This is a genomic window from Antarctobacter sp., from assembly GCF_034670325.1.
Taxonomy (GTDB): Bacteria; Pseudomonadota; Alphaproteobacteria; order Rhodobacterales; family Rhodobacteraceae; genus Antarctobacter.
The window spans coordinates 1-55,384 of sequence record NZ_JAXMNR010000011.1; the positions used below are offsets into that span (position 1 = coordinate 1).

A 55,384-nucleotide genomic window follows, 5' to 3' on the forward strand; every position below is an offset into this window, starting at 1 on the left:
CTCGATGATCTTGGGCCCGCCGGTGGCCACCTGCTCATGCGCGGGGGCAAAGGGCGGCGCGACAAGCTCCTGACGGACCCGGGTGTAGCCGGTCAGGTCCGCCGGTTTCGCGGTGCTCTCGACCGTCGCCTCGCCCGCGGCCTTGTAGAGCCGGGCAGAGGTCGCATCCGCCTTGAGCGGCATCGGCGCGCGGGTGGCCGCCATCGCGGCAGCCCCGGTCATCGCGGCAGCACCGGCCAGCACGGAGCCGCGCAGCACGTTGCGGCGGCTGGTTTTCACAAGGCCGGGGTTGATGAATCTGGTCATGGGATCCTCCTGGGGAAAATGGCGGCGGGCAGCAGGCCCGCGCGCCGTGTACCTGGGTCAAAGATTGTCGAGCTGTGCCTCAAAGCGCTCTTTGGCTTTCTTCGGCACGCGGCCTTCGAGAAAGCCCTCGGGCGCGGTCACGTCGCCCACGGCGATGGTCATCACCATGCCCATGGCATAGTGCGGCTTGCACATCACCGCGTAGACGCCTGTCGCCTCCAGCGTGACCTCGATCTCTTCGTTGATCTTGCCGCCGAACTTTTCGGCGCCTTCGGGGATCATGCCCTTGACGGTTTCGGCGTTGTGGCCCTTGTCCGTCGCGATGAACCTGATCGTGTCGCCGGGGGCGGCCTGCACGAAGGCGGGCTCGAACACCATGCGGTCCCCGTCAGAGCCCTTGTTCAGCATCTGGACGTCATGGGTTTCGGCAAACGCCGCGCCCGCCATCAGGGCGGCAAAGGTGAGGGCGGTTGTAACAGTGCGGATCATCGGATCTTTCCATTCAATGTGATCGGTTGACCCGGACTCTAGCGGTTTGCGCCAACCGCATTTTGCGCTGGCGCAACGTTTCGGGGGATGGCCCCGGCGGCGGCTGACCGTTCCCCGATCTGGCGCGCCCGCGCAGGATATGGCAGAGGGAAACGATGGATCAGGACGCCCCCCGCAAGACGCTGCCCCGGCTGGACGAAAGCCTGCTGACGCATCTGCCGCCGTTTTCACGGCTGGAGCGCCGTCAGATCCGCACGATTCTGGATCAGGCCAGTGCGCGCCGCTACGCCCCCGGCGCGCATATCTTTGACGAAGGCGAACCGGCGGAACGCTTCTTCATGCTGCTGGATGGCTATGTCCGCGTGGTGCGGGTCACGGCGACCGGCGAACAGGTCACGGCGTTGCACATCCCGGCGGGGCAGTTGCTGGGCATCGCCCGCGCGCTGGGGCGCGACAGCTATCCCGCAACGGCGGTGACGGCAACGGAATCCATCGCGCTCAGCTGGCCGACGCGGCTGTGGGATACCTTTGTGGCCGACTATGACGGCTTTGCCACCGAGACCTACAAGACCCTCGGCCACCGCGTCGGAGAGATGAACACCCGGATCGTCGAACTGGCCACCCAGCAGGTCGAACAACGGGTGGCCAACGCGCTGCTGCGGCTGGTCAACCAGACCGGCCGCAAGGTCGACGGCGGCATCGAGATCGACTTTCCGATCACCCGCCAGGACCTGTCGGAACTGACCGCCACCACCCTGCACACCGCCAGCCGCCTGCTCAGCGGATGGGAAAAACTCGGACTGGTCGAAAGCAAACGAAAACGCATCAAAATCTGCGACCCACACGCCCTGGTCCTGTTGAGCCAAGGACGATAGCAGAAGGGGGGGGGCACTGGACGTGCCGGAAAACGTGGCTTGCACCAGCTGAGCGACCTGTGGGTGTTCAGTCTCCCACGTCAAAACGTCCGACGAGGACGTTCTGACGTGAAGCCGTGCGGCTGGCATTGACCAGCGGATGCACATGACGCCCGCACGGCAGATCGCTGCCCTCGTGCCAAGCGGCCGACCAAAGACTCCGATGTGCTGTCCTCTCTCACCCCTTTCGTTGGCCGTCTAAGGTTTGCAGTTCATAGAGTGCGTTTCTCCTGTTCTCAGGAGACGGTTGCCCATCGAACTCAGAGAAAGACAGTGACCGTGGACGGAAACAGCACAACGATGACCAGAACAAGAAGCATGACCGCAATGAATGGCAACGTAGCGCCGAAGATTTGTTCGACAGAGACGTTGGGATCATTGAGCGTGTTGTGCACCGTGAAGACGGAAATTCCGAATGGCGGCGTCAGCAGTCCGATCTCGACGGCAAGCACGGTGACAATCCCAAAATGCAGCAGGTCTATTCCCATGCCCTGCGCGATCGGCGCAGCGATCGGCACCATAATCAGCAGGATCGAAGTGCTATCGAGGATCATGCCCATAAGCAGAATGATCAGCGCATAAAAGAATATGAAACCGATTGGCCCGAACCCGGAGTCAGTGACCAGCCCGGCGATGGCGTTGGGCAGTCCGGCGATGGCCAGCATCCGAGAATAGAACGAGGCGGCGATCAACAACAGCAGGATAGAGACCGAGATCACGCCGGTCTGTTTCATCACCTGCCAAAGCTTGTGCCAGTTGAGACTGCGACGCGTCAGGGCCACGACAAACGCCCCAAAAGCACCGATGCCCCCGGCCTCTGTCGGGGTGAAGAAGCCGGTGTAAAGCCCGCCCAGAACAAGGATCACCAGCAGCACGATGGGGATCAGCTTGAAAAGCATCCGGTCCAACGGCATGCGCTTGAAATCCCGGTCCAGACGGCGCGCCTTGACGCTGTCGGGATCCTCCAACACGAAGCTGGGGAACAGCATCGTCACGCAGATCAACATCGCCACGAAACCACCTGCCAGCAACAGTCCGGGAACGATTCCGGCAATGAACATGCCGCCGATGCTGACCTCGGCCAGCACGCCATAGATGATCAGCAACAGGCTGGGCGGGATCAACATGCCAAGGACCGACGAGCCCGCGACCGTCCCCGCAGAGAAGGCCGGGCGATAGCCGTGGCGGGTCATCTCGGGCACGGCGACGCGGGTAAAGACCGCCGCCGATGCGATGGAAACACCCGTTACCGCCGCAAAGATCGTGTTCGCCGCGACCGTGGCAACCCCCAGACCGCAAACCATGCGCCGCAGCAGTTCCTCAGCCACCTCAAAGGTGTCGCGGCCCACGTTCGAAACGCTGACAAGCAGACCCATCAGGACAAACAGCGGGATGGTGGCGAAAAGATAATCAGCGATGCCCGAATAGGCCGTGAGTTCCAGCATGCGGAACGCAAGGCCGATATTGTCCCGGATCAGCCAGATGCCCACGAAGGCCACGCCGAAGAGCGCGTAGGCGATCTGCATGCCTAGGAGCACCAACAAGACAAGGACACCGATCAGGATGAAACCAAATGCAAGCGTGGTCATTTCGCGCCTCCCATGCTGCGCAGATCCGAAACCGCGCGGTAGAGCGCGGCGAGGATGGCGGTAAACGCTCCAAGCACGGTGATCGCCCGGAAGGGCCATGTCGGGATGGTCCAGACACCCTGCACACCAAAGAACTCGGCACTGTGCCAGCTCTGAATGAACTTGGGCCAGGAGGACCAGAAGATCAGCGCGAAGACCACGGCCCCGACGATGCAAAAGGTCGCCTCAAGAAGCGCGACCGCCGCAGGCGAGGCCCGTTCAATCCGCCGGACGAGGAAATCGGCACGTGTCAGACGTTTCTGTAGGATGGCGGCTGGAACCTGAAGGAATACGATGGCCACGACCGACCGCGCGGCGATCTCGGACACGCCAGTGATCGGCAGGTTCAGGAAGTTGCGCCCGATGACGTCGGCCACGATCAGCAGCATCAGCGCCCCGATGGCCGCAGTCCCGACCGCAGACATGGCCGCCGCGAACCCGCCCAGCACCGCGCCCAGAGGTGCCTTAGAAAAGGGCGGGACAAACCCGTCGTCCAACTCGGCCGTGTTGTCTTTGCTCATACCCGATCCTGCCTTCAAAAGCGCACCCGCCCGACATCAGATTGCCGGGCGGGTGCCTGTCTGTCACGTTTCGATCAGAGACCTTCGTCCCAGTTCCGCAGCGGGGCCACGCCGCGCTCACGCAGGGCTGCGAAATAAGCCTTGAGAACGGTTTTGCCGTCTTCGCCGGTCTGTTCCAGCCAAGGCTCGATGATATTTGGCAGGCCGTTGACCCACTTGGCCTTTTCGGCATCGGGCAGCTGGTGAATGGTCAGTCCCGCCTCCTGCATCTCGTCCAGCGCGCGTGCGGCAAGGTCGGCGACATAGTCACCATGCGCACCCGATGTGGCCTGAGCCGCCTCGCGGAAGGCCGCCTGCACCGGGGCGGGCAGACCGTCGAAGAAGTCCTTGTTGGCGGCGATCCCGCCGAAATACATCGAGCCGATGCCGACGCGGGTCAGTTCCGGCGCCACTTCGTAGACGCGGGTCGGCAGGATGCCAGAGGCAAAGGACAGGGTGCCCTCGGTCACGCCGGTCTGGATGTTGGTGTAATAGGTGGTCAGCGCCCCATCCACCGGCGTGGCGCCGGTCTCACGCAGCCAGTTGGCCGATGTGCCCGGCGCGTTCAGCTTGCGGTTTTGCAGATCGGACATCGAGGAAACAGGAAAAGTGGCGTAGATGTCGTAGCTGTCAGTGATCAGCGACGACAGGTGAACCATGCCGTTCGCGGCCTAGCTGTTCTTGAGCTCGGGCAGGTTCTCGGACAGATCGTCGAAGATCTCGATGATCATGCGGTGATCTTCGGTCGCGAAGGGCGTGAAGTAGGTGACGTTCTGAAGCGGCATGTTCGCGCCTTCCCAGACCGTGCCAACCATGCCCACGTCCACGATGCCGTCCATCACGGCCTCACGCGTGTCGGTGAATTTGTAGAGCGTGCCAGCATAGCTCTCGACCCAGTTGACGGAGTACTCGCCCCCGTTCTCGGCCAGAATGCGGTTCACCTCTGGCTGGAAGGTGTTCTTCATCGCGTAGACCCAGATATTGGCCTCTGGGTGCGAAGAGCCGATGTTGACGGTGATGCTCTGCTGCGCAAAGGCCGCGCCGCCCAAAAGCATGGCGGTGACCGTGGTGATGGCCGTGAGTTTCATTGTGTTTCCTCCCTTGGAAAGGCGCGCTCCCCGTGCGCCCGATTGGTTCAGTCGTGAATAGTGCCCAGCGCCCGCAGGATGCGTTCCGGGGTGAAGGGCATTTCGGTCACCTGCGCCCCCAGCGGGCGCAGCGCGTCGTTGATGGCGTTCATCACGGCGGCGGGGGCACCGGCAGTGCCGGCCTCGCCGGCACCCTTGGCACCCAGTTCGCTTTCCTGAGTCGGCGTCTCGACATGGGCGATGACCATGTCCGGCATCTCTGCCGCCATCGGGACAAGATAATCCGCCATCGAACCGTTCAGCAGCTGGCCGTCCTCGTCGTAGTGGATTTCCTCGTACAGCGCGCCGCCCAGCCCCTGTACGATGCCGCCGCGGATCTGCTCATCGACCAACTGCGGGTTTATGACCCTCCCGCAGTCCTCGACGCACCAATGTTTCAGCAGGGTGACGACGCCAGTGTCGATGTCGACCTCGACATAAGACGCCTGCACGCCGTTGGTGAAGGCAAAGGGGTATTCCATGGTGATATAGTGCCGGGTCTGCACCAGTTCGCGTGGCAGTCCCTTGGGCAGGGTATCTCCGCGGAAATAGACGATGCGGCCCAGTTCCTCCAGCGGCATCCGCTCTTCGCCGCTGTCCATGTCGACCACATGTCCCGCGCGAATGTCCAGCTTGCCCTTGTCGGTCTGCAACATCGCCGCCGCGACCTCGAGGATCGACTCCCGCAGCGCCTTGGCTGCCTGAAGCGCCGCCTCGCCGCCGATCCCCGCCCCGCGTGAGGCCCATGTGCCACCGCCATAGGGCGTGACTTGGGTATCGCCGGTGATGACACGGACGTTGTCCGGGGTCACGCCGACGCCCTCGGCCACGACCTGAGACAACATCGCCTCGGTGCCCTGCCCCTGCTCGGTCACGCCCGATAGCGCCACAACCGACCCGTCCGGGTCCATCCGCACGGTGCAGCCGTCCTGCGCCGAGATGCGCGCCCCGCCGATGCCATACATAAAGGGTGAGGGGTTGGTGAGTTCGATGAACGAGGCGATGCCGATGCCGCGCCGCTTGCCCTGCTTCAGAGCCTCGGCCTGATCGGCGCGCAACGCGTCGTAGTCCATGATCTCCATGAGCTTGTCCATAGAGGCATGGTGCGACAGCCCTTCGAACCGCATCTTGGCAGGCGAGGTCACCGGGTAGGCGTCATCGCGGTACATGTTGCGGCGCCGAATCTCGACCGGGTCCATGCCGATGGCGGCGGCGGCCATGTCCACCAGCCCCTCGGTGATCGCCACGGCGATGGGATGGCCCACGGCACGGTACTGGCAGGTCGGCGTCTTGTTCTGGAAGACAACGGTGGTCTGCGCCCGGTAGTTGGCGAAATCATAGGGTCCGCCGCAGAGGTTCACCACCTGATTGCCCTCGATGGCAGAGGTGCGGGGATAGACCGAATAGGGTCCGATCCCGGTCCAGTCATCCACGTCGATGGCAAGGATCTTGCCCTCAGCGTCAACAGCGATCTTTGCCTCGATCTCGTGGTCGCGGGCGTGGATGTCGGTGGTGAAACTTTCCAGCCGGTCGGCGATGAACTTGACCGGACGGCCCATGATCTTGGCGATGGTCGCAGTGGCGACCTCGTCGGGGTAGACATGCACCTTGATCCCGTAAGAGCCGCCGACGTCGCCGCAGATCACCCGAACCCGGCTTTCGGGAATGTCGAGATGCTTGGCGAGGACCGTCTGCATCATGTGCGGCGCCTGCGTGGCGTGATATGCCGTCATCTGCCCTTCAGCCGGGTTCCAGTCGACAAGGATCGAGCGCGGCTCCAGCGTCACGCCGGTATGGCGCGCTGTGCGAAAACTGGCGCTGACGACCTTGTGCGCCGAGGCCATCGCCGCATCGACGTCGCCCTCTTCGTGCAGGCGTTGAAAGGCAAGGTTGTCCCCCAGATCGGGGTGAATGACGGGCGTGGCCTTGTCCAGCGCGGTCATGGTATCGGTGACGACGGGCAGCGGGTCGTAATCGACCTCGATCAGCGCCGCCCCTTCCTCGGCGGCGGCGCGCGTGTTGGCGACGACGGCCACCACCGGTTCACCGACCCAGCAGGCGCGGTCGACGGCCATGGGATGTTCGGGAGGCGATTTCAGACCCTTGAGATGCGCCAGAACAGCAACCCAAGGGGTACAATGCTGTGTCAGGTCTTTGCCGGTGAAGATCCGCAGCACCCCCTTCACCTCTTGGGCTTCCGCGGTGTCGATTGCGCCAATCTTGGCGTGGGCATAGGGCGATCGGGCAAAGGCCACGTGCAGCATCCGTGGCAGCACGATGTCATCGACGTAGCGCCCCCGTCCCTGCACCAGCTTGGTGGCATTCGGGCGCGGCACGGTCTTTCCGATGTAGGAATTGGGGCGGTCCGGGTTGTTGAACTGAATGGTCATGCCGCGCCCTTTCCGGTGCCTGCGCCGTTTTCGTCCTGTGCGCGCGCGCGGGCCACGCCTTCGACCGCGTCCACGATGGCTTCGTAGCCCGTGCAGCGACAATAGTTGCCCGACATATGTTCGCGGATCTCGTCGCGCGTCAGCACTCCGCCTTTGGACAAAAGCTCTTCGGCGGCGACCAGCATTCCCGGCGTGCAGAACCCGCACTGCAACGCGTTGCGTGCGACGAAAGCCTCTTGGAGGTCAACGATGGCGGCGCTGTCGGTCAGCCCCTCGACAGTCCAGACCTCGGCCCCGTCCGCCTGTGCCGCCAACATCAGGCAGCCGCGCACCGCCTGCCCGTCCACCCGGATAGTGCAGGCACCGCAGACACCATGTTCGCAACTGGCATGAGCGCCGGTCAGCCCCAGTTCCAGCCGCAGAAAATCTATCATGTGTTGGCCGGCGGGCACGCGGGCCTCGACCTGCTCGCCGTTGACGGTCACCGACACGTCTACCTTGGCGCGAAAAACCTCTGTCATGCTGTCTCTCCTTCGATGCGGGCCACGGCGCGTCGCAATAGGACACCAGCCAAATGGCGGCGATAGGCGGCGCTGGCCTGCGTGTCGGAAGGAGGATCAATCTCTGACGCCAACGCCAGAACGGCTCCGTCCAGATCGCCAGAGTCGAGCGCCGCCGCCGCACCGGTCGCCAGAACGGGTTTCGGCCCGACCGAAAAAAGCGCTATGCGATGACCGGCGGCGCGCTTTACAAGGCATAGGCCGGTCAAGGCGTAGTCACCCGAACGCCGGGCGACCTCCTCGATGATCTGGCGCTCGCCGTCCTCGGCCACCGGTACAGACACCCCAGTCAAAATCTCATTTTCATTGAGCGCGGTGGAGAAGACATCTTCGAAGAAGTCTTCGACCGCGATACTGCGGCCGCCGTCCGGTCCTTCGACATGCAGCTCTGCGCCAAGCGCGAGCGCACATGCGGGGAACTCAGCCGCCGGGTCTGCATGCGCCAACGCGCCGCCAATTGTTCCACGGTTGCGGATTGCTGCATGCGCGATGTGGGTGACGGCATCGGCCAGCAAAGGGGCATGCGCGCGGACCAGCGGATCGGCCCCGACCTGAACATGACGCGTCAGCGCCCCGATGCGCAGGCGACCCGCCACAACCTCGATGCCAGAGATTTCGCTGAGCCGCGAAATGTCTACCAGAAGGTCGCCCGTCGAAAGCCGCATGTTCATCGCGGCGATCAGGCTCTGCCCACCCGCCAACACGCGCCCCTGACCGTCCGACCCGACCAGAAGATCAAGTGCGTGGCGCACGCTCTCTGCCCGGGCGTAACCGCCCGCCGATGCCTTCATGGCGTCCTCCCTGCTTGGTCCATCAGCGCCTTATTAAGCGCTTGATCAATTCTGTTGATCAGATGATCTTTAAAAGTGAGTCGTTGCAAGTAGAAATTTGCTGGGCAACACATACCGCCGGAGGCTGCATGGACGGACGGAACGACAAGAGCGACATGGCCGCAGACGACAGCGCACCCCGTCGCCGCCTGCCCCCCGCCGAACGGCGGCAGCAGATCGTCGACGAGGCGGTTCAGTATTTTGCGGAGGTCGGGCTGGAGGGTAAGACGCGCGAACTGGCCAAGAGGCTGGGAGTCACACAATCCCTTCTTTTCAATTACTTCTCTACGAAAGATGAGTTGATCGAGGCCGTCTATGAAAAGGTCTACATTGGCCGTCTCTCAACGGATTGGCCCGAACGACTGACTGACCGCAGCGTGCCTTTGCGCCAGCGCCTTCTGGCCTTTTACAGTGAATACAGTGCGCTGATCTTTGAACGGGCCTGGATGCGAATCTTCATGTTCTCGGGGCTGGCGGGCGCGTCGCTGAACCACCGGTATCTCAAACATCTGGGTGACGTGATCTTGCGCCCGTTGCTGGCGGAAACCGAGAATTTGGCGCGCAACACGTCGCGACCGACGATGGAGGATGTCTGGAACCTGCACGGTGGCATCGTCTACATCGGCATTCGCCAGCACATCTACCGCATGCCCGCTCCGGAAAACCCCGAAGACGAAATTGCGCGCGCCATCGACAAGTATCTGTCATTTTTCGGGATTGGCCCCGACGATTAAACGCTGTTGATTGTGGGCCTCTCACTGCTCAGGGTGCAGATCACCGGGCTTGATTGGCCGCTACCGGATTGCACGACGCAGTGTAGCGCCCAGCATTTGACGCGGCACTGACCCACTGGCGCAGATCTGCCAACCGCTGGACAGACCCACATCAAATTTCGAGTCGATTGGAGCGTCAATCGAGTCCTGCTCCACCTGTCACACCGATGAACCGTTCTTCGGCTTTCGCAGGCCCGAGATCGGAACCGTCACCCAAACGCAGGCAATAAAGGGCACAGTGCTGGAGTTATCACGGAGTATCCCCGTTTCTCCCGAAAAACAGGATCGGAGACCCCAATCAGTCGGGTCGGTCTTATTCAAGCGTCGCTGGTTTTTCGCGCAGTGCCACCCGTTTCGCCTACCAATGCGGCACCGCAGCATTTCCACGTTCAAGCGTAAAGGTTTGCGGTCTCGTCCGGCAACGCGATGAGTTGATTGCGTTTGGCGACAAGTTCCGAACCTTGAACTGCAATATCACACGCCCCAAACCTAGTGGTCCTGGGATCAAGTAGACACCGGCAAGTTATTGAAAACAAAACAAATATTATCACTTTCAGCGCCAATCTTAGCACCTTACCACGGCTTTTCGAGAGCCGTTTTTACGGAACCACCTTCTTGTTCGGCAGCGCTACGCACGGACGCCCGCACCACAATCGTTGCCATTAAGGCAACGCAACCTTCTAATTTAACCTCTTTTATCGCAACAAAACTCTCGTCAACAGTCAGGTGAATCACATGAACACCTGACGGAGTTGCCGAACATGAAGCTCAAGTCGAACTGGTGGTGGGACCTGTCCACCAAGGATTTCTCCGAACTGGATATGAGCCAGGTTGTCGCCGTTCTGCCAACTGCCGCCGTAGAACAGCATGGACCTCATCTGCCCGTTCGCGTCGACAGCGCCATCAACGCTGGCATCATGGAGCGGGTGGCAGAGCGCATTCCCGACGATCTGCACGCGCTGATCCTGCCCATGCAGGCGGTCGGTAAATCAGTCGAGCACCTAGAGTTTCCCGGCACCCTGACGCACAGCCACGAAACGCTCGCACGCATCTGGTATGAAATCGCAGAGAGCGTGGCGCGCACCGGCTGCCGCAAGCTGGTTTTTGCCAACTGGCACGGTGGCCAACCCCAGGTGATGGAGATCGTCTGCCGCGAATTGCGTGTAAAATTGGGCATGTTCGCGGTCAGTGCCAGCGCCTCCGCCGATCTCGACTCCACAGACCTTTTCGACCCGCAAGAGATGAAACACGGCATCCACGGCGGCGAGTTTGAGACGTCTTTGCTGCTGTCGCTGCACCCGGACCTCGTCGATATGGACCAAGCGGATGACTTTGTGCCGCTGTCCGTCGAGATGGAGAAATCTGGCGGCATCCTGACACCCGAAGGCCGGATTGGATATGGCTGGCAGACACAGGATCTGCACCCCTCCGGGGCATGTGGAAATGCCGCCGCCGCCGATGCCGACAGAGGCACGATAGTGCTCGACCGGGCAGCCGACCGGTTTGTTGCCCTGCTGAAAGAGGTGCGCGACTTCCCCATCGAGCGTGTCACGCAAAAGACCATGTTTAACGGTGCCTGACATGGCGGAGTCATCCAGTCAGTCCCTGCTATCGGTCCGCGGACCAGTCCTCAGCGAGTTGACGCTGAAGGATGGAACCGTGCTTGCCGCCGACATCTGGCGACCCGAAACACAAGAAGAGCTTCCTGTCCTGTTGATGCGCCAGCCCTACGGACGGGCCATCGCCTCGACTGTCGCCTTGGCGCATCCAGCATGGTACGCCGCGCGCGGATACATCGTCGTTATTCAAGAGGTCCGCGGTACAGGCGACTCTGGCGGCGATTTTGATGCCTTTGTCCACGAAGCATCCGACGGTGCCGAAACATTGGAATGGGCGCGTGGATTGGACGGTGCCAACGGCAAGGTCGGCACCTACGGCTTTTCCTATCAGGGTACGACACAGTTTCTCATGCTGGCGGCCGGGGCACGGCCCGACGCGATGGCCGTTTCTATGGCCTCTTGGTCGCCATTTTCGGATTGGCTGTCAGAGGGTGATCTATTCCGGACCCAGTTGTCGACAGGCTGGGCCGTTCAGATGGCCCGGCTGAAGGCCACAAGGCACAGTGACGAGACCGCCCTTGCGGCACTGGCTCCGGAACGCGGGTGGAAAGCCCATTTCGATTTTCTCATGACGCGTCCTGACCTGTCTCATCTCAGCCGCTGGGCTGTCGGACAGGCCGGCGCTGATCCCGCAGCCATGCTGCCCGATCCCCCGACCGTTCCGCTACTACAGACCGCGGGCGCAGCCGACTTCCTGCTGCGCGGTACAATGTCAGCGGACCGCGCGTTTAGAGACGTTTCGCCAGACACGACACATCTCATACTTGGGCCATGGGGGCACATCGGCTGGAACCGATCTGCCGGAGCAGCCCGGTTGGGTCCTACTGCGGAGTTTTCGGTCGATCGCGCCCAATTGGCCTTTTTTGATCACTACCTGAAAGGTCAGGGAGACGCCCCTGCTGCGATTACGGCCTACGACGCTGGCACTGAACGCTGGGACAATCCAATTTCCCTTCGCGGAGTGTGTGAACAGATCTACCACCTCGGGTCCACGGGGCTGGCCGCGACGCTTTTGACCGACGGCAGGCTGACGCTGAATCCAGCGACGGCTGGCACGGATATGATCGTCTTTGATCCCACGCGCCAAGCCCCTCTTAACGGTGGAACGGTCCCGCCCTCTGGTCCGGTCAATCACGGCCCGCTGCACGACAGGTCAGATGTTGCCTGCTACACCACCGCACCGTTTTCAGAACCGATGCAGCTGCGCGACCGGATCGAGGCACAAATTTCCCTTTCAGTGGACGGCCCGCATCCCGGACTAGCGGCCTCCTTGTCGGTTGTGGACGAAGCGGGCCGCGCCACGGCGCTGGCGACAACCGCTACAGCCCTGCGAAGCGGATTAACCCAGTTGGTCTTCGAGGGCCTGTACCACAGTCTGCGCCCGGGTCAGGCCCTGCGCCTTGCCATACAGGCCGCCCCCTGCCCCGAGTTTCTCCCTTATCCGGCCACGACGCTTTCCGACCCCGGCATTCGTGCCACGACGGTCGCCATCCACCACAGTGAAAGCCGTCTTGTCGTCTTTTCAGCAGATCAGGACACCACGCATGCGTGAACGCAACTACCTCATTCTGGACGCGATTACCGCGATGTACGGCGACACGGTCGCTGTCGATGAACTGACGCTTGAGATCGCCCGAGGCGAGCTTTTGTCGCTGCTGGGGCCCTCGGGCTGCGGCAAGACAACGACACTGCGTATGATCGCGGGGTTCATCCAGCCAAGTTCTGGCCATATCATGCTGAACGGGCAGGACATCACGCGACTGCCCCCGCACAAGCGTAACATCGGCGTGGTGTTTCAGGCCTACGCGCTGTTTCCGCATCTCTCGGCGCTGGAAAACGTTGCTTTTGGTCTGCGTATGCGCAACGTGCCCAAGCCTCAACGGCAGGAACGCGCCCGCGCTGCCCTCGACACTGTCGGATTGGGGGCCTTCGCCGACCGCCTGCCCGGCAACCTGTCAGGCGGCCAGCAACAGCGTGTCGCCCTCGCCCGGGCGCTGGTGATCGAACCCGAAGTTCTGTTGCTGGACGAACCCCTGTCGAACCTCGACGCAAACCTGCGGGCCGAGATGCGCGACGAAATCCGTACCCTGCAACAACGCCTTGGGATCACGACTCTCTTTGTGACGCATGACCAACAAGAGGCCCTGTCGATGTCGGACCGAATAGCCGTCATGGACGGCGGTTTGATCTCGGAGCTGGGAACCCCGCAAACACTGTGCGATGCGCCGAAATCGGCATTCACGGCCAAGTTCCTTGGCGCCCGAACCGTGCTGAACGGATCCGTCGAGGACGGTGTTTTTCACTCCAAGGGCGTGCGCTGCGAAGGTGCGCCGGATGGCGCAACCAAAATGGTGTTGCGCGCGTCACGGCTGCGCCTTGGCGACAGTCCGAACGGCCCCCTGTCGCTGGCCGGCACCGTCACCTCGGTCAACTACTTGGGCGAGACATTTGAGATCGACCTTGCCTCGGCCAGCGGTCCGGTCCGATTGACCATCCCCTCTGACCTGTCCGCGCCGCCAGCCGGAGCGACCGCTTCGGTCGAGGCCCTGCCGGGCGCCGTTACTTTCATCTGAACGACCCTCCCCAACCAACAGGAGCCAATCAAATGGCAATGAATCGCAGAAAGTTTACAGGCCTACTGGCCGCGGGCCTCGCGGCCCCCGCGTCAATCATTCGCCCCGCTTATGCCCAACCCAAACCGGGCGACGAACTGGTCGTCGGCATCTGGGGCGGCGCGCAGGAAAAGATCGTCAAGAAACACATCGAGCCCAAGCTGGTCGAGAAATACGGCTGTAAGGTCTCTTATGTGCTTGGCGGCACCGGAGAGCGTCGCGCGCGCGCCTACGCCGAACGCGGTCGGCCCAGCTTTGATGTGCTGTATCTGAACATTTACGAAAGCCGTCAGGCTGTCGCCGATGGCGTGACCCAGCCTGCAAGCCCGGCAGTGCCGAACTACGAGAACCTCTACCCGCTGGCCCGCAAGGGTGGCTACGGGGTGGCCTTCAACCCCTGCACCATCGTCTACGACAAGACTGCCGCTTCTGCGCCGATCACCTCTTGGAAAGACATGTGGAACCCGGAATGGAAAGGCCGGATTGCATGGCCGAACGGGCTTGGGGCCGAGGGCATCTCTGCGTTGATGATGACCGCCAAGGCTTGGGGTTACGGCATCGACGAATTCGACAAGGTGGTCGAGAAGGTCAAGGAACTCAAACCCTTCGCAGGCATTCAAGGCAGCCAAGCACAGTTGTTTGACATGCTGGACCAGAACGTCGCCGACCTGTCGGTCGAGTTTGCCTCCTTCACACGCATGTACGCCGAAAGCCGCAACCCAAATTGCGCGATTGCGACCCCGGTCGAAGGTCAGGCCGTGACCATGAACGTGGCCTGCATCACCGAAGGCACCCGCAACCAGAAACTGGCCGAAGAGTGGGTCAACCTGCACCTCAGCCCAGAGACCATGCTCGCCTACGCGAATGAGATCTACTACTCGCCCACGGTCAAAAACGTCGAGATCCCGCCCGAGCTAGAAGGCAAGGTCATTACCGCCGGGAACGTCGACAGCCTTGTCGATTTTGACTGGGATTACATCAACGCACATCGCGCCGAGTGGCAGGCGAAATACGACCGGGAGATCGCTGGATGAAACGTTGGATCGGTCCGGTTCTGTCCTTTCCAGTAACCGCTTGGCTTCTTCTGGCTTTTGCCGCGCCAATGGCTGTGGTCGTGCTGCTGTCACTGCACGAATACCCCAGCCCCTTCGGTCCGGTGATCCAGAATCCGTCACTGGTACAATTCATCAAGATCCTGACCGATCCATTCTATCTTTCAGTGATTGCCGAAACAGTGCTGCTTGGCCTTGCTGTCACAGTCATTTCGGCGTTGCTGGGATATCCCTTGGCCTATTGGCTGGCGCGCATGCCATCAAAGTGGCGTGCGCTGTCCTTCGCGGTGATCCTGATCCCGCTGTTGACCAACGTGGTTGTCCGGTCGTTGGGGATCATGTTGCTTTTGTCTCCGCTGGGGCTCATCAACACATTCACGGGCTGGTTCGGCATTCCCCCGGTCGAAACCATGCTGTTCAACCACGGGGCCGTCGTCGTCGCGCTGGCGCAGGTTTTCATGCCCTTCATGGTGTTGGCGCTTTATGACAACCTTCAGAATACCTCCCCCCGCATTCACGAGGCCGCCGAAAGCCTTGGTGCCTCGCCGGGGATGCGGTTTCTGACCGTAGATTTCCCGATGTCGCTGCCCGGACTGCGATCAGGTGTCATCGTGGTCTTTCTGATGGCGACCACATCTTATGTCTCTGCCACTCTGCTGGGCGGCGGCAAGGTCTGGACGATGGGGATGCTGGTCCTGAATGAGGCGATCAGCAACCTGAACGCCACCATGGCCTCTGCCTTGTCCCTTGTTATGACGACAGTCGGGCTGGGCTTTGTCGGCTTGGCCACGCTTTGGCTCAATCGTTTCATGCGCTGGCGCAACGGCGTGCCCTCCTCTCCGTGGACCATCCCTTTCTGGGTTGCTGTCATCGTTGATCGTGTGGGACCGCCGTTTCGCTACCTGCTGCTGTTCTGCTCAATCGGTTTGCTGATCCTGCCACTGATCTTGGTCATGGTACAAAGCTTCAACGACGTACCGCTTGCCACGGCGGCCGGGTTCAAGGGCTTTACGCTGGAATGGTATCGCCGCGTCCTGATCGAGGGCGACTACACCGCGAACTTCATGATTTCGGTCAAGTTGGCCATCGTCTCAGTGGCCATTGCAGTCGCTCTGGCCATGCCGGCGGCCTTTGCACTGGCCCGGTATCCCTTTCGCATGCGCCCGATCCTGATGGCCTTTTGGATGTTGCCGCTCTCGTTGCCGGGCGTGGCCATCGCAGTGGGCATGCTAAAACTGTTGCAGGTCTACCTGATCATCCCACCCTTCGCCGGTTTGGTGGCGATCCACGTCGTCGTAATCCTGCCCTTTGTGATCACCCTGCTGACCACGTCGGCCATGTCCCTTGACCGCTCACTGGAAGAGGCCGCGGCGAGCCTTGGTGCCAACAAAATGCGCTGCTTCCTGCTGGTGACCCTGCCCGGCATGGCCCCGGGCCTGTTCGCGGCGGCGCTTGTCGGCTTTCTGATGAGTTTCGGCGAAGTGACCGTGACCAGCTTCTTGACCACAGCTCGACTGACCACATTGCCGGTCAGGATCTACTCCGAAGCGACCTTTGCGCTGGAACCCACGGCCCATGCGATCTCTGCCCTTTTGATCGTCGTCACAACTCTGGCCTTGGCGCTTTTGGGCAAATTCGTCCGGCTTGACCGGCTGTATTCGAGGTGACTCCGATGCACTGTCTGTCACGCCAACGCGGTTCGGAAATGCTCGGCCAATACGCTGCCCAATGCGGTGGGATTTCTTTCCGGGCCAAGCAAGGTAAGCCTTTGGGTTTCTCGGGCGAACTCCTCGACCGGAACAAAGGCCAATTGGCCTGCGGCCACCTCTGTCTCGATATCGAAGGGCGTCAGGAAGGTGATGCAGCCTCCCAAACGGGTCAGGTGGCGCATCAACTCGATCGAATTCGTCTCGATCAAATCGCTGGGTCGGCCACCGGACCGGGCAAAGAGCTTTTCGAGATGCGGACGGATCACCATGCTCGAATCCGCCACCACCATGGTGTAGTCGGCACAATCCGCCAGCCGCACGCTGGACCGTCCTGCAAGCGGATGGTCCGGTGTCACAACCACGCCCAGATTGACCATCGCGACGGCCAACTGGCGCACGTTCGCGCGCGGCGGAAAGTCGAAACCGATGGCAAGGTCGGCGTTCCCTTCGGCAACCGCTGCAATCATCTCGTCCGGGTCCGTCATCAATTGCAGTCGCACGGCCACATTTGGGTTGGCCTTGCGGAACTGCATGACGACGCGCGGCACGATGTTGGAAGCAAGTCCACTCATCAGGACAACCGACACCTCGCCCCGACGCAGCCCCTTGAGATCCTCGATCAAGGCAAGGTTCCGATCCAGTTCACGCAGGGTTTCTCTGATGTGAACCAACAGGATCTCACCAGCAGCGGTCAGGGTCAGCGACCGGGGCGCCCGATTGAAGATCGGTATCCCAAGGTCATCCTCCAAGGATTTGATCTGTCGCGAAATCGCCGAGGCCGCCACGTTCAGCTTTTCCGCCGCGCCCCGGATCGACCCCTGCCGCGCGACCTCATCGACGTAGGTCAAAATCCTGGCATGCATGTTCCACTCCGTTGCCGCTCAGTCATTCGAAAACCGGTTTCGAATGCCATTATTGGCACGCCTCCCCAAAACTCACCATCCCGCAATTCCACGCACTGACAAAGGGTCCCCAGATGATGAAATCCTTTTCCCACGAACAGGTCGCCAAAGCCGAAGCGTGGAAGATCGCCCCACAAGACACGAACTATTTCGTAATGCTCTTTGACCCCGCCAACGCGCCGACCGAGAACATCTACGTCGTCGAAATCTTCACCACCGGGGGCGCAACACCGCCGAACAGTCATTCGAAAGCGCATGAGTTTTTTTATGTGATCTCGGGTGAAGGCTATGCCTCTTCCGACGGCGACCGGCTGCCGATTTCCAAAGGCGATGCCCTGTTGTTGAACCCCGGCTCTGTGCACATTGTCGAAAACACGGGTGAGGGAAAACTCTACACCCTGACGGTCATGACCCCGAACCAGGACTTTTCTGAATTGATCCGCGCGGGTGAGCGGGTCGAGCTGGACGAAGAGGACCTGCGCGTCCTGACCGGTGCCTGAAATGAAAGGACTTTCTCCCGACACGCTTCTTCCTCTTGGCGCGACTTCGCGGAACGCGTGGCATGTCAGCAAATCGAACGTCGACATGACCCGCACCCCGCCCCCTGTGCGGCCCATCACACTGCGCGACCGGGACCGCTCGGTCACGATTGATCTTTCGCGCACGGCGATCATCGTGATCGACATGCAAAACGACTTTTGCCACCCGGAGGGCTGGCTGGCCCATATCGGGGTGGATGTCGGCCCGGCAAGAGAGATGATCGCGCCGCTGCAAAACTTGCTGCCCGGTCTCAGGAAACAAGACGTTCCGGTGATCTGGCTCAACTGGGGCAACCGGCCCGACCGTATGAATCTGCCGCCCTCGGTCCTGCATGTCTACGATCCCGATGGCCGTTCAACCGGTATCGGCAAGCCTCTCCCATCGAACGGCGCGCATGTGCTGGAAGAAGGCAGTTGGGCCGCCGCCGTGGTGGACGAATTGAAACCGGAGCCAAATGACATCGCCGTTTCAAAGTACCGGATGTCTGGCTTTCAGGACACCGAACTGGACAGCATCCTACGCAATCTCAACGTCACCACGATCTTGTTCGCGGGCGTGAACGCCGACCAATGCGTGCTGTGCACTCTGCAGGACGCCAACTTCCTCGGCTACGACGTCATCATGCTGGAGGATTGTTCGGGGACCACCTCGCCCGACTACTGCATGGCGGCGACGCTGTACAACGTGCGGCAGTGTTTCGGATTTGTCGGAGACGGCAAAGACATCTTGAACGCGATCGGAGACAGCGCATGACCGTGACGCTCAACGACCCCAAGGCGCTGGCCGAATTGACCGCCGCATGTGACGCCTACGAAAAGGCCCTGATGGAGAACGATCTTGAAGTTCTGGACGGTCTGTTCTGGGACAACCCGAACACCCTACGCTACGGGGTCGGCGAAAACCTCTATGGGATCGAAGAAATCCAGGCCTTTCGCAAAGGACGCACTGGCGGCTCACCCCAACGCGACGTGATCCGCCGAGAGATCACGACCTTGGGACCGGACGTCGGCATCTGCAATCTGCAGTTCCAGCGCGCAGGCTCTAACCGGAAAGGGCGTCAAAGCCAGACCTGGATCAGGACAGCGGAAGGATGGCGCGTCGTCGCGGCCCATGTCTCACTCATGCAGGACGGGTCGTGATGAACTTCAGCGCTGCCCCTTTCGTCTCTTTGTTCAAGCCGCCACTCACCGGTGGCACGGGACCACTGAGCGGCCTGCGGGTTGCGGTGAAGGACAATTTCGACATTGCTGGCCATGTCACCGGTTGCGGCAACCCAGAATGGGCACAGTCACATCCGAAAGCCACATCCACAGCCCTGCTGGTCACACGCCTGTTGGATCTCGGGGCTGAGGCGGTTGGCAAGACCCAGATGGATGAACTCGCCTACTCGTTGATGGGGCAAAACGCGCGCTATGGTACGCCAGTCAACCCCGTCACCCCTGACCGGATGCCCGGCGGATCATCTTCGGGGTCTGCCGTAGCCGTCGCCTCCGGCGCGGTCGAGATCGGTCTGGGGACGGACACAGGCGGGTCCGTCCGCCTACCTGCTGCGTTTTGTGGCACATTCGGTTGGCGGCCAACCCACGGATTGTTGCCAGCCGACGGATTGGTGCCACTGGCGCAAAGCTATGACGTCCCCGGCTTCATGACCCGCGATGCCCAAACGCTTGCCCTGTTGGCGGAACAGTTTGCATCAGATACCCCTTTGCTCGACAAGGACGTGCTCTATCCCGGCGATCTTTGGCGACTTGCGGACACAGAAACCACATCAGCCCTTTTGCCGCGGGGGCATGCCCCCGGACCCGACCTGATAACCGACGCGATGCGCGATCTTCTGCTGCCAACGTTTCGGATCTGTCAGGGCGCGGAAGTGGCCGATAACTTTCGCGACTGGATTGCCGAAACACAGCCAGACTTTGGCCCAGGTATTCTACAACGCTTTGAAGGGGCGCTTGCTTTGAGCAATGACGAGATCGCTCTGGCTCGGCAAAATCGGGCTCAGATCCGCGCGCATCTGACCAACGTAATCAGTGACAAAAAGGTAATCGCCCTACCAACGGCACCGGGTCCGGCCCCCTTCCTCACGGTCGATGGGGCCACAATGGAAACCTACCGCAATCGCGCCTTGACGCTGTTGTCACTCGCTGGACATGCTGGACTGCCCCAAGTCAGCATCCCCATGTGGCAAGAGCCGGGCCTGCCCGTCGGCCTGTCCCTGATAGGACCACCGAACAGCGACCGCGCGCTCATCAAAATGGCTTCACAACTGCATGCAGACCGACGCTAGGATAAATTTCAAATTCGAGGTCTAAGACCCCGCTCGGTCTCCTACCTTCTTCATTCACGGCCATGATACATCAGCCTCTATCCAAGCGTCTGCAAATCGATCGGACTTGCGTCCCACGCAGTGGGCCCAAAGCCCCTCCAGCCAGCGCATCTCCGCCACGGACTACACCAGCCGATCTTCTGGCGGCTCTTGGCATAGCCGTCCCACCGTCGAGCAAATTATTTGACGGTTGGTCATCCCTACCGACACTTACATAGCAAGGTTCGTTGCGCAGCCCTGCGTCAAACTTCAATCGTCGGGTGTAGAGCAAAAGTGCCAGCTGATCCGCAGCCATTACGTAACCTGTCGGCGCTGTCGGCTACCCTTGCTCCGATCACCGTTCTGCGACCCGAGCCACTGCCGGTAGCAGCGCGACAACATCTGGCAACAGCTTGCACGCCGGCCTGCAATCCCCGCCTAGAAAAATGCGTGGCTCCGTCCAGCCGATGACGCGCCGCAAGTGTTTCGGGACAACAGCCGCGCATACCGACGCCCAGAGCGGTCGACCACATGCCTCACTTGGGATGCCAATCCGAAGACCCAGACCGTCACCGAAGGTGCAACCGCATAACCGGCATACGCCACGCCCTGCAAGGACTTCCTTCGCCTACGACAGCTTAGAATGGTGCGGGTGGAGGGACTTGAACCCCCACGCCTTGCGGCGCCAGAACCTAAATCTGGTGCGTCTACCAATTTCGCCACACCCGCTTCGACGCGCTCAATACCAAAGCGACTCAGACGATGCGAGCAGAATTTTCCCTGAGTCTTCAGAAGAAAATTCCGGGACATAAACGCATTCTTGCCGTATCTTGTGAAAAAAAAGAACGATCAGGCAGCAGATACAGGACAAGAAACGATGGCCCGGAACATGGTCCGGCGTGGCAGTGGCATTCCCACGGCCCGACACGTCGCTCACGATGCGCCGTTCAACGCGCTCCCCATTGGCACGCTTGTGCTGACTCTTGACGGCGCTTTGCCGGTGGAATTTCTCGGTCCCGGCGACCGCGTGATCACCCGCGACAGCGGCACTGCGCGGTTGCGCGCATCAAATCCGGTGACGCGGCAGCTATCTGCCGTCACCATCGCCCCCGGCACTTTGGGTCATATGCGTCCCGAACATGAGGTCACCCTGCCATCGGCGCAGGAAATCCTGCTGCGCGACTGGCGCGCCAGCGCGCTGTTCGGGGCGCAACAGGCGCTTGTTCCACTGTCCAGACTGGTGGACGGCACGTTTATCCGCAACGCGGGCGACGTTGAACTTTGTCTCTGCCAACTCGTCTTCGACGATCCACACATCCTGTACGCGGACGGTCTGGAACTCGCCTCTGCCGTAGCACAACACGTCCCGTCCTGAGCGCGGACTACAGGCCCATCTCTCGGAACACCTGAGGCAGCGTTTCGGGCAGGTCTTCGGCGATCAGGCCCGGCCCAAAGGCGCGCGCCGCATCGACATGCAACCATGCGCCCGTTTCGGCAGCCTGCATCGCGGACATCCCACGCGCCAACAGGCCACAAACGATCCCTGCCAGAACATCCCCCGAACCGGCCGTGGCCAACCACGGCGCGGCGCGGTCATAGGCGGCCGCATTGATGCAGCATTGGCCATCTGGCGCGGCAATCACCGTGTCCGGCCCTTTGAAAAGCACGACACAGCCTGCCCTTGCGGCCGCGTCACGGGTGGCATCAACCTTGGAATAGGCAGGCCCGGTTTCGGGCGTGGCGGCCAGCTTTTCCGAGATATCTGGGAAAAGGCGCGCGAATTCACCGCCATGTGGTGTGAGAACACAGGTCTCATGCAGCAAATCGAACAGCACCGAAGGGTCGCGTTGAAACCGCGTCAGAGCGTCAGCATCCAGCACCGTGCCGCGCCCTGACGCCAAGGCCGTTTTCACCAGCTCCCCGGTCGATGGCCCCAATCCCAGCCCCGGCCCCAAACACAGCGCCGTATAGCGTTTATCCTCCAGCAGTTCGGCCAGACCGTGAGTGCCGTCCAGCCCCTGCACCATGATCGCATTCAGATGAACCGCGTGTTCATGCACGGCCCGCATCGGGCAACCAACTGTCACCAGACCCGCGCCCACGCGCAGCGCCCCACGCGCAGCCAGCCGAGCCGCGCCGCCTTTGCCCGGCGGTCCCGACAGGATCAGCGCGTGACCGTGGCCGTATTTGTGCCTCTTCCCGTCTTTTCGCAGCAACGAAGGATGCGCAGGCCCGACCAGCGCGGCCGTTTCTTGCCGCTGGGTCTGCGGATCTTTGTCTTTCGGCGTAACAAGACCGATGTCCTTGATCACCAGCTTACCGCAGGCCGATGGCCCCTCGTCCAGATAGTGCCCCGGTTTGGCGGTGTGGAACGTTACAGTCAGATGCGCGCTGGCCGCGAACCGCCAATGATCGTCCGCGTGGGGAAAGCAGCGCCCCGAGTCGGCACAGATGCCACTGGGGATGTCGATTGCCACGATGGCGGGTCGACCGCTGGGACGGCCTGCCTCGACAGCATTGCGATCGACCATATCCCCCATGTTCCAGAACAATTCGGCCAAGGGCAGTAGACCTCGCGTCAGCCCGGTGCCGAACAGCGCATCCACCAACAGGTCACAATCCCGGCTTTCGCCAATCGCAAACGCGTCCAGAGGACGCACCGACGCCCCCCAGAGGGCGCAATTGGTCTTGGCATCGGGCGGCAGTTTGTCGGAATCGCCGAAAAGGAACACTTCGACCTGCCAACCGCGCTCTTTCAACAGGCGGGCCACGACAAATCCATCGCCGCCGTTGTTGCCCGGTCCGCACAGAACCACCGCCCGGTGCCCGCCCTTCCCCAGATCTGGCCATTCCTCCAGAACCGCCGCGACCACGCCCTGCCCGGCGCGTTCCATCAGGTCCAGTCCGGTCACTTGGCCACTCTGGATGGCTGCCTGTTCAACCGCGCGCATCTGTTCAGAGGTCAGAAGTTCCATCGTTTTTCTCGCGATTCAGTTTCGCACTTATTTTGTGCGTTATGCCCAAAATTAGGGCGACCACTACAAATCGCCACGTCCAACACACGTCTCGGCAGTCTATCGGATTGTGACAGGGAAAGAGAAGTGATCTGCCAAGTCCACAAGGAGCGCAAGGGAGAGGCGAGGTCTATGAAAAAGATCGAAGCGATCATCAAGCCGTTCAAGCTGGATGAAGTGAAAGAAGCCCTGCAAGAAGCAGGCATTCAGGGCCTTTCGGTCGTCGAGGTGAAGGGCTTTGGCCGTCAGAAAGGCCATACCGAACTGTATCGCGGCGCGGAATACGTCGTCGACTTCCTGCCCAAAGTGAAGATCGAGATCGTTCTGGATGACGATCAGGTCGATGCTGCCATCGAGGCCATTGTAGAGGCCGCCAAAACCGACAAGATTGGTGACGGCAAGATCTTTGTCAGCAATGTCGAACAAGCCATCCGTATCCGTACCGGCGAAACCGGCTCGGACGCGCTGTAATCCGCACGTCACGCGCGGCACAACAGATGGGCCGTGCGAAGTCCAAACAAGATATCCCAACAATATGACAGAAAGGGACTCACTGGTATGAGCAACGCTGTTCTCACCATGATTAAGGAAGAGGACGTCGCCTACGTCGACATCCGTTTTACCGATCCGCGCGGCAGATTGCAGCACGTGACCGTCATGTCCGACCTCGTCGACGAAGACTTCCTTGAAGAAGGCTTTATGTTCGACGGGTCCTCCATCGCGGGCTGGAAGTCGATCGAAGCATCGGACATGAAACTGATGCCCGATCAGGATAGCGCCTATATCGATCCGTTTTACGCGGAAAAAACGCTCTGCATCCACTGTTCGGTGGTTGAGCCCGACACTGGCGAACCCTATGAGCGCGACCCGCGCGGCACCGCCGAAAAGGCAGAGGCCTATCTCAAGGCCTCCGGCATCGGCGACGTGTCCTACTGGGGTCCCGAAGCGGAATTCTTCCTCTTTGACGACGTGCGCTATTCGAACACCATGAACAAGGTGTCCTACGAGGTCGACGCACTTGACGCCGCGTGGAACTCGGACACCGAGTACGAGATGGGCAACACCGGCCACCGTCCCGGCATCAAGGGCGGCTATTTCCCGGTCAACCCGACCGACGACGGTCAGGACATCCGTTCGGAAATGCTGTCGACGATGAAGCGCATCGGCATGAAGGTCGACAAGCACCACCATGAGGTTGCGTCGTGCCAGCACGAGCTGGGTCTGATCTTTGGATCGCTGACCAAGCAGGCCGATGAACTGCAAAAGTACAAGTACATCATCCACAACGTGGCTCAGGCCTATGGCAAGTCGGCGACCTTTATGCCCAAGCCGATCTACGGCGACAACGGCACCGGCATGCACTGCAACATGTCGATCTGGAAAGACGGCAAGCCGCTGTTCGCAGGCGACAAATACGCCGATCTGTCGGATGAGGCACTGTATTTCATTGGCGGCATCCTCAAGCACGCCAAGACGCTGAACGCCTTCACCAACCCGTCGACGAACAGCTACAAGCGCCTGATCCCCGGCTTCGAAGCCCCCGTTCTGCGCGCCTATTCGGCCAGCAACCGGTCGGGCTGCGTGCGTATTCCGTGGACCGAGTCGCCCAAGGCCAAGCGCGTCGAGGCCCGCTTCCCCGATCCGTCGGCAAACCCCTACCTGTGCTTTGCGGCGCTGCTGATGGCTGGTCTGGACGGCATCCAGAACAAGATCCATCCCGGTGAGGCGATGGACAAGAACCTGTACGATCTGCCGCCGGAAGAGCTGGAAGGCATCCCGACCGTCTGTGGCTCGCTGCGCGAAGCCATCGACTGCCTGAAGGCCGACCACGACTTCCTGCTCAAGGGCGACGTGTTCACCAAGGACCAGATCCAGGGATTCATCGACCTCAAGATGGAAGAAATCGAACTGTACGAGCACACGCCGCACCCGGTCGAGTTCGGCATGTACTACAGCTGCTGATCGTTCCGCGATCACTGGCAGAACGGGCGCCTTCGGGCGCCCGTTTTTTTTGTCGGCACGCTCTGAAGTTCATCGGTTTGCCGCGATCCTGCCCCGAAATTGTCCCAACCTGCGCAGACACTGGCGCGAAAGAGCGAAAGACACCTCTGGCAGCCCAAGGATCTGCCCGACATCCGAGGAAGACATGTCATGGACAACAGCTTTGAAGAGCGCCTTGCACGGATCAATGCCAAGTCCGCTGGTAACGGCGGCAACGACTCCCCGGACCTTTCCCCGCGGCCGACGACACAGCCGCGCCGCCCGAGTGGCACCAATCCGGTAAAACTGCTTCTGCTGTCCTTTGTCGGCGGTTTGGTGGTGATCGGCGGTGTGACTTTTGCCCTCCCGCGTATCCTCAGCAGCGAGCCGGTCGCGGTCTTTTCCGAGGCGCGCGAAAAAGGCGCACCGATGACCGAAGCCCTGTTCTTTGCCCAATACAGCAAAGAGGACATCGAGGCATTGACCGACCCCGACCCGATGAAACGGATGGAGGCGGAACGCCGCCTATTCACGTCAGACCTCCGCGATGACCCCATGATCAAGGCCGGCATTGCCCGCCATATCAAGGAAAACGGCCTCGACCTGACCGTAGAAGACGTCTTGCGGATGAACGGTCTCTGACGTCAAACGGTCCCGGTCGCGCGATGAGCGGTCAGCACCGGGCTTCCCCCTTTCGCCGATCCGCACAGGCCGCTAAACTTTCGGTCAAGCAATCCTGACCGGAGATCCCTGATGCGCCGCCTTTTTCCCGCCCTCGCCCTTGCCCTTCTGACCGCTGCCCCCGCGCTTGCCGCCGGTTGCGGCAATACCGCCTCGGGTTTCGATGCCTGGAAAGGCGAATTCGCCAAGGAGGCCCGCGCCGCCGGCGTCGGCGACCGCGGTATCAATGCGTTGATGAGCGCGCGCTATTCAACCAAGACCATCAATGCCGACCGCAACCAGAAGGGCGTAAAGTACAGCTTTGATCGCTTTGTGAAAATCCGCCTTGGATCGCTCGACAGCTTTGCCAATGGCGCGCGCAAACGGATCGCCCAGAACCAAGGATTCTACAGTTCTCTTGAAAAGCGGTACGGCGTGCCCGCCGGGATCATCGTCTCCATTCACGGTATGGAAACCGGCTATGGCCGCAGCATGGGGACAGAACCAGTGATCAACTCGATCCTGACGGTCGCCTATGACTGCCGCCGCCCGCAACTGTTCCGCCCGCACGCCATTGCGGCGCTCAAGATGGTGGATCGCGGGATGCTGTCTCCGACCCAGAAGGGTGCCTTTCACGGTGAGCTGGGTCATACCCAGTTCCTTCCGGGCAACGCGATGCGCTACGGCGTCGATGCCAATGGCGACGGGCGGGTGGACTTCTACAATCAGGCCGATGCGCTGGCCTCGACCGCGAATTTCCTGCGCCAGAAAGGCTGGAAAAAGGGTCAACCCTACGGCCCCGGCACCCATAACTTTGGCGTGCTGAATGAATGGAACGCCGCGACCGTCTATCAGCAGGCCATCGCCGCAGCAGCCGAACGCATCCACCGCTGATCCAAATCCGGAAACAAAGAGCCTGAAATCGCGTAATTTTCTCTAAAATGCCCGATTGCGACCAGATTTGACACGCAACTTCTCCTTGAGCGGATCCGACTCCGCACAAGGAGAACAGCATGAGTTTCGACTATCCCTATGCAGGATTGATTCTGCCGGATGCGCAGGACATGTCCCCCGATCCCTACCTTGACACGGCCGCGCATGTGCTGGTCCGGATTGACCCGCGCGAAGACCCCGAGGCCGCGACCCAGCGCAATGGCACCCGCGTGTTTGGCCGCCATCTTGGCATATCTGTAATCGCCGAGGAACAAAGCGACTATGGCCCCCGCGTGGTGCTGGAGGTCGTGACCGCCGATGGCACGCCGCCCGATGAGACCGACGCCGCGCGGTTGTTGTCCGACACGGTGCGCGATGCGCTGGACCATTCCAGCGCAGATATTCTGGAGTGGTACTCCCCCGATGTCCTGATCGACCGTGAGGACTTTATCCGGCTGCGCAAGTTCGTCTCTCCCCGACGCATCGGTCAGATCGACGCCAACATCGAAGATGCGTTGTTCGAAAGCGCCGAAGCCGCACAGGGCATCTTTGGGTCGCTCTACCCTGAGGGTGCGCATCCAATCGACGCTGAAACACGGGCCGCTTTGCCACCAGAGACATTGCCAACCCGTGGCGGTTTTTTCGGCGTGCGCCGTGCCGGGCAGGTTGCCGCCGTGACATGCCTCTTGGCCGTCCTCACCTCCACCGGGCAAATGCAGATATTGTTCAGCCAGTTTCTGCCGTGACGGTGGTGCCCTGCACCACATAGGTGTGGATTGAAAACACCACCGCCTGTGTCTCTGGCAGCCGGACCAGACATTGCCGCTCCGATCGCCAGTATGGCGCGCTACGCGGATCTACCTCGGCACGTCGTTCGGATAAGTAGCGGGGTTGATGCAACTCAGCCGAGGCATAAGGAAAGGCATTGAACCGCCACAGCGGGTGGCCCGCCCGCACCCCGTCAAACAGCCGCTGCACCCGGCGCGCGATATCGTCGTCATAGCTGTCGACCGGATCGTGGATCGCGGTCATCGGACGCATGAATTTCTCGTCCAGCCGCCAACTTGCCGGGAAACATAGCACAGCGCCGGTCAGAACATGTTCGGCCCCGCGCTTTTCCATCAGGCACAGATCCTCTTGCACGATGCGCCCCAAGGTGCCCAACGGGTCCTTGTCGTCGCGCGCCACAGTCGTCCCGTCCGGACAAAGCACCGCCCTTTCTGTGACGGTGAACCCCTCTGGCAGGCTCGACAGAACGCGTTCTGACAACTCCCAAGCGGCTGGAAGGGCCTGCGTATCCAGCGCCAGAACCGCGTCGCGCCGGGTGTCCAGCAGGTGCCGACGTCTGGCCATTTGCGCCCCATAGGCCTCATATACCTGCAACCAGTCTTCCGGGTTCAGTGGCTTGATCCCCGGCAGTTTTGGGGTCTGGCGAATGTCGTAGGGAATACGGTCCTGCAAAATCATCCGCGGACCGTAGCCCGATTGCCGGGCGCCTGGAATCCCCCATTTCGCCATCCCACCGCCCCGCGCCACCGTCAAAAAACGACGCCCTTAACGGTCGCAAAGCGGCGCGCCGGGGGCCGCCCGCCCCGGCAGGCTGGGCGGCAAGTCACCCTCGGAGCGCCAGACGATGAACACTCACTTCCGCGATACCCGCAAGATTGACCCCACGCGCGGCGCGTTGACCGGCGACAATACCCCCAATGACATGGACCGGATCGAAATTGGCCCCACCCGTCTGGCCCTGAACGAATGGGCGGCGGCGGGACTGGAACAGCCCGATCTGCAAGCGATGCGCCGCTATCGCTGGCAGCGGCTGACAGAACACGTCGTTGCCCGCGATCTGGCCGGTCTGCTGGTCTTTGACCCACTTAACATCCGCTACGCCACCGATTCGACCAATATGCAGCTGTGGAACACCCACAATCCGTTCCGCGCCGTGCTGGTCTGTGCGGATGGCTATATGGTGATCTGGGACTACAAGAACGCGCCGTTCCTGTCGTCGTTCAACCCGCTGGTGCGAGAGGCGCGGTCCGGCGCGGACCTGTTCTATTTCGACCGGGGCGACAAGGTGGATGTGGCCGCTGATGTCTTTGCCAATGAGGTGCGCATCCTGCTGGAGGAACACGCCCCCAGCAACACACGCCTCGCCGTGGACAAGCCGATGCTGCATGGGTTGCGCGCGCTGGAGGCGCAGGGGTTGACCGTTCTGCCCGGTGAGGAGGTCACTGAAAAGGCGCGCTCTGTCAAAGGCCCCGATGAGATCAAGGCCATGCGCTGCGCGGTCAACGCCTGCGAGGCGGCGATGTATGAAATGGAGCGGTTCACGCGGACAAACGTGCCGCTGGGCGAGGTGTCCGAGAATGACATCTGGGCCGTCCTGCACGCCGAGAATATCCGCCGTGGCGGCGAGTGGATCGAGACGCGGCTGCTGACCTCGGGGCCGCGCACCAACCCTTGGTTTCAGGAAAGTGGGCCGCGCATCGTTCAGAACAACGAGATCGTCGCCTTTGATACCGATCTGGTCGGCAGCTATGGCATCTGCGTCGACATCTCACGCACTTGGTGGGTGGGCGATCAGGCCCCGCGCCCGGACATGATCGACGCGATGCGGCACGGGGTCGACCACATCATGACCAATATGGAGATGCTCCGGCCGGGGGTGAATATTCAGGACCTCTCGCGCAACACCCATGTTTTGCGGCCCGAGTTTCAACGGCTCAAATATGGCTGCCTGATGCACGGGGTGGGGCTGTGCGATGAGTGGCCGCTGGTGGCCTATCCGGACAAGATGGTCGAGGGGGCCTTTGACTATGAACTGGAGCCGGGCATGACCTTATGTGTCGAGGTTCTGGTCTCTCCCGACGGGGGCGATTTCTCGATCAAGCTGGAGGAGCAGGTGGTCATCACCGAGGATGGATTTGAGAACCTGATCAGCTACCCGTTTGATCCCCGGCTGATGGGAGATTGAGGGCTGTCCACATGTGGCGGGTTTTCGCCCCCAGCGATATCAACAGGTTACAGAGGCGTTTTTACCTGTCGTTAACCAACCCGACGCCAGCAGGCGGGCCATGCGCGACACCGATTCCGACGCGGTGAACCGCGCGAGCTCGGCCAAGGGCACCCATTTCAGGGCGTGCGATTCCGCCGTTACCGCAATCTCGCCCGCCTCGGCCTGCATCAGGAACCGCACGTCATAGTGCAGGTGCGCGGGCTCTGCCCCGCGCGCCGGAATCTGGTGGATGTCGACGTCAAACACCGCGTCCGAGAGCAGGCGAATGCGCGCCAGCCCGCTTTCCTCATAAGCCTCTTTTAAGGCCACAAACCGCGCGTCGGCGATGCCGTCACAATGCCCGCCCAGTTGCAGCCAGCGGTCCAGCTTGGCGTGGTGGGTCAGCAGCACCGACGCCCCGTCCGGTGACAGCACAAAGGCAGAGCCGGTCACATGGCCGCCGATATGCGGATCGCGGGAAAAGGCCCCCTGCCCGTGACGGGCGCAAAAGGCCGCCAGCCGGGCCCATTCTGCCGCGTCGCGTGCATCGCGCGCCGTAAATTGGCCAACGCCGTCAATCCGCATCCAAGCGCACCTTTGCCAGCACACCCGCATGGTCGGACCCCAGCAACGGGCGCACCGAGACCTTGCCACCGCCGGGCGCATAGGCCTGATCAAGAGGCAGCGGAATGGACAGCGGTCCTCCCAGCGGGTGCAGCCAGTAGGTCGGCGACAACGGTCCCGCACGCTGAACACCGGTGGCGCGGACCAGCCGCCGCACATCACTGCCCCAGGGCATCATGTTGAAATCCCCCGCCATCACGATGGGCCCTTGCAGCTGCGCAACCATCTGTTCCAGCCGTTCCGCCTGCGGGCGCTGGTTGTACGGCCAAGGCCAAAAAAGGTGCACCGACAGAACCCAGACCGGCCCCTGCGGCAGTGCGACCTGCACTCCGGCAAAGCCGCGCCCGTTTGAGCACATTTCGCTGCTCTGCACGACGGGGTGCCGCGACAGCACAGCGACGCTCCACGCGTTGGATTCACACAGATGCTGGTGCGGATAGACGGGGCGCAGGATGTTCAGCACCTGGCGGTTGTGCACAGTCAACTCCTGCAAGGTCACAACGTCCGGGGCATGTGCAAGGATGTCGGCGGCCAGAACATCGAGCTCGCGGTTCCCGTACCAGAGGTTTTTCTGATAGATCGTGACATCGCCAGCGGCGGGCTCTTGCCACTTCAGCCCGCCGACCTGCCCCACCGCCATCAAGCACATTCCGGCCAACGGCCAGCGCAGGTGGCGCGGCCAGTCGGTCCAGATCACCGCCAGAGCCGCCAGTACAAGCAAAGGCACCCGGATCACCGCCAGCGAGTCGCCGGCGGGGTGGATCGGTCCCGCCCATGTGGCCAACGCCAACAGGCACAGGATCGCTGCAACACTCTTCACCAGCCTGTCCCGGAAGCTCACCATGGCGTGACGGCCCTGTCACTTTGGTTGTACCCGCGCCAACCCCAGCCCATTGTTTGATCCAACCGCATTATCAGGACTCCACATGCCTACCGAACGCATCAGTTTTCCCGGCCATGCCGGGGACAAGCTGGCGGCCCGGCTTGATCTGCCGGACAGCCCGCCCATCGCCACTGCCCTCTTTGCCCATTGTTTCACCTGCGGCAAGGACATAGCCGCCGCACGGCGCATCGCTCAGCGGCTCTCCGCCATGGGAATCGCCGTTTTACGGTTTGATTTCACCGGGCTGGGGCATTCCTGCGGCGAGTTCGCCAACACCACGTTCCGGTCGAACGTCGGCGATCTGGAGGCGGCGGCGGCCTATCTGGACAGCCGCGGCATGGCGCCCGACCTGCTGATCGGGCATTCGCTGGGCGGGGCGGCGGTGTTACGCGCCGCGCCGCACATCGCCTCGGCGCGGGCCGTCGTCACCATCGGTGCGCCGTTCGATCCCGGCCATGTCACCCACAACTTTGCCGACGCGCTGGACAAGATCACCACCGACGGCAAGGCGCAGGTCGATCTGGGCGGGCGACCGTTCACCATCGGGCGCGATTTTGTCGAGGACGTGCAGGCGCAGGAACTGGAACCGATCATCGGCGCTATGAAAAAGGCGCTGCTGGTGCTGCACGCCCCGCGCGACGCGGTGGTCGATATCTCGAACGCCACGCGGATCTTTACTGCCGCCAAACATCCCAAAAGCTTTGTCACGCTGGACGATGCCGACCACCTGATCAGCGCCCCCGAAGACGCGGAATATGTGGCCGAGGTGATTGCCGCATGGGCAGACCGCTATCTGGACCTGCCCGCCCCGGCCCCGCCCATCGGCGCGCCAGAGGGGGTTGTGCGGGTGACAGAGGCGGCCCCTGACGGGTTTTTGCAGGACATCCAGAACGGGCCGCACCATCACGCGCTGGCGGATGAACCGGCGGCCTATGGCGGCAGCAACAAAGGCATGTCGCCTTATGGGTTTGTGGCGGCGGGTTTGGGGGCCTGCACCTCTATGACGATCCGCATGTATGCCCGGCGCAAGGGCTGGCCCCTTACGGGGATCAGCGTGGATGTCACCCATGACAAGGTGCATGCGCAGGATGCGGGCACCTCTGCCACGACGCGGATCGACCGGTTCTTGCGGCGCATCACGCTGGAGGGCGATCTGACCGAGGATCAGCGCGCCCGGCTGATGGAGATCGCCGACAAGTGCCCGGTGCACAAGACGCTGGAACAGGGGGCGAAAATCGAGACCGAACTGGCCTGACAAGGCCTGAGCGGGTCGCATGAAAAAGGCCGGGCGATCTGCCCGGCCTTTTCTGTAGTGTCATCATTGCCGTCCGTAGGCCGGGCGTTCTGCCCGGCACCACAGGTTAGCCGCGCGCGCGGCCCACCAGTTTCCATGCCAGCGGCAGGATCACGGCGGCCAGCGCCAGCTTGATGCCGTCGGCGACCAGGAAAGGTGTCAGGCCCCACTGCAGGATCGGCTTGTCCCATCCGTACAGCATGCCCAGCCAGATCAGGCCCGGCACATAGATCAGCACGTTGCCGACCAGCATCGCGCCCGCCATCTTGGGGGCAGAGCGATCCCAGCCCGCGCGCGCCAGCACACCCAGCGCCAGCACCGCCAGCACGTAGCCGACCAGATAGCCGCCGGTGCCGCCCATCATGTAGGAAATGCCGTTCAGATCGGCGGTCGAGTTCTGGAAGATGTCAAAGCCCAACATGCCGACGATCATGTAGCCGAGGATCGTCGCCAGCCCCAGCTTGGGTCCGTAGGCCGCGCCAATGGTCAGAACAGCAAAGGTGCCCATGCTGATCATCACCGGCGTACCGGGCACAGGTGCCTTGATCTTGGCGGCCACGGCCAGGGCCAGAATGCCCAGCACAACCAGCGCCACCTGTTTCAGGCGCAGGGCAGCACCCTCATTGGCGCCAAAAGTCTCAACCAGCACATTGCGGTTCAAAGTGAGGTTCATGGGGTCCCCCTTTCTCTATTCTTGCGTCCAGATGGTTGTGCCCCAAGGTCAGATGCACCGCAAGAGCGCAAGCAGATCGCGCCGCATCAAATTTGCAAAGTTGAGGTTTGCACCTGAATAAACGCTGCTGGTGAGGCAGAAGGCCTGTTTTTCCCCACTCAGAATTTGTCACTTTTGTAGACCAATCAACAGGGTTCGGCCTAGATATCCTTCTGAACCGGCTAGGGGGGATGTTTTTGTGCATGTTGCAGTTGGTATTATTTCGAATGGCGATCTGGTTTTTCTTCGCTTCAGCGGACGGCAATCCGTTCGCAAGACACTGAACGGGTTAGAGGCGATGCGCGCCCTGCCCGACTATCGTCCCGGGCTGCCGGAACTGGTCGATCTGTCGGGCGTCACCGAAACCGATATGGATTTCCACGGGATGCGCCGGATCTCGCACGAGGTCGGCTCACAAGGGATCAGCGCAATCCGAAAGAAGATGATCGCGGTCTATGCGCCGCAGGACACCCTGTTTGGCATGGCCCGCATGTTTGCCACCCTGACCGAACTGCATCAGGGCAACGTGCGCGCCGCGGCGTTCCGCACCGAGGTCGATTCGTTGGCTTGGCTGGGTCGGACCGAAACCCGGTTTATCGACATCCCCGGTTTTACCTTCGTCGGTCAGGACTGACCAGAGGCCTACAGCGGGCCGAGGCGTCCAAGCAAACCGGGCATCTGGCGCAACACATCCAACGCCATGTCAGCGCTGCGCAGGCTGATCGCGGCCAAGGGGTGATCCCAGTCCTGTTCGTGGACGGCGTAGATGCGGTATTCGCCCGCCGCGTCGTTTGCGTGATAGCCGAATTCGACGACAATCCCGCGCTTGACGTATTGCGCCAGATCCTCGGCCAGAGCGGCGGTCTCCATCGGTTCCAGCGGTTTGACGACCTGCCAGCCTGCGCCACGGAACACCGAATTGATCTGTAACGCCAGTTGCATGGTCTCTCCCTCTTGCTGACCCAACCTAGAAAGCGCGTCGCCAATGGGCGAGACCCTGATTGTCTTGGCAGCGGACCTCCGGCGAAAACCCGCCGCAGGCGGGGTCAGGGGTCAGGAAAAAGGGGGGCCACAGCACCAAAACCTTATCGAAACCCTGTCAGATGTCGCGCGCCGCAGGCGCGGTCAATACCCGAACAAAGGATGCTGTAACCGCAACGTGGCGGACCCTGCAAATCTTGCCTATGCCTCCATCTGCTACCCGACTAGTTGTGAACCGATCAGATCGTTCAAACGGGACGCAATATGGAATTTTCCTTCAACCGGTTTTTTTGGCAGTCAAAGATCAACCTGCCCGCATGGTCGGAGTTCACTGGGGCACGCCCCACTGTTCTGACATTTGCACCCGAAGGCAGAGATAATGCCCCATTAAGCGCGGAGGAATTGGCGCTCGTGCAATGGGTTTCGGACAATTATGCCATGCAGACACCGATCATTCTGGCGGCCATCTTTGAGGCCTATCCCAAGTTTCGGCGTCAATTTTTTGAAGACCATGACATTGAGGAAAACGAGGAAGACTTGCCGCTTGTAACGTCGGCGGAGGGTCTGGCGCGGGTTATGGTGCTCACAGACGTGTTTGTGCCCCAAATTTCGAAGGATAGCGTTCCCTACGTCGGGTACCAATTCTCATGTGAGTGGGACAAGGAACATGGCCTTGGGGTCTTGATGCATGGCAGTCGACTTGTCGAGATTGGCGGCGCTGACACGGCGTTCACGCTTTGGATCGCGAAGGGTGATCGGGACACCTGATAGCGGCCTCCTACAAGACCCTCTTTCCAGTGGTTCCCTCGCAAGCCGTCAGAGGGGCCGATGGATCATCGAATTGTCCCGGTGGCGCGCCCACGGGACCAACGCGAAACGGCCCTTCATCCAACAAAAAGGGCCCCGCGAAAACGCGGGGCCCCGATAGTGCGGGCATAATTCTAACCCGTTTACGAGATGCGGTTGAGCAACTCACCCAGCGAGGCCTTGGCGTCGCCGTAGAACATCCGCGTGTTGTCCTTGTAGAACAGCGGGTTCTCGATGCCGGAATAGCCGGTGCCCTGCCCGCGCTTGGACACGAACACCTGCTTGGCCTTCCAGCATTCCAGAACCGGCATCCCCGCGATGGGGCTGTTCGGATCTTCTTGGGCTGCCGGGTTCACGATGTCGTTCGATCCGATGACGATGGCCACATCGGTATCCGGGAAGTCCTCATTGATCTCGTCCATTTCCAGAACGATGTCATAAGGCACCTTTGCCTCAGCCAAGAGCACGTTCATGTGCCCCGGCAGACGGCCCGCGACGGGGTGGATGGCGAAACGCACCTCTTTGCCCTTGGCCCGAAGGCGGCGGGTCAGTTCGGCGACGTTCTGCTGCGCCTGTGCGACGGCCATCCCGTAGCCCGGAATGATAATGACGCTGTCCGCCTCATCCAGCGCCTGCGCCACGCCGTCGGCGTCGATGGCGATCTGTTCGCCCTCGACCTCCATCGCCGGACCAGAGGTGCCGCCAAAGCCGCCAAGGATCACGCTGACAAACGACCGGTTCATCGCCTTACACATGATGTAGGACAGGATGGCACCAGACGAACCAACCAACGCACCGACCACGATCAGCAGATCGTTGCCAAGGCTGAAGCCAATCGCCGCCGCCGCCCAGCCCGAGTAGCTGTTGAGCATCGAGACAACCACCGGCATGTCGGCGCCGCCGATGCCCATGATCAGGTGATAGCCGATGAACAGCGCCGCCACGGTCATCAGGAACAGCGGGAAGAAGCCGCCGGTGCCCATGTACCAGAACAGGCACAGCACCGAGATCGCCGCCGCTGTCGCGTTCAGCATGTGACCGCCGGGCAGTTTTTCCGCCTTGGACGTCAGCTTGCCCGCCAGTTTGCCAAAGGCCACAACCGACCCGGTAAAGGTCACGGCACCGATGAAGATGCCAAGGAACAGCTCAACCCGCAGGATGCTTTGTTCGACGCCGTCTTTCTTGGCGATCAGGGCGGCAAACCCTTCCAGCGATTTGCGCGCGGTCTCGTCCATGGCCATGACGCGGCCCAGTTCGATATGCGCGTTCAGGCCGACAAAGACCGCCGCCAGACCAACAAGGCTGTGCATCGCCGCCACAAGTTGCGGCATCTCGGTCATCTCGACCTTTTTGGCGACATACCAGCCGATACCGCCGCCCGCCGCGATCAGGATGATCGACAGCAGCCACAGGCCAGAGCCCGGCCCGATGAGCGTGGCAAAGACCGCAAGGCCCATGCCGACAATGCCGTACCAGACAGCGCGCTTAGCGCTTTCCTGGCCCGAAAGTCCCCCCAGCGACAGGATGAAGAGGACAGCAGCGACCACATAGGCCGCGGTGGTGAATCCGAAATCCATGATCCCCTACCCCTTAAGATTTCTGGAACATGGCAAGCATGCGCCGCGTGACGAGGAACCCGCCAAAGATGTTGATGCCCGCCATGAAGACCGACAGGGCCGCCAGCAGGATCACAAGGAACGACCCCGATCCGATCTGCATAAGCGCGCCCAAGATGATGATCGACGAGATGGCGTTGGTGATCGCCATCAGCGGCGTGTGCAGCGAGTGCGACACGTTCCAGATGACTTGGAAGCCGATAAAGACCGACAGCACAAACACGATGAAGTGCTGCATGAAGCTGGCCGGAGCGACCAGACCCACCGCCAGCAGCAGACCGCCACCGATGGCCAGCAGGGTCACCTGTTGCTTGGTCTGCGCCTTGAAAGCGGCGACTTCGTTTGCGCGCTTTTCTTCGGCGGTCAGTTCCTTGACCTTTTCCTTTGGCTTGGCCGCGATGGCCTGCACCTTGGGCGGTGGCGGCGGGAAGGTGATCTCACCCTGATGGGTGACGGTTGCGCCGCGGATCACGTCGTCTTCCATGTTGTGATTGATCTTGCCGTCCTTGTCGGGCGTCAGATCGGTCAGCATGTGACGGATGTTGGTGGCGTAAAGCGTCGACGACTGCGTCGCCATCCGGCTGGGGAAGTCGGTGTAGCCGATGATGGTCACGCCATTGTCGGTCACCACCTTTTCGTCCATCACGGTGCCTTCGACGTTGCCGCCCTTTTCGGCGGCGAGGTCGATGATGACCGATCCCGGTTTCATCGCCTTGACCATGTCCTCCAGCCACAGCTTGGGGGCCGGGCGGTTGGGGATCAGGGCGGTGGTGATGACGATGTCGATGTCGGGGGCCAGTTCGCGGAACTTCTTCAGCTGCGCTTCGCGGAACTCGGGGCTGGAGACGGCGGCATAGCCGCCGGTGGCCGCGCCGTCCTGCTGTTGTTCCTCGAAATCGAGGTAAACAAACTCCGCGCCCATGCTTTCGACCTGTTCGGCCACTTCGGGACGCACGTCAAAGGCATAGGTGATCGCGCCGAGGCTGGTCGAGGTGCCGATCGCGGCAAGACCCGCCACACCTGCGCCAACGACCAGAACCTTGGCCGGGGGCACCTTGCCCGCCGCCGTGATCTGGCCGGTAAAGAAACGGCCAAAGTTGTTGCCCGCCTCGATGACCGCGCGGTAACCCGCGATATTGGCCATCGACGACAGCGCGTCCATCTTTTGCGCGCGGGAAATCCGCGGCACCATTTCCATGGCGATGACGGATGCGCCCTGTTCCTTGGCCTTGTTCAGGCCCTCTTCGTTCCCGCCGGGGTTGAAGAAGGTGATCAGCGTCTTGTCCGCCGTCAGGTAATCCAGCTCTGCCAGCGTGGGAATGCGCACCTTGGCGATGATGTCGGCCCCGGCCCACAGCGCATCCGCGCCATCGACCACGTCGACACCGGCGTCCCGGTAAGTCTCATCCGAAAAGCCGGCTTTGGACCCGGCCCCAGATTCGATCATGCAGTCATAACCCAGCTTTTGAAGCTGGCGGGCCGAATCCGGGGTCATCGCAACGCGATTCTCTCCGGATTCAACCTCTCTTGGCGTCCCTATCTTCACGGTAATCCCCTTTGTTCTCAGGTACTCCTACGCCCCTGATGAGGCGTTAATTCGCATTTCGCCGCACGAATGCGGCCCTGCAGCGACAAGCAGCGCGCGTTGTAAAACACACCCGGGCCAAAAGTTAAACCCGCGCATCTATTCTTGCGCTTCAAGAGTGCTGACTGAAACAATGTTGCGCACAAATTTCAATCCCAGCCCGTCAGCTTGTCCAGTTTCCTTGTTTTCTCAGGCAGTTGAAAGCGGTTTCGGCAGCAATCCTGACGTTTCCACGGCGGCGACGCGCCCGAAACCCGCCGAAACATGCGACGACACGTCACTTTATGCCGGGAAACGCGCCGGTCTTGATCGTTCAGACCCAGCGGCGCACGTCTTTTTCATAGTGGGCAAAGCTCGCGCGGAACTTGCGACGCAGGCGATCCTCTTCCGGTACGATAAAGCGTCTTTCGATCACCCAGACAAAGATCGGCACCAAAGGCAGCGCCAGCACCGCGCCCCAGTAGAGGATCATCCCCGCAAGGATCATCGAATCCCCCAGATAGATCGGGTTGCGCGTGCGTTTGAAGATGCCGCTGGTCACCAGACGGTCGGCGTTCCTGTGCGGGATCACCGTGGTCCGGTGCCGCCGCATCTCAGAGATGGCCAGCCCCATCAGGATCAAACCGCCACCCACCAGCAACCCGCCCAGCAGGTCCGCCCAGACCGGCCCAAAGCTGAGGCCAAAGCCGAAGTACGTCTTTTGCACCCAGGCCAGCAGCAGCGCGCCAGTCAACCAGACCGGCGGCATGTCGATCCATTTCAGCATCTGCGGCCCCCTTGGTTTCGTCGCGTGTAATCTATGGCGCGCCGCGCCGTCTTCTGAGCCGACGAATGGCCGCAGCGCGCCGAAAGCTGGGTGTTATTCCCACTCCATCTCTTCAAAGACACGCCCGGCATTTTTGGTCGCCAATTCCTCGAACGTATCCAGATGCGCCCATGCGGCCTGATCGACGTAATAGGCCCCGGCCAGATCGCCGCCGTCGTCAATATGTGCGCCGATCTTGGCGCGCAGGTCCTTGAGGTAGTCCGAGGTATAGCGCGTCACCTGCGCGATGTTGGTGGGGTGGCCGTGGCCGGGGATCACGTAGGTTGCGCCCAGACCTGTGAACGGACCGTCAAAGGTTTCGATCCAGCAACTGGTGCAGGTGTCGGCAAAGATCGGCGGCATCCGTTCGTGAAAGGCGATGTCGCCCGCGATCACGATGCCCCACTGGGGTATCCAGACCTGCGTGTCGCCCGGTCCGTGGGCAGAGCCAAGGTGCAGCACATTCAGCGTCACATCGCCCATTTCAACGGTGTAGGTGTCCGAGAACGACAGGTTCGGCAGGGCGATCCGGGTGCCTTCTGCCTTGTCCTGATTGTAGCGCTTCATTCCTTGCAGGATGAAATCGCCGTTTTCCTCGACCTCTGCGATGGCGTCGTCATGGGCAAGGATATCGACCCCAAGATCGGCCCAGTAGGAATTGCCAAGGATGGCGTGCCCCTGACCGTTCTCATTGATCACCAGTTTGACCGGCTGGTCGGTGATCGCCTTGATCTCATCGTGCAGGGCTGCGGCCAGCCGCGCCGATGCGCCGCCGTTGATCACCACCACCCCGTCGCCGGTGATGACAAAGGACAGGTTGTTGTTATGGCCCGAGTTTTCATAGGTCGGCGGCGCGGTGGCCCCGATGGCGGAAAAGACATGCGGAATGACTTCGACAGGTTTGTCGTAGAGTTCCGATTGCGGGTACTTGTCGGCAATATCCTCGCTGGCGCTTGCAGCAACGGCGCAAAGGGCCAGAACAGAGGTCAGTCCAGAGATCTGGGCAATACGTTTCATGAGATCCTCCCGATAATCACCAACATATTCACATGCGTGAATAGCATTGCCAAGCGATCCGTCGCGGACCTCTTGTCACAGGACCCTGCCGCTGTAGGCTGCGGACAAAACGGGAGGATTTCATGCTGGACGGAAAACACGCGCTGGTCACTGGCGGCGGCAGCGGCATCGGGTTGGCCATTGCGCGGGCGCTGGCGGCCGAGGGCGCGCAGGTGACAATCACCGGTCGCCGGGTCGACAGGCTGGAAGCGGCGCGCGGCGACCACATCTTTCCGCTGGCGATGGACGTGATGGATGAGACGTCGGTTGTGCACGGCATCGCCGCAGCGGTCGAGGACCGAGGGCCGATCCAGATCTGCGTGCCCAACGCCGGGATTGCCGAGGGCCGGTCGATCCTCAAGACCGACATGGCCTTTTGGCGGACGATGATGGCGACCAATGTCGACGGCGCGTTCCTGACCATCCGCGAATGCCTGAAATCCATGTCCGAGACCGATTGGGGCCGGGTGATCGCGGTGTCCTCGATTGCCGGGCTGCGGGGCTTGAAGGGCGCGCCGACCTATACCGCGTCCAAACACGCGTTGCTGGGACTGATCCGGGCGCTGGCGGCGGATTACGCCAAGAAACCCTATACGTTCAACGCGCTCTGCCCCGCCTATGTGGACACGGACATCGTTGACATGAACGTCACCTCGATCATGCAGCGCACCGGCTGGTCCGAGTCCGAGGCCCGCGCCACCATGGTCAACGTCAACCCGCACGGGCGGCTGATTGCCCCCGAAGAGGTCGCGCAGGCGGCGGTGTGGTTGTGCCATGAGGCATCGGGCAGCGTGAACGGTCAGGCGATCCAGATCGCCGGCGGCGAGGTCTGAAAGCGGGTTCTGAACGCGCGACTTGTCGATAGGGTCGACCTTCGGCGCGGCGGCAACCGCCCCCGCGCCTGTCGCGTGTCTCAGGGGCAGAGCACAAAGCCGGAGTTGTCGGTGATGCAGGCCCCCCGGTTGATGCAAACGTCCCGGCAGCCTACCAGCTTGGCGCTGCACTCTTCGTAGACGACCTCATCGTCGGCCACCACCTGCGCCGCCAGCCCGGTGGACACGCAACTGTCGTAGGACGTCATGCATGAGGTGTCGCATTGCGACGCCCCTGCGGTCAGGATCACCCGCAGGCTGTCGACGGACATCGCCGCCGGGGTGAGCAGCGGATCGGCAGAGACCGGCGACATCGAAAGCGCAAGAAGGGCGGCTGCGGCAAGGCGCATTGAAAGACCTGTGTTCATATCCTGTCCTTTGAATTGATCGAAGGTGCAGCGTACGGCTGCTGTCACTGGCACGCATTTTTCCGGGTGCACTCCGCGAATTTCACGTCAAACCAGCTTGGCCCCGAGCGGGTTGGCGGAATGGATTGGCAGGCATCATAGGCCTCACGCTCACATATGCCGTAGAGAGCGTTGGCGCAGATCGGCAGGTCCTCACCGCTGCCGGATTGGACCACGGGCGCGCAGCCTCCGGCCCCTTTCACCTTCCCCGGCGGACAGGGCGGGACAGGGTGGACCACGACAGGGGCGCCAAAGCCAAAGAAATAGGCGCTGGAGCCCGTGCCCCGCATGGCCGCGCCGACGGCGTCAAATCCCAGACCCGGCCAGCTGGTGCCGTCGATCCCGCGAGGATAACCCTGATCGGCCCGGTCGGCGGCGATGTCATAGCGCAGATAGCCGCCGCCCTTGCCAAAGAAATAGGCGCTGCCATTGCTGCCGTTGATCGCCGCATCTATCGGCCCCAGCGCGGCAAGGCCGGGCCAGCCGGTGTCATCGACATATTGCGGATAGCCCGGATCGGCGCGGTCTGCGGCGATATCATAGCGGATATACATGTTTTCCTTAAAGAAATACGCCTTGCCATTGCCCCAGTTGATGACCGCATCAACGCCGGTCGGCCAGACGCCGGGCCAGGTGTTGCGGTCGATCGACTTGGGATAGCCGGGATCGGCGCGGTCGGCAGCAATATCGTAGCGGACATACTGGCTGCCGCTGAAGAAATAGGCCTTGCCGTTGCCCCAGTTCACCGCCGCGTCGATGCCCTGTGGCCAGACCCCCGGCCATGTGCTGCCGTCCATGGGCCGGGGATAGCCCGCGTCGGCCCGGTCAGCGGACATGTCATAGCGCACATAGTCCTCAGCCTGCGCCGCGCCGCCTGCCCCAATCGTCAGGAGCGCGCACAGCGTCAGGGCGCGGCACCCCGCTTGCCAAATACCAGCCGGTCTCATCCACGACCCCTTTTCTACCGATATCAGCGCTCAACTGCGCGGCGGTTCCGTGACCTCGGGGCGGTTCAAAAAAATGAGATTTCCGCGGCAAGCGCGTGGTCCGCTGCCCCGAGTTGCGTTCCGATACCCATTCAAATCCAGATCACTGTGACCCGGTCCTGCGCGTTTTGCCAAGCGAATTGCGGCAACTGGCCGAAATAGGTGGTCGGTCCTCAGGGACGCAAACCCCGCCCCAGCACCTGCGCCAGCCGGTCGCGGTCTGTCGCGAACCGGGCATAGGGCGGGCGTTTGATACCGTCGAGCGCACGCAACAGCAGCGCCGCCATCTGTTCGGCTGTGCCGTCCAGCGCGACCCGGCCCTGTGCGGCCTCATGCGTCAACCAGTCGGCAAAGACCGTGGTCATGCGGGCCATGCCCGCCTCGACCACGTCGCGCGCGTGGCTGTCCTTGAGGTCCAGCAGTTCCGCGCCATGCGGGCTTTCCAGCATCTCGCGGATCATCGGCCCGGTCTTGGCCGCGAAGGCGCGCGCCAGTTGCGCCTCGACCGGCCCCGCGCCCGCCAGCGCGACGGCCACCTCATCTGCCGCGCGATCAAAATAGACCTCGACCATGCGGCGCGCGATGTCTTCCTTGTTGCGGAAATGCTGGTACAGCGCCGGGCGCGACATGCCCACCGCCCGCGCTATATCCTCCATAGAGGTGCGGCGGAATCCGTATTGGCACATGACCGCCATGGCGGCGCCCAATATGGCCTCCTGCTTGACGCGCTCAATGTCAGATGCATCCATCATGGAACCAGTCCTGACAAAACTTCGCAATTCTGTCAATTGACACTCTGACATTTTCAGGTATTTTTGTCAGAAACCAGCCAGGAGGACGACATGGCCACCACGCTCACCGTAAATGGCGCCGCCCAAGAGGTGGACCTGCCCGATTACGTGCCACTGCTTTGGGCCTTGCGGGATGCGCTCAACCTGACCGGGACGAAGTTCGGGTGCGGCGTTGCCGCCTGCGGGGCCTGCACCGTGCATATCGACGGTGAGGCGGTGCGCTCTTGCCAGATCCCCATCGGCGACGTCTGGGGCGAAGTGACCACCATCGAAGGGCTGGGCACACCCGACGCGATGCACCGGCTGCAACAGGCATGGGTCGACCATCAAGTGGCGCAATGCGGGTACTGCCAGTCCGGTCAGATCATGCAGGCCGCCGCCCTGCTGGCCGAAACGGCAAACCCCACCGATGACGACATCGACGCCGCGATGCAGGGCAACCTCTGCCGCTGCGGCACGTATCCGCGCATTCGCGCCGCCATCAAATCCGCCGCGCAAGGAGCCTGAGCCATGGCAAGCATTGGCAAGATCGCCCGCCGCACCTTTTTGATCGGGGCCGTGGCCGTCGCTGGCGGCGCCGCCTTTGGCGCATGGTATGTCAGTCGCCCCGCCCCCAACCCGCTGAAGCCCGGTGAGGGAGAGGCCAGCCTGAATCCCTTTGTGCTGATCGACGGTGATGGTGTGACCCTGATCGCGCCCCGCGCCGAGATGGGACAAGGCACCATGACCACATGGGCCGCGCTGATCGCCGAGGAAATGGATCTGGCGTGGGAGGACGTGCGCGTCATCCACGGACCACCCGGTCAGGCCTATTACAACAGCGCCCTGATGGGCGAAGGCATGAGCCACAAAGGCTATGACGCCTCGTCGTTCCAGCATTCTCTGGGCGAGATGCTGGGCGTCATGGGCAAGGTGTTTTCCATGCAGGTCACCGGCGGCTCTACCGCCATGAAAGACGGCTATGAACGGATGCGCGTCACCGGGGCCGCCGCGCGCGAGATGCTCAAGACCGCCGCCGCCAAGCGCCTGAACGTCGGGCTGGACGAATTGCGCACCGAAAACGGCGCGGTGATCGCCCCGGACGGCACCGCCATCCCCTATACAGAGCTTGCCGCCGAGGCAGCAGAGGTTGAGCCGCCGAAGGTCGAGCTGCGCGAGCGGTCAGACTGGAAGCTGCTGGGCACCTCGCTGCCGCGCAAGGACGTTCTGGGCAAATCCACCGGCACCGCCGCCTTTGGCATCGACACCCGCCTGCCGGGAATGCGCTATGCCGCCGTCCGCATGTCGCCCACCCGGGGCGGCATGAAAAGCTATGACGCGTTTGAGGCCAGCCGCATGGCGGGCGTCGAAAAGGTGGTCGATCTGGGCGACGGGCTGGCGGTGATCGCCACCAACACGTGGCTGGCGCAGCAGGCGGTGGATGCGATTCCTGTCGAATGGAACCCGGCCCCCTACCCCGAAACCACAGAAGAGATGTTCCGCGCCATCGAGGCGGGCTTTGACACAGAGCCGAACTCGACCCTGCGTGACGACGGCAACCCCGACAAGCTGCCCGACGGCGCACAGCGCATCAAGGCAGAGTACCGCGTGCCCTTCCTCGCCCATGCCACCATGGAGCCGATGAACGCCACCGCGTGGTTCGACGGGACCAACCTGCGGATCTGGTGCGGCAATCAGGGGCCGACCTTCTTGCGCGACGCTTGCGCCGCCGAGGCCGGGATCGCCCCCGAAGAGGTCGAGGTCAATGTCACCCTGATGGGCGGCGGCTTTGGCAGGCGGGGCGAATTTGACTATGCGGTGCTGGCCACCCGCGTGGCCAAGGCCATGCCCGGCACGCCGGTCAACGTCACATGGTCACGCGAAGAGGACATGACCCATGACTTTTACCGCCCCGCGGCCATCGCCCGCATCACCGGCGCGGTCGAGGGCGGCAAGGCAGTGGCCTTTGACGCGCGGGTCTCGTCGCCGGCGATTGCCGAACAGGCGCTGGACCGCTGGGTCGGCTTTGCCCCCGGTGGCCCCTCCAAAGAGATCGTCGATGCGATCTACAATCAGCCCTACGGTATCCCCAACAACCGCGTGACCGGCCACAAGGCCGAGATCACCCCGCCGCTGGGGTTCTGGCGCTCTGTCGGGGCCAGTTTCAACGGGTTCTTCCACGAAAGCTTCATGGATGAACTGGCCCATGCGGCGGGGGCCGATCCGCTGGAGTTTCGTCTGGATCTGACCCGCGACGAATGGCTGCCCGCCTACTACGTGCTGGAGGCAGTGCGCGACATGTCCGGCTGGACCGGCAAGACAGAGGCCGGTGTCGGGCGCGGGATCGCCATGGTCTACAGCTTTGGCACCCCCACCGCGATCGTGATCGAGGTCAAGGACGTGGACGGGTTGATCCGCCTCACCAACGCATGGATCGCGGCGGACCCGGGGGTGGCGCTGGACCCCGCCAATATCGAGGCGCAACTGACAGGCGGCATGGCGTACGGGCTGTCCTCGGCCATGGGCGAAGAGATCACCTTTGCCGGGGGCGTGGTCGCGCAAAAGAACTTTCCCGACTACGATCCACTGCGGATGTCGCAGATGCCCGCCGTCGAAGTCAAAGTGCTGGAAAACCAAAAGCGCCTGAATGGCATCGGAGAGGTCGCCACCCCGCCCGCCGCCCCGGCGCTGGCGAATGCGATCTTTGACCTGACGGGCCAGCGCGTACGCGAACTGCCGCTGAACAAGGCGTTGGACTTTTACCTGTAAAAAACGTGCGCCCGGTTTGACCGGGCGCGCACCCTCGGTCCTGCAAAATCCGCCCGCCACCGTTTGAAAATCGTGAAAGCTGCCGATTGTGCCGCAATGTCCTTGCGCCGGTGGCGGACTTATCCGAACGTATAGGCATCCCTTCCAGGTCTGTTCCTGGGCACACCGTAAATCGTTAACGATCATTGGCCCCTGCTTTCCCGGCGGGGGCCGCTTTTATCGCCTGTCAGCCTAAAGGGCCGGGTCGGTGCGCTTGCGCGCGCCGATCCTCAGGGGGGAATAGGTTCTTGGCGGTAAAAAGCCCTGCGTCAGCTGGCGGCGCGCAGCCCTTCGGGGCCCTTCGCGGCCCATGCATGTACGGCCTGCCCAAAGGCGGCGAACAACGGGCGCGACACCGGATCGTTGGCGGCGTTCCATTCCGGATGCCATTGCACGGCCAACGTGAACCCCGGCGCATCCCTGACGTGCAGCGCCTCTGGCGTGCCATCGGGCGCATGGCCTTCGATCACGATCCGCGCGCCCGGCGTCTTGACGCCCTGCCCGTGCAGCGTGTTTGTCAGAACCTCGGTCGCGCCAAAGAGCCGGTGAAAGACCCCGCCTTCGGTCAGCGTCACCTTGTGGCGCAGGGCGAACTTCTCTTCCAGCGTGCCGTCCGGCGGCATCCGGTGGTTCATCCGGCCGGGCAGATCGCGGATTTCGGGGTAGAGCGTGCCGCCCATGGCCACATTGACCTCCTGGAACCCGCGGCAGATGCCCAGAAAAGGCTGACCGCGCGCGACACAGGCCCGCACAAGCGGCAGGGTGATGGCGTCGCGGTTGCGGTCGGGCTGGCCATGCGCCTCTGTCCATTCCTCGCCGTATTCCTCGGGGTGGACGTTGGGACGGCCGCCCGTCAGGACAAAGCCATCGCAGGTCTCAAGCAGTTCCTCGACCGTCACCAGACGCGGGTCCGACGGGATCACCATCGGCAGGCACCCGGAGACGTCCGACACCGCCTCGGAGTTCATCGTGCCGCCCGCGTGGGTCGGGTACTGATCGTTGATCATGTACTGGTTGCCGATGATGCCGACGATGGGGCGCGCCATGAATCCTGCTCCTCTTGGACAGCAGATATGTAGACCACATGGGGCCGCGCGAAAAGTGTCCGCCCGCACAGAGCGGCCTGCGGCCGCACACAGGTGCATACGCTGCCCATTGTAAAGGCATTCACCAAAAACAGGCGCCGCTGCTTCTTCTTGGTCAAAATACCTCCGGGGGAGTCGACCAAAGGGAGACGGGTGAACGCCGTTATTTATACCGATAACGGCTCCGCCTTTGCGGGGCATCTTGTTGCGGGTGGGATGCCGCATCGGTTCCGCAATGGCGCGGCATCGGGTGTGCAGCCCATGGGCATCTGCAAGATCATGGGCATCGGCACCCGGTTTGCACTGCCGAAGAACGCCCAAGCGAAGATCGCAGAGCGGACCTTTGCCGCCCTGTCACGGGTTGTGGACGATGGACCAGAGTTCAAGGTCGCACACGCAGGGCACGCCCCCGGTGCCAGCCCGACGCCGAAGGTTGTGCCAATCCCGATTGAAGAGACGAAAGCGGTTCTGTCCCGCGAAGTCGCGCGCCACAACCGGGAACCCGGCCGCCGCAGCCAAGGCGCGCGCGGTCGGTCCTATGAGGGTATGTTGCGGGACGGATTGGCGGAGCGTGAACAGATTGGGCGTCCGGTGCGCCGCGCATCGGCGGAACAGCTCTACCTTTCCGGATTGATCTGGAAGCCGGTTGCGGTGGACCGCTTTGGGCGGGTTGCCGCGAACGGCTGGCAGTATGGCGGGCCGGAAACGCAGGAGGCGCTTTTGGGCTTCCATGGCACCGGGCGGCGCATCCTACTGGGGCGCGACCCGGACGATTTCAACGCACCTGCCATCGCGTTTGACGATGCCGGAAGCCTCATTTGCCGGGGCATCAACCCGGTAAAGCGTGGCCCTTATGCCAGCGTAGACGGCATCCGGGTGCCGCCCGCAACCGAAAGGCGGCGCGCGTGGCCACCGACGCTGCCAAGGACGCAAACGACTACTTGGACAATGCCACAATGGGCGCAGCCATCGCGGCTCTCAACGCGGCGTCCAAGGGTGATGATGCACCGCCGCCACCGCCGCGCAAGGTTGTAGGTGCGCGGTTCGGTCGGGTGCTAGCAACCCGGCACGAAGACCCCGTTGAAGACGACGAAATATCCGGCGTTATTGAGGAATTTGACCGTGCCAGCGGGTTCGACCCGAGGCGCGTTTTAGGCGGTCAGTGACGTCTTACACACGTCACTGACCTTTCACCGGCGGGCGCAAGCCTACCAAGCAAAGCGGAGTGAACAATGGCAGAGCATCTGCGCATCATCAACCCCCCACAGCCCCGGCGCGCGTCCGGGCTGGTCTTGACGGAGACCGCGACCAATATCCTGCGGTCGGTCAAGCTGGTCGCGGACGAACCCGGCACGCTGACCATGGTCGCGGGCATCCCCGGTGTGGGCAAGTCCGAGACGTTGGTTCGCTACGTCCAGAACAACCCCGAAGCCATCAAGATGGATATCGTTGCGGACGAAGGGAAAGTCTGGGACTTGGCCGCAGCGTTCATGGAGTTGTTCGACATGGGAACGCCGAACAACCGCCGGATGCGGGAAGAGCGCCAACGGATTACTGAGGCAATTGGCGCTGATCGCGTCGTGATCTTCGATGAGGCGCAGTATCTGGCAAACTACAACCCGCGCGGCGGTTTCAATTTCGACGCCTATGAATGGGTCCGGGCCATGGCCGAAGAGGGCAGTTTTTCTGTCGTGTTCTGCGGAGACCTGTCCCTTGCCGACACAATCGGGTCTGTTCCCCTGCTTCGGCGGCGCATGGTGCGCCCCGTGGTGATCCGGTCGGTTCCGAAAGGCGACGTCGTGACGTTTGCAGAGGCGCGCGGCGTGACGGATGCCACGATCACAGATGCACTGGCCGCTGTGGCCAAGCGCCATGGTGGCTTGGCTGACGTCAAGCGCACGCTCGACCATGCAGCCAAACGGGCCGGTGATCGCAGGATCAGCGCAGCGGATGGGAAGGCGGCATTGCAGTATCTCGGGCTTTCAATTCCGGGAGGTCGGCAATGCAGAACAAGACCAAAACCGAAGCCACATTGTCTCAATCGCTTCTGGCACTGACCGAATTTCCTACCGTTTCCTTCAACTGGCTGACCATGTTGACGGAAATTTTGACGACCCCCGCGCCAACTCCGAAAGACGGCGAAGCACTGGCCCGGATCGCCGCAGGCTTTCAGGCCGATATTGAACGCGCGGAGCGGAATGGTCGGGCTGTGCGGGAATACATCCAAGCCGCAATGGACATGCAAAAAGGACCGCTGCAATGAGCGCGCCGGAAGATTACCGCGTGAAGAACGCGCGCGAGGGCAAGGCCGTCTACATCCCCGGACGGCCTATCGAAGAGTTCAAAGCCGAACTCGAAAGGAAAGCCGACATGGCAGACAGGAAGAGCCTGCGTCTGCATCTGGACGTCAGCCTGAACGAATTGGAGGGCGCGAGGAAAGCGACGGACAACGCAGCGACCAACTACAGCGCGGCGGCGGATGCTTTCGACCTTCTGGCCTATTGCATCGGACAGGGTGCGATTGCCGCCGACGATGAAGCCTTGGGGTCCACGCTCTACTTGCTGGGGCAAGGGATGCGCAGCTTGGCGGAAACCCAAGGCAACGACCTTTCGCAATTCGGTCTGACGCTTGGTCGCGCGGCCCGCGAAGGCTTTGACTTTATCCCGCGCAACTAACAGGAGGCGGCGCAATGATCATCAGTGACAATCAACGGAAACTGTTTTGGGTGGCCGTGCGCAAGCTGGGGTGGAGTGAAGACCAGATGCGCCCCGCTTTGGTCCAGATCGCGGGCGTCCCCAGTGTGACGGAGCTGGATCAGGATGGCTTTGACGCGATGATGGGCTTTTTCGAGTACTGCGGGTTCAAGCCTCTGACCGCGCGCGGCAAGAACTATGGGAAGCGCCCCGGCATGGCCAGCTTTGCCCAGCTCGAATTGATCCGCAACCTCTGGCACGAATACACCCGCCGCAAGGCTGGTGAAGCTGAGCTGAACCGCTGGCTGGTGAACAAGTGGCACATTTCCAGCTTGCGGTTCCTGACGCGGGACATGGCCCCCAAACTGATCACCGCGCTCAAGGCGATGAAGGCGCGCGCGGCCTGACCTGACACCAAGCGCACGACAAGACAGAAGGGCGGCGCGCAAGTGCCGCCCTTTCTGCATCCCGCCACAGATACGCAGAGCGGGCGCAGGAGGGCCGTTGCGTTCAGAGGGGGTCGCACCTCGACAAAGGGCGAGACGGTTATTTAATAGGGGTTCAAATCGCCTCTCAGCCACATCCAGCAGTGCAAGGCCGCTTGAGACATGCAAATCCACGACCAAATTGCCGTTTTACTCGACACGAGACCCCTGCCGAAGGATGCCGAAGTGCGCCTGAGCGATCTCCTGTCCAAACTGTCCGAGGATGAACGCGCGGCTGTAGAGGCGGGCTATCACGAGGCGCTTTGTGTTGCAGGGGCGGCGGAAATCCTACCCCCCTGAAAACAACTTCCGGCATTGATACGCCTTGTTCCGTGAATGGGCCTGACACGCGGCCCGCAACCGATACGGGACACGCCATGCTCATCAACGCGCAAAACCTCGACTTGGTCTACAAAGGTTTCCAAACGATCTATTCCGACGCCTATCTGGCCGCAGAGGTCAACTGGGACAAGATCGCCATGACGGTGGCCAGCGAAGGGTCGGAAGAGACTTATGGCTGGTTGGGCATGTTCCCGCAGTTTCGCGAGTGGGTCGGCCCGCGTGTCGTCCAGAACCTCACCGCGCACGGCTTCACGATCCTGAACAAGAAGTTCGAAAGCACCGTGGGCATTCCGCGCGACAATATCAGCGACGACCGCTTGGGCGTGTTCAAACCGGCCTTCTCGGAAATGGGCCAGCTTGCCCGCACGCATCCCGAAGAACTGATCTTCGCGCTCTTGGCGGCGGGTTTCACCTCTCCCTGTTTCGATGGTCAGAACTTCTTTGACACCGACCACCCGGTGACGGCACCGGACGGCACCACAACCATGGTCAGCAATTCCGGCGGCGGCAGCGGCGCGGCTTGGTTCCTCCTCGACACGGCGCGCGGGGTCAAACCGTTGATCTTCCAGAAGCGGGAAGATTACCAGTTCACTTCGCTCACCCGGCCCGAGGATCACAACGTCTTCATGAATGACGAATACCTCTACGGGGTCCGGGCGCGGGTGAATGCCGGGTTTGGTCTGTGGCAACTGGCCTACGGCAGCAAGGACACGCTGAATGCGAGCAACTACGCCGCCGCCCGCGCCGCCATGATGGGCTATAAGAGTTCCGAAGGCCGTATTCTGGGCGTGCGACCCAAGACGCTGATTGTGCCGCCGTCGCTCGAAGACGCGGCGCTGCATCTGCTGAACACCGAAACGCTCGATGGCGGCGGATCGAACCCGTACAAGGGCACGGCGGAGCTGATCGTCACACCCTATCTGAACGCCTGACGCGGCGCGGGGAAATGACCGTGGCCGCAACCTTCACTGTTCAATGTGACACCGCCCTGACCGGCGCGCCGGACTGGGTTCAGCTTGTGCCCGCCGGTCCGGTTGAAACCCGCGACGGGCGGCGCTTTCTCAATGACGCGCCTGCGCAGGTTCTGGCCAGCTTTCTGGCTGGCAAGATCGATCTGCCGGTGGACTATGAACACCAGAATGACCGGCCCGAGGCCAAACTGTCCGGCCCGGTCCCGGCGGCGGGCTGGATCAAAGAGCTTGCCGCCCGCGCAGACGGCATCTGGGCGCGCGTCGAATGGACCGCCCGCGCCCGTGAGATGATCGCGGCGCGGGAGTATCGCTTTCTCAGCCCGTCGATGCTGGTCGACAAGAAAACCAAGCGCGTTGTCGCGCTCAAGGGTGCGGGGCTGGTCCACCGTCCCGCTCTGCACATGACCGCGCTTGCCGCGCAGGAGACCGACATGCTCGATACACCCGACGCCCCGTCCTTCATGGCCCGCCTTGAGCAGCTCCTGAAGCTTGACGACACCGCCACCGAAGACGACATTCTTGCCGCCTTGGCGGACCGTCTTGGGGACAGTCCCGACCCACGCGACTATGTGCCGGTCATGGCATGGCAGGAGGCCGCGACTTGGTACAATTCCGAGCTGGCCACAATGCGCGAGGATCGGCTTTCCGACAAGGTGCAGAAAGCCATTTCCGATGGCTCCATCTTGCCCGCTGCCAAGGAATGGGCGCTGAGCCTGTCAATCGGCACGCAATCTTGACCCTCTATCGGCGTCCAAAAATGACCCCCTGCTGCGCCCTCGGGTAGCTGGCCCGATGCGGTGTAGCCACCACACAGCGCAGCCGTATCGGGCCAGCGGGAGTTCGTTTATTCCCTGGTCTTGAAGCGCCAGCTTTCGTTGCCGGTTTCGACGATCTCACAATGGTGGGTAAGGCGGTCGAGGAGCGCAGCGCCGAAGTGCAATTGCTGAGTGAACAGCTTGGCATCGCGCCGGAGCGCCTGACGGAGGACTGAGATTGGCTTGCATGTCCCGTCTTGCGCAAGCCATGCCCCGCCAGTGACGGGGCGCAGGGGGCCGGTCTGATCTCCTTCCGGCCCCCTAATTTGATCCAGATGCGCACCGCGCGCCGGATGAAGCGGACACGAGGTAAGTGCCATATGCGTGCTGCTGGCGCGACCGAGGCATTCCAAAACACAGCGCTTCGATGGGCCATGTTCCAACCGGGAGACGTTCACCGTGTCAAATCTGCCCAGCACCACATCGATAGAACCGGAGACGCGGCCTGCCATTCGCTATCCGCGTCACCCGGCGCACCTCGACCCTTTTGTAGAGGAATTGGGCGCGGCGCTGGCCGTGCGTTTCCTGATCGCCTTTGCCGGGTCCACGCTCTACTTTCCCACTGACCCAAGGGGGCGCAGCGCCGCCGAAGCGGTGATCGGCAAGGACCGCCTGCAAGCTCTGGGCGCGCGGATGCCGTCCAACCGGGCGGAGGTGCCGGTGCCGCGCACATGGCTCATTCTGGCGCTCACCGCCGAGGGCAAGTCCACCGCAGACATCTGCCGTGCGCTGAAAGTCACCGCCAAGACGGTCAAGACAGCCCGCCGCGAAAACCGCTGGAAGGTGCCGACATGAGCGAACCGTGCGTCACATTGGCAGGGTTGAGCCGGTCCTTGCAGGAGGCGCGTGGATTGATCCAAGCCGCATCTGACACGCTCGACACAGCGCAAATCGCAGTGGACAGGGTTGCGAAACAGACCCTTCAATACCCCATTCAACAGCCTGTCACAGGCTTGCCCGCGCCCTGCGACTATCGCCGCCAGCATCGCCCCGGACGGCCTGCCAAGATCGACGCGGACGCAGAGTTGCGCGCCTTCATCCTTGCGCGGATCGACGCCTTGACATTCCCCCAGCTCGAAGATGAAGTTGCCAAAGCGTTCCCAGAAGAACGCCGCGTGCGCAAATCGGCCATCAACGATTGGTGGCTGAAGCACCGGAAGGACCAAACCGCGAAATCCCAACCGGAATAGTCCGGGCACTTCGAGGGTAGTCCGGTATCAAACCCTTTGAAATCGGTAGTTCAGACTGAGTGAATACTAACAACGGGGGCAGCGCCCCCCCTCCGCCCTTGCCCCCCGCGATGGACCGGAGGCGGCGCGCTCAGCCCGCCGCCTTCAGTTCCAGACGACGCTTGTGCAGCACCGGTTCCGTGTACCCCGAGGGTTGCACGCGACCCTCAAGGACCAGTTCGCAGGCCGCCTGAAAGGCCACGCCGTCAAAGCCCGGTGCCATCGGCCGATAGGTTGGATCACCCGCGTTCTGACGGTCCACCACCTCGGCCATGCGTTTCATGATCTCCATGACCTCGTCACGCGTGACCACCCCGTGATGCAGCCAGTTGGCAATGTGCTGGCTGGAAATCCGGCAAGTCGCCCGATCCTCCATCAACCCGACATCGTTGATGTCGGGCACCTTGGAACAGCCCACCCCGGCGTCGATCCAGCGCACCACGTAACCCAGAATGCCTTGGGCGTTGTTCTCGACCTCACGCGTGACCTGTTCGGGACGCCACTTGCGGAAGGTGGCCAGCGGAATCTCCAGCACCGCGTCCACATGCGCGCGCCGCCCGCCCGCCCGCAGCCGTTTTTGCACGGCGAAGACATCCACCTTGTGATAGTGCAGCGCGTGCAGCGTCGCCGCGGTGGGTGACGGCACCCATGCGCAGTTCGCGCCCGCCTTGGGGTGTTCGATCTTGGCCTCCAGCATGGCGGCCATCTGGTCGGGCATGGCCCACATGCCCTTGCCGATCTGCGCGCGGCCTGACAAGCCGCATTCCAGACCGATATCAACGTTGCGCGCCTCGTAGGCCCCGATCCAACCCTTACGCTTGATGAAATCCTTGCGGGAAAACGGCCCCGCCTCCATCGAGGTGTGGATCTCATCGCCGGTCCGGTCGAGGAACCCGGTATTGATAAAAGCGACCCGGTGGCGCGCGGCGCGGATACATTCCTTGAGGTTTACAGAGGTGCGGCGTTCCTCATCCATGATGCCCAGCTTGACGGTGTATTGCGGTAGGTCCAGCGCCTGTTCGACAAAAGTGAACACCTCATCGGCAAAGGCGACCTCATCGGGGCCGTGCATCTTGGGTTTGACCACGTAGACCGACCCGTGATGCGTGTTGCGCAGGCCCCCTTCGGTGCGTTGCAGATCGTGCCGGGCGATCAGCACGGTGATCATTGCGTCCATCAGCCCCTCGAAAATCTCCGAGCCATCGCGCAGCAGGATCGCGGGGTTGGTCATCAGGTGGCCGACATTGCGGATCAGCATCAGCGCGCGGCCCTTGACGGTAAAGGGCGCGCCGTCCGGGCCTAGGAATTCGTGGTCCGGCGTCAGGCGGCGGGTCAGGGTGTCGCCGCCCTTTTCAAAGGTCTCCGTCAGGTCGCCTTTCATCAGGCCCAGCCAGTTGGCATAGGCCAGCGTCTTGTCCTCGCCATCGACGCAGGCCACCGAATCCTCGCAGTCCATGATCGCCGAGACCGCCGATTCCAGACGCACATCCGCCAGCCCCGCCTGATCGCGCGCGCCGATGTAATGCGTGCGGTCAAAGACCAGTTCCACATGCAGCCCGTTGTTGCACAGCAGGATGGCCTCGGGGGCCTTTGGGTGGCCGCGATAGCCGCGGAACTTGGACGGATCGGTCAGCGGCTGGTCGTCCACCAGCAGCGCGC

General features: G+C 62.0%; 58 protein-coding genes, 1 tRNA gene and 2 pseudogenes (1 of these 61 cut by a window edge). 34 read left to right on the top strand and 27 right to left on the bottom strand.

The genetic code is table 11. The features are described 5' to 3' along the window. Positions 1-306 (bottom strand): annotated as a pseudogene (locus tag VOI21_RS21420) (nitrite reductase, copper-containing); the annotation flags it as partial. A gap of 57 nt (positions 307-363) precedes the next feature. Then, entirely contained in the window at positions 364-795 is a 432-nt protein-coding gene (locus VOI21_RS21425; RefSeq protein WP_323772001.1) for a pseudoazurin, read from the bottom strand. 155 nt (positions 796-950) lie between these two features. Here VOI21_RS21425 and VOI21_RS21430 point away from each other — a divergent pair, with 155 nt between their 5' ends. Continuing rightward, positions 951-1,670 carry a Crp/Fnr family transcriptional regulator gene (locus tag VOI21_RS21430; RefSeq protein WP_323772002.1) on the top strand — a complete coding sequence of 240 codons (720 nt, stop codon included), beginning with the start codon at positions 951-953 and terminating at the stop codon, positions 1,668-1,670. 299 nt (positions 1,671-1,969) lie between these two features. Here the strand turns inward: VOI21_RS21430 and VOI21_RS21435 are convergent, their stop codons facing one another. The 7 genes from VOI21_RS21435 to VOI21_RS21465 form a co-directional block, all read right to left on the bottom strand. Next, complete coding sequence (locus VOI21_RS21435; protein WP_323772003.1) at positions 1,970-3,298, bottom strand: TRAP transporter large permease; 1,329 nt, start codon at positions 3,296-3,298, stop codon at positions 1,970-1,972. Beyond that, entirely contained in the window at positions 3,295-3,858 is a 564-nt protein-coding gene (locus VOI21_RS21440) for a TRAP transporter small permease (protein WP_323772004.1), read from the bottom strand. The genes VOI21_RS21435 and VOI21_RS21440 overlap by 4 nt, the downstream gene beginning before the upstream one ends. 74 nt (positions 3,859-3,932) lie before the next feature. After that, complete coding sequence (dctP, locus tag VOI21_RS21445; protein ID WP_323772005.1) at positions 3,933-4,556, bottom strand: TRAP transporter substrate-binding protein DctP; 624 nt, start codon at positions 4,554-4,556, stop codon at positions 3,933-3,935. A 12-nt stretch (positions 4,557-4,568) separates the two neighbouring features. Then, on the bottom strand, positions 4,569-4,985 hold the full coding sequence (locus tag VOI21_RS21450; protein ID WP_323772006.1) for a hypothetical protein: 417 nt from the start codon (positions 4,983-4,985) through the stop codon (positions 4,569-4,571). 47 nt (positions 4,986-5,032) lie between these two features. After that, a complete protein-coding gene (locus tag VOI21_RS21455; protein WP_323772007.1) occupies positions 5,033-7,414 on the bottom strand; it encodes a xanthine dehydrogenase family protein molybdopterin-binding subunit in 2,382 nt (793 codons plus the stop codon). Next, on the bottom strand, positions 7,411-7,935 hold the full coding sequence (locus VOI21_RS21460; protein WP_323772008.1) for a (2Fe-2S)-binding protein: 525 nt from the start codon (positions 7,933-7,935) through the stop codon (positions 7,411-7,413). The genes VOI21_RS21455 and VOI21_RS21460 overlap by 4 nt, the downstream gene beginning before the upstream one ends. Next, complete coding sequence (locus VOI21_RS21465) at positions 7,932-8,765, bottom strand: xanthine dehydrogenase family protein subunit M (RefSeq protein ID WP_323772009.1); 834 nt, start codon at positions 8,763-8,765, stop codon at positions 7,932-7,934. Before VOI21_RS21465 ends, VOI21_RS21460 begins: the two co-directional genes overlap by 4 nt. Positions 8,766-8,893: 128 nt before the next feature. Between VOI21_RS21465 and VOI21_RS21470 the strand changes: the two genes are divergently transcribed. The 6 genes from VOI21_RS21470 (at position 8,894) to VOI21_RS21495 (ending at position 16,527) form a co-directional block, all read left to right on the top strand. Continuing rightward, the gene (locus tag VOI21_RS21470; protein ID WP_323772010.1) at positions 8,894-9,538 is read left to right on the top strand and encodes a TetR/AcrR family transcriptional regulator; all 645 of its coding nucleotides are present in this window, start codon (positions 8,894-8,896) and stop codon (positions 9,536-9,538) included. 800 nt (positions 9,539-10,338) lie between these two features. After that, entirely contained in the window at positions 10,339-11,157 is an 819-nt protein-coding gene (locus VOI21_RS21475) for a creatininase family protein (protein WP_323772011.1), read from the top strand. A gap of 1 nt (position 11,158) precedes the next feature. After that, positions 11,159-12,748 carry a CocE/NonD family hydrolase gene (locus VOI21_RS21480; protein ID WP_323772012.1) on the top strand — a complete coding sequence of 530 codons (1,590 nt, stop codon included), beginning with the start codon at positions 11,159-11,161 and terminating at the stop codon, positions 12,746-12,748. Further along, a complete protein-coding gene (locus VOI21_RS21485; RefSeq protein ID WP_323772013.1) occupies positions 12,741-13,769 on the top strand; it encodes an ABC transporter ATP-binding protein in 1,029 nt (342 codons plus the stop codon). Before VOI21_RS21480 ends, VOI21_RS21485 begins: the two co-directional genes overlap by 8 nt. A 32-nt stretch (positions 13,770-13,801) precedes the next feature. Then, positions 13,802-14,842 carry an ABC transporter substrate-binding protein gene (locus VOI21_RS21490; protein WP_323772014.1) on the top strand — a complete coding sequence of 347 codons (1,041 nt, stop codon included), beginning with the start codon at positions 13,802-13,804 and terminating at the stop codon, positions 14,840-14,842. After that, the gene (locus VOI21_RS21495; RefSeq protein ID WP_323772015.1) at positions 14,839-16,527 is read left to right on the top strand and encodes an ABC transporter permease subunit; all 1,689 of its coding nucleotides are present in this window, start codon (positions 14,839-14,841) and stop codon (positions 16,525-16,527) included. The genes VOI21_RS21490 and VOI21_RS21495 overlap by 4 nt, the downstream gene beginning before the upstream one ends. Before the next feature lie 17 nt (positions 16,528-16,544). Here the strand turns inward: VOI21_RS21495 and VOI21_RS21500 are convergent, their stop codons facing one another. After that, on the bottom strand, positions 16,545-17,432 hold the full coding sequence (locus VOI21_RS21500) for a LysR family transcriptional regulator (protein WP_323772016.1): 888 nt from the start codon (positions 17,430-17,432) through the stop codon (positions 16,545-16,547). Between the two features lie 113 nt (positions 17,433-17,545). On the opposite strand from VOI21_RS21500, the gene VOI21_RS21505 reads away from it, so the two are divergent. From VOI21_RS21505 to VOI21_RS21520, 4 genes are all read left to right on the top strand, one after another. Next, a complete protein-coding gene (locus VOI21_RS21505) occupies positions 17,546-17,971 on the top strand; it encodes a cupin domain-containing protein (protein WP_323772017.1) in 426 nt (141 codons plus the stop codon). Between the two features lie 85 nt (positions 17,972-18,056). Beyond that, entirely contained in the window at positions 18,057-18,764 is a 708-nt protein-coding gene (locus VOI21_RS21510) for an isochorismatase family cysteine hydrolase (RefSeq protein WP_323772018.1), read from the top strand. Next, on the top strand, positions 18,761-19,150 hold the full coding sequence (gene hpxZ / locus VOI21_RS21515) for an oxalurate catabolism protein HpxZ (protein ID WP_323772019.1): 390 nt from the start codon (positions 18,761-18,763) through the stop codon (positions 19,148-19,150). Before VOI21_RS21510 ends, hpxZ begins: the two co-directional genes overlap by 4 nt. Beyond that, a complete protein-coding gene (locus VOI21_RS21520; protein ID WP_323772020.1) occupies positions 19,150-20,298 on the top strand; it encodes an amidase in 1,149 nt (382 codons plus the stop codon). Before hpxZ ends, VOI21_RS21520 begins: the two co-directional genes overlap by 1 nt. A gap of 662 nt (positions 20,299-20,960) precedes the next feature. Here VOI21_RS21520 and VOI21_RS21525 read toward each other — a convergent pair. Continuing rightward, positions 20,961-21,045, bottom strand: a tRNA-Leu gene (locus VOI21_RS21525). Positions 21,046-21,193: 148 nt separating this feature from the next. On the opposite strand from VOI21_RS21525, the gene VOI21_RS21530 reads away from it, so the two are divergent. Then, positions 21,194-21,691 carry a Hint domain-containing protein gene (locus tag VOI21_RS21530; protein ID WP_323772021.1) on the top strand — a complete coding sequence of 166 codons (498 nt, stop codon included), beginning with the start codon at positions 21,194-21,196 and terminating at the stop codon, positions 21,689-21,691. A 7-nt stretch (positions 21,692-21,698) separates the two neighbouring features. Here the strand turns inward: VOI21_RS21530 and VOI21_RS21535 are convergent, their stop codons facing one another. Next, entirely contained in the window at positions 21,699-23,291 is a 1,593-nt protein-coding gene (locus VOI21_RS21535) for an NAD(P)H-hydrate dehydratase (protein ID WP_323772022.1), read from the bottom strand. Positions 23,292-23,462: 171 nt separating this feature from the next. Between VOI21_RS21535 and VOI21_RS21540 the strand changes: the two genes are divergently transcribed. From VOI21_RS21540 to VOI21_RS21560, 5 genes are all read left to right on the top strand, one after another. Beyond that, positions 23,463-23,801: a P-II family nitrogen regulator gene (locus VOI21_RS21540; RefSeq protein ID WP_323772023.1), complete on the top strand. Its 339-nt coding sequence runs from the start codon at positions 23,463-23,465 to the stop codon at positions 23,799-23,801. An 87-nt stretch (positions 23,802-23,888) separates the two neighbouring features. After that, on the top strand, positions 23,889-25,292 hold the full coding sequence (gene glnA / locus VOI21_RS21545) for a type I glutamate--ammonia ligase (protein WP_323772024.1): 1,404 nt from the start codon (positions 23,889-23,891) through the stop codon (positions 25,290-25,292). A gap of 189 nt (positions 25,293-25,481) precedes the next feature. Then, a complete protein-coding gene (locus VOI21_RS21550) occupies positions 25,482-25,952 on the top strand; it encodes a hypothetical protein (RefSeq protein ID WP_323772025.1) in 471 nt (156 codons plus the stop codon). A 111-nt stretch (positions 25,953-26,063) separates the two neighbouring features. Further along, on the top strand, positions 26,064-26,864 hold the full coding sequence (locus VOI21_RS21555; RefSeq protein WP_323772026.1) for a lytic murein transglycosylase: 801 nt from the start codon (positions 26,064-26,066) through the stop codon (positions 26,862-26,864). Positions 26,865-26,983: 119 nt separating this feature from the next. Further along, positions 26,984-27,649, top strand: coding sequence for a hypothetical protein (locus VOI21_RS21560; RefSeq protein ID WP_323772027.1), 666 nt, complete (start codon positions 26,984-26,986; stop codon positions 27,647-27,649). Here VOI21_RS21560 and VOI21_RS21565 read toward each other — a convergent pair. After that, on the bottom strand, positions 27,630-28,370 hold the full coding sequence (locus tag VOI21_RS21565; RefSeq protein ID WP_323772028.1) for a DUF3445 domain-containing protein: 741 nt from the start codon (positions 28,368-28,370) through the stop codon (positions 27,630-27,632). The genes VOI21_RS21560 and VOI21_RS21565 overlap by 20 nt on opposite strands. A 166-nt stretch (positions 28,371-28,536) precedes the next feature. Here VOI21_RS21565 and dddP point away from each other — a divergent pair, with 166 nt between their 5' ends. Beyond that, a complete protein-coding gene (dddP, locus tag VOI21_RS21570; RefSeq protein ID WP_323772029.1) occupies positions 28,537-29,877 on the top strand; it encodes a dimethylsulfonioproprionate lyase DddP in 1,341 nt (446 codons plus the stop codon). Between the two features lie 39 nt (positions 29,878-29,916). Here the strand turns inward: dddP and VOI21_RS21575 are convergent, their stop codons facing one another. Together VOI21_RS21575 and VOI21_RS21580 are read right to left on the bottom strand one after the other, a co-directional pair. After that, positions 29,917-30,483 carry an NUDIX hydrolase gene (locus VOI21_RS21575; RefSeq protein ID WP_323772030.1) on the bottom strand — a complete coding sequence of 189 codons (567 nt, stop codon included), beginning with the start codon at positions 30,481-30,483 and terminating at the stop codon, positions 29,917-29,919. Next, complete coding sequence (locus VOI21_RS21580; RefSeq protein ID WP_323772031.1) at positions 30,473-31,342, bottom strand: endonuclease/exonuclease/phosphatase family protein; 870 nt, start codon at positions 31,340-31,342, stop codon at positions 30,473-30,475. Before VOI21_RS21580 ends, VOI21_RS21575 begins: the two co-directional genes overlap by 11 nt. A 106-nt stretch (positions 31,343-31,448) precedes the next feature. On the opposite strand from VOI21_RS21580, the gene VOI21_RS21585 reads away from it, so the two are divergent. Continuing rightward, positions 31,449-32,660 (top strand): bifunctional alpha/beta hydrolase/OsmC family protein, encoded by a 1,212-nt coding sequence (locus VOI21_RS21585; protein WP_323772032.1) that lies wholly within the window; start codon positions 31,449-31,451, stop codon positions 32,658-32,660. Between the two features lie 106 nt (positions 32,661-32,766). Here VOI21_RS21585 and VOI21_RS21590 read toward each other — a convergent pair whose 3' ends face one another. Beyond that, entirely contained in the window at positions 32,767-33,372 is a 606-nt protein-coding gene (locus tag VOI21_RS21590) for a biotin transporter BioY (protein ID WP_323772033.1), read from the bottom strand. Positions 33,373-33,610: 238 nt separating this feature from the next. On the opposite strand from VOI21_RS21590, the gene VOI21_RS21595 reads away from it, so the two are divergent. Next, positions 33,611-34,045 carry a hypothetical protein gene (locus tag VOI21_RS21595; RefSeq protein WP_323772034.1) on the top strand — a complete coding sequence of 145 codons (435 nt, stop codon included), beginning with the start codon at positions 33,611-33,613 and terminating at the stop codon, positions 34,043-34,045. An 8-nt stretch (positions 34,046-34,053) separates the two neighbouring features. On the opposite strand, the gene VOI21_RS21600 is transcribed toward VOI21_RS21595, so the two are convergent. Then, positions 34,054-34,353 carry a hypothetical protein gene (locus VOI21_RS21600; RefSeq protein WP_323772035.1) on the bottom strand — a complete coding sequence of 100 codons (300 nt, stop codon included), beginning with the start codon at positions 34,351-34,353 and terminating at the stop codon, positions 34,054-34,056. A 303-nt stretch (positions 34,354-34,656) separates the two neighbouring features. Here VOI21_RS21600 and VOI21_RS21605 point away from each other — a divergent pair, with 303 nt between their 5' ends. Beyond that, positions 34,657-35,160: a DUF6985 domain-containing protein gene (locus tag VOI21_RS21605; RefSeq protein ID WP_323772036.1), complete on the top strand. Its 504-nt coding sequence runs from the start codon at positions 34,657-34,659 to the stop codon at positions 35,158-35,160. Between the two features lie 182 nt (positions 35,161-35,342). Here VOI21_RS21605 and VOI21_RS21610 read toward each other — a convergent pair whose 3' ends face one another. The 4 genes from VOI21_RS21610 to VOI21_RS21625 all read right to left on the bottom strand — a co-directional run bounded on the left by VOI21_RS21610 (position 35,343) and on the right by VOI21_RS21625 (position 40,222). After that, positions 35,343-36,776, bottom strand: a complete 1,434-nt coding sequence (locus VOI21_RS21610; protein WP_323772037.1) for an NAD(P)(+) transhydrogenase (Re/Si-specific) subunit beta — start codon at positions 36,774-36,776, stop codon at positions 35,343-35,345. A gap of 13 nt (positions 36,777-36,789) precedes the next feature. After that, positions 36,790-38,361, bottom strand: coding sequence for a Re/Si-specific NAD(P)(+) transhydrogenase subunit alpha (locus VOI21_RS21615; RefSeq protein ID WP_323772038.1), 1,572 nt, complete (start codon positions 38,359-38,361; stop codon positions 36,790-36,792). A 352-nt stretch (positions 38,362-38,713) separates the two neighbouring features. Next, a complete protein-coding gene (locus VOI21_RS21620; RefSeq protein ID WP_323772039.1) occupies positions 38,714-39,166 on the bottom strand; it encodes an isoprenylcysteine carboxylmethyltransferase family protein in 453 nt (150 codons plus the stop codon). A 93-nt stretch (positions 39,167-39,259) separates the two neighbouring features. Beyond that, positions 39,260-40,222, bottom strand: a complete 963-nt coding sequence (locus VOI21_RS21625) for an MBL fold metallo-hydrolase (protein ID WP_323772040.1) — start codon at positions 40,220-40,222, stop codon at positions 39,260-39,262. Between the two features lie 122 nt (positions 40,223-40,344). On the opposite strand from VOI21_RS21625, the gene VOI21_RS21630 reads away from it, so the two are divergent. Next, positions 40,345-41,094 (top strand): SDR family oxidoreductase, encoded by a 750-nt coding sequence (locus VOI21_RS21630; protein WP_323772041.1) that lies wholly within the window; start codon positions 40,345-40,347, stop codon positions 41,092-41,094. An 80-nt stretch (positions 41,095-41,174) separates the two neighbouring features. On the opposite strand, the gene VOI21_RS21635 is transcribed toward VOI21_RS21630, so the two are convergent. The 3 genes from VOI21_RS21635 to VOI21_RS21645 all read right to left on the bottom strand — a co-directional run bounded on the left by VOI21_RS21635 (position 41,175) and on the right by VOI21_RS21645 (position 43,278). Continuing rightward, the gene (locus VOI21_RS21635) at positions 41,175-41,501 is read right to left on the bottom strand and encodes a hypothetical protein (protein WP_323772042.1); all 327 of its coding nucleotides are present in this window, start codon (positions 41,499-41,501) and stop codon (positions 41,175-41,177) included. A 44-nt stretch (positions 41,502-41,545) separates the two neighbouring features. Then, the gene (locus tag VOI21_RS21640; RefSeq protein WP_323772043.1) at positions 41,546-42,487 is read right to left on the bottom strand and encodes a hemopexin repeat-containing protein; all 942 of its coding nucleotides are present in this window, start codon (positions 42,485-42,487) and stop codon (positions 41,546-41,548) included. 212 nt (positions 42,488-42,699) lie between these two features. Next, on the bottom strand, positions 42,700-43,278 hold the full coding sequence (locus tag VOI21_RS21645) for a helix-turn-helix domain-containing protein (protein ID WP_323772044.1): 579 nt from the start codon (positions 43,276-43,278) through the stop codon (positions 42,700-42,702). Positions 43,279-43,368: 90 nt separating this feature from the next. Here VOI21_RS21645 and VOI21_RS21650 point away from each other — a divergent pair, with 90 nt between their 5' ends. Both VOI21_RS21650 and VOI21_RS21655 read left to right on the top strand, forming a co-directional pair. Next, positions 43,369-43,824, top strand: a complete 456-nt coding sequence (locus VOI21_RS21650; protein WP_323772045.1) for a (2Fe-2S)-binding protein — start codon at positions 43,369-43,371, stop codon at positions 43,822-43,824. Positions 43,825-43,827: 3 nt separating this feature from the next. Continuing rightward, positions 43,828-46,065, top strand: a complete 2,238-nt coding sequence (locus VOI21_RS21655; RefSeq protein WP_323772046.1) for a xanthine dehydrogenase family protein molybdopterin-binding subunit — start codon at positions 43,828-43,830, stop codon at positions 46,063-46,065. A 308-nt stretch (positions 46,066-46,373) separates the two neighbouring features. Here the strand turns inward: VOI21_RS21655 and VOI21_RS21660 are convergent, their stop codons facing one another. Beyond that, the gene (locus VOI21_RS21660; RefSeq protein ID WP_323772047.1) at positions 46,374-47,150 is read right to left on the bottom strand and encodes a gamma-glutamyl-gamma-aminobutyrate hydrolase family protein; all 777 of its coding nucleotides are present in this window, start codon (positions 47,148-47,150) and stop codon (positions 46,374-46,376) included. Positions 47,151-47,342: 192 nt separating this feature from the next. Between VOI21_RS21660 and VOI21_RS21665 the strand changes: the two genes are divergently transcribed. The 8 genes from VOI21_RS21665 (at position 47,343) to VOI21_RS21700 (ending at position 52,418) form a co-directional block, all read left to right on the top strand. Next, on the top strand, positions 47,343-48,224 hold the full coding sequence (locus VOI21_RS21665; RefSeq protein ID WP_323772048.1) for a hypothetical protein: 882 nt from the start codon (positions 47,343-47,345) through the stop codon (positions 48,222-48,224). 197 nt (positions 48,225-48,421) lie between these two features. Then, the gene (locus VOI21_RS21670) at positions 48,422-49,246 is read left to right on the top strand and encodes an AAA family ATPase (RefSeq protein ID WP_323772049.1); all 825 of its coding nucleotides are present in this window, start codon (positions 48,422-48,424) and stop codon (positions 49,244-49,246) included. Beyond that, positions 49,192-49,452, top strand: a complete 261-nt coding sequence (locus tag VOI21_RS21675) for a hypothetical protein (protein ID WP_323772050.1) — start codon at positions 49,192-49,194, stop codon at positions 49,450-49,452. The genes VOI21_RS21670 and VOI21_RS21675 overlap by 55 nt, the downstream gene beginning before the upstream one ends. Beyond that, positions 49,449-49,865 (top strand): hypothetical protein, encoded by a 417-nt coding sequence (locus tag VOI21_RS21680; protein ID WP_323772051.1) that lies wholly within the window; start codon positions 49,449-49,451, stop codon positions 49,863-49,865. Before VOI21_RS21675 ends, VOI21_RS21680 begins: the two co-directional genes overlap by 4 nt. A 14-nt stretch (positions 49,866-49,879) precedes the next feature. Next, the gene (locus VOI21_RS21685; protein ID WP_323772052.1) at positions 49,880-50,290 is read left to right on the top strand and encodes a regulatory protein GemA; all 411 of its coding nucleotides are present in this window, start codon (positions 49,880-49,882) and stop codon (positions 50,288-50,290) included. Between the two features lie 201 nt (positions 50,291-50,491). Beyond that, complete coding sequence (locus VOI21_RS21690) at positions 50,492-50,668, top strand: hypothetical protein (RefSeq protein WP_323772053.1); 177 nt, start codon at positions 50,492-50,494, stop codon at positions 50,666-50,668. A 77-nt stretch (positions 50,669-50,745) separates the two neighbouring features. Next, the gene (locus tag VOI21_RS21695) at positions 50,746-51,642 is read left to right on the top strand and encodes a Mu-like prophage major head subunit gpT family protein (protein WP_323772054.1); all 897 of its coding nucleotides are present in this window, start codon (positions 50,746-50,748) and stop codon (positions 51,640-51,642) included. 20 nt (positions 51,643-51,662) lie between these two features. Next, positions 51,663-52,418 carry a phage protease gene (locus VOI21_RS21700; protein ID WP_323772055.1) on the top strand — a complete coding sequence of 252 codons (756 nt, stop codon included), beginning with the start codon at positions 51,663-51,665 and terminating at the stop codon, positions 52,416-52,418. A gap of 107 nt (positions 52,419-52,525) precedes the next feature. Here the strand turns inward: VOI21_RS21700 and VOI21_RS21705 are convergent. Then, a pseudogene (locus tag VOI21_RS21705) lies at positions 52,526-52,606 on the bottom strand (ATP-binding protein); the annotation flags it as partial. A 289-nt stretch (positions 52,607-52,895) separates the two neighbouring features. Here VOI21_RS21705 and VOI21_RS21710 point away from each other — a divergent pair. Both VOI21_RS21710 and VOI21_RS21715 read left to right on the top strand, forming a co-directional pair. Continuing rightward, positions 52,896-53,291, top strand: coding sequence for a LuxR C-terminal-related transcriptional regulator (locus tag VOI21_RS21710; RefSeq protein ID WP_323772056.1), 396 nt, complete (start codon positions 52,896-52,898; stop codon positions 53,289-53,291). After that, entirely contained in the window at positions 53,288-53,686 is a 399-nt protein-coding gene (locus tag VOI21_RS21715) for a hypothetical protein (RefSeq protein WP_323772057.1), read from the top strand. Before VOI21_RS21710 ends, VOI21_RS21715 begins: the two co-directional genes overlap by 4 nt. 130 nt (positions 53,687-53,816) lie before the next feature. Here VOI21_RS21715 and VOI21_RS21720 read toward each other — a convergent pair whose 3' ends face one another. After that, positions 53,817-55,384, bottom strand: the 3' portion of a protein-coding gene (locus tag VOI21_RS21720) for a malate synthase G (RefSeq protein ID WP_323772058.1). The gene runs 583 nt beyond the window's last position; only the last 1,568 of its 2,151 coding nucleotides appear in the window; its start codon lies beyond the right edge, outside the window; the stop codon is at positions 53,817-53,819.

Coding starts and splice junctions, on each gene's coding strand:
- VOI21_RS21690 (WP_323772053.1), top strand. CDS start 50,492: ATGCAAATCCACGACCAAATTGCCGTTTTACTCGACACGAGACCCCTG.
- VOI21_RS21485 (WP_323772013.1), top strand. CDS start 12,741: ATGCGTGAACGCAACTACCTCATTCTGGACGCGATTACCGCGATGTAC.
- VOI21_RS21490 (WP_323772014.1), top strand. CDS start 13,802: ATGGCAATGAATCGCAGAAAGTTTACAGGCCTACTGGCCGCGGGCCTC.
- VOI21_RS21575 (WP_323772030.1), bottom strand. CDS start 30,483: ATGCGGATTGACGGCGTTGGCCAATTTACGGCGCGCGATGCACGCGAC.
- VOI21_RS21685 (WP_323772052.1), top strand. CDS start 49,880: ATGATCATCAGTGACAATCAACGGAAACTGTTTTGGGTGGCCGTGCGC.
- VOI21_RS21650 (WP_323772045.1), top strand. CDS start 43,369: ATGGCCACCACGCTCACCGTAAATGGCGCCGCCCAAGAGGTGGACCTG.
- VOI21_RS21680 (WP_323772051.1), top strand. CDS start 49,449: ATGAGCGCGCCGGAAGATTACCGCGTGAAGAACGCGCGCGAGGGCAAG.
- VOI21_RS21440 (WP_323772004.1), bottom strand. CDS start 3,858: ATGAGCAAAGACAACACGGCCGAGTTGGACGACGGGTTTGTCCCGCCC.
- VOI21_RS21560 (WP_323772027.1), top strand. CDS start 26,984: ATGAGTTTCGACTATCCCTATGCAGGATTGATTCTGCCGGATGCGCAG.
- VOI21_RS21455 (WP_323772007.1), bottom strand. CDS start 7,414: ATGACCATTCAGTTCAACAACCCGGACCGCCCCAATTCCTACATCGGA.
- VOI21_RS21590 (WP_323772033.1), bottom strand. CDS start 33,372: ATGAACCTCACTTTGAACCGCAATGTGCTGGTTGAGACTTTTGGCGCC.
- VOI21_RS21675 (WP_323772050.1), top strand. CDS start 49,192: ATGCAGAACAAGACCAAAACCGAAGCCACATTGTCTCAATCGCTTCTG.
- VOI21_RS21655 (WP_323772046.1), top strand. CDS start 43,828: ATGGCAAGCATTGGCAAGATCGCCCGCCGCACCTTTTTGATCGGGGCC.
- VOI21_RS21565 (WP_323772028.1), bottom strand. CDS start 28,370: ATGATTTTGCAGGACCGTATTCCCTACGACATTCGCCAGACCCCAAAA.
- VOI21_RS21475 (WP_323772011.1), top strand. CDS start 10,339: ATGAAGCTCAAGTCGAACTGGTGGTGGGACCTGTCCACCAAGGATTTC.
- VOI21_RS21520 (WP_323772020.1), top strand. CDS start 19,150: ATGAACTTCAGCGCTGCCCCTTTCGTCTCTTTGTTCAAGCCGCCACTC.
- VOI21_RS21500 (WP_323772016.1), bottom strand. CDS start 17,432: ATGCATGCCAGGATTTTGACCTACGTCGATGAGGTCGCGCGGCAGGGG.
- dctP (WP_323772005.1), bottom strand. CDS start 4,556: ATGGTTCACCTGTCGTCGCTGATCACTGACAGCTACGACATCTACGCC.
- VOI21_RS21695 (WP_323772054.1), top strand. CDS start 50,746: ATGCTCATCAACGCGCAAAACCTCGACTTGGTCTACAAAGGTTTCCAA.
- VOI21_RS21600 (WP_323772035.1), bottom strand. CDS start 34,353: ATGCAACTGGCGTTACAGATCAATTCGGTGTTCCGTGGCGCAGGCTGG.
- VOI21_RS21715 (WP_323772057.1), top strand. CDS start 53,288: ATGAGCGAACCGTGCGTCACATTGGCAGGGTTGAGCCGGTCCTTGCAG.
- VOI21_RS21660 (WP_323772047.1), bottom strand. CDS start 47,150: ATGGCGCGCCCCATCGTCGGCATCATCGGCAACCAGTACATGATCAAC.
- VOI21_RS21585 (WP_323772032.1), top strand. CDS start 31,449: ATGCCTACCGAACGCATCAGTTTTCCCGGCCATGCCGGGGACAAGCTG.
- VOI21_RS21670 (WP_323772049.1), top strand. CDS start 48,422: ATGGCAGAGCATCTGCGCATCATCAACCCCCCACAGCCCCGGCGCGCG.
- VOI21_RS21635 (WP_323772042.1), bottom strand. CDS start 41,501: ATGAACACAGGTCTTTCAATGCGCCTTGCCGCAGCCGCCCTTCTTGCG.
- VOI21_RS21550 (WP_323772025.1), top strand. CDS start 25,482: ATGGACAACAGCTTTGAAGAGCGCCTTGCACGGATCAATGCCAAGTCC.
- VOI21_RS21610 (WP_323772037.1), bottom strand. CDS start 36,776: ATGGATTTCGGATTCACCACCGCGGCCTATGTGGTCGCTGCTGTCCTC.
- VOI21_RS21605 (WP_323772036.1), top strand. CDS start 34,657: ATGGAATTTTCCTTCAACCGGTTTTTTTGGCAGTCAAAGATCAACCTG.
- VOI21_RS21460 (WP_323772008.1), bottom strand. CDS start 7,935: ATGACAGAGGTTTTTCGCGCCAAGGTAGACGTGTCGGTGACCGTCAAC.
- VOI21_RS21540 (WP_323772023.1), top strand. CDS start 23,463: ATGAAAAAGATCGAAGCGATCATCAAGCCGTTCAAGCTGGATGAAGTG.
- VOI21_RS21530 (WP_323772021.1), top strand. CDS start 21,194: ATGGCCCGGAACATGGTCCGGCGTGGCAGTGGCATTCCCACGGCCCGA.
- VOI21_RS21640 (WP_323772043.1), bottom strand. CDS start 42,487: ATGAGACCGGCTGGTATTTGGCAAGCGGGGTGCCGCGCCCTGACGCTG.
- VOI21_RS21450 (WP_323772006.1), bottom strand. CDS start 4,985: ATGAAACTCACGGCCATCACCACGGTCACCGCCATGCTTTTGGGCGGC.
- VOI21_RS21510 (WP_323772018.1), top strand. CDS start 18,057: ATGACCCGCACCCCGCCCCCTGTGCGGCCCATCACACTGCGCGACCGG.
- VOI21_RS21430 (WP_323772002.1), top strand. CDS start 951: ATGGATCAGGACGCCCCCCGCAAGACGCTGCCCCGGCTGGACGAAAGC.
- VOI21_RS21625 (WP_323772040.1), bottom strand. CDS start 40,222: ATGAAACGTATTGCCCAGATCTCTGGACTGACCTCTGTTCTGGCCCTT.
- VOI21_RS21645 (WP_323772044.1), bottom strand. CDS start 43,278: ATGATGGATGCATCTGACATTGAGCGCGTCAAGCAGGAGGCCATATTG.
- VOI21_RS21495 (WP_323772015.1), top strand. CDS start 14,839: ATGAAACGTTGGATCGGTCCGGTTCTGTCCTTTCCAGTAACCGCTTGG.
- VOI21_RS21620 (WP_323772039.1), bottom strand. CDS start 39,166: ATGCTGAAATGGATCGACATGCCGCCGGTCTGGTTGACTGGCGCGCTG.
- VOI21_RS21630 (WP_323772041.1), top strand. CDS start 40,345: ATGCTGGACGGAAAACACGCGCTGGTCACTGGCGGCGGCAGCGGCATC.
- VOI21_RS21555 (WP_323772026.1), top strand. CDS start 26,064: ATGCGCCGCCTTTTTCCCGCCCTCGCCCTTGCCCTTCTGACCGCTGCC.
- VOI21_RS21480 (WP_323772012.1), top strand. CDS start 11,159: ATGGCGGAGTCATCCAGTCAGTCCCTGCTATCGGTCCGCGGACCAGTC.
- VOI21_RS21505 (WP_323772017.1), top strand. CDS start 17,546: ATGATGAAATCCTTTTCCCACGAACAGGTCGCCAAAGCCGAAGCGTGG.
- dddP (WP_323772029.1), top strand. CDS start 28,537: ATGAACACTCACTTCCGCGATACCCGCAAGATTGACCCCACGCGCGGC.
- VOI21_RS21465 (WP_323772009.1), bottom strand. CDS start 8,765: ATGAAGGCATCGGCGGGCGGTTACGCCCGGGCAGAGAGCGTGCGCCAC.
- glnA (WP_323772024.1), top strand. CDS start 23,889: ATGAGCAACGCTGTTCTCACCATGATTAAGGAAGAGGACGTCGCCTAC.
- hpxZ (WP_323772019.1), top strand. CDS start 18,761: ATGACCGTGACGCTCAACGACCCCAAGGCGCTGGCCGAATTGACCGCC.
- VOI21_RS21470 (WP_323772010.1), top strand. CDS start 8,894: ATGGACGGACGGAACGACAAGAGCGACATGGCCGCAGACGACAGCGCA.
- VOI21_RS21535 (WP_323772022.1), bottom strand. CDS start 23,291: ATGGAACTTCTGACCTCTGAACAGATGCGCGCGGTTGAACAGGCAGCC.
- VOI21_RS21435 (WP_323772003.1), bottom strand. CDS start 3,298: ATGACCACGCTTGCATTTGGTTTCATCCTGATCGGTGTCCTTGTCTTG.
- VOI21_RS21425 (WP_323772001.1), bottom strand. CDS start 795: ATGATCCGCACTGTTACAACCGCCCTCACCTTTGCCGCCCTGATGGCG.